The following is a 52,652-nucleotide window of genomic DNA, read 5'->3' as shown; positions in this document are numbered from 1 at the left end:
GTTTATTTCAGTTTTGTTCGGGCAGCCGTTAGAGGCTGCGCTTTCGCTAGTGAAAGTCGTGGTTGCCTATATATGTGGCAACGGTCCATCGGCAGTATAGGCGCAGCAGCACTTCCTTCATTCCAGTCGCTTCAACCATTACACTGACAGGCCATCCACTCAGCCACGGCTCCCCGATGCCCCTACAATGCGATGCACCGCTAGACCTGCTGCTGTTTCCTACTTGGCTTGTCCCCGTGGAACCGGCCGGCGTAGTGTTCAAAGGGCACGGTCTTGGCATTCGCGACGGGCGCATCGCGCTGATAGCACCGCGTGCTGAGGCGCTCAAGCACAGCGCCATCGAAACCCAGGAACTGCGAGGAATGCTACTCGCACCGGGGCTGGTCAATGCTCACGGGCATGCCGCCATGACGTTGTTCCGTGGCCTGGCCGATGACTTGCCGTTACAGCGCTGGCTTAAAGAGCACATCTGGCCCGCCGAATCGCGCTGGGTAGATGAAGACTTCGTTCGCTGCGGCACCGAACTGGCGATTGCCGAGCAATTGAAGAGCGGGATCACCTGCTTTTCGGATATGTATTTCCATCCCAACGTGGCGAGCGAACTGGTCCATAAGCATGGTGTAAGGGCGCAGATCACCATCCCGGTTTTCGACTTCGCTATTCCCGGCGCACGGGATGCCGATGAAGCGCTACGCAAGGGCGTCGAGCTGTTCGATGATCTCAAGCACCATCCACGCATCACGGTTGCCTTCGGCCCGCATGCGCCCTATTCAGTGGCGGATGACAAGCTAGAAGATATCCGGATTCTGGTGGCGGAGATGGACGCAGGCATTCACATGCATGTTCACGAGACCGCCCAGGAAGTTCAAGACGCCGTGCAAAGGCATGGAGAGCGCCCGCTGGCGCGGCTGGCGCGACTGCAGCTGCTCGGCCCGCGATTCCAGGCCGTTCATATGACACAGGTAAATGACGACGATCTCGCACTGCTAACCGAGCATAACTGCAGCGTCATCCACTGCCCTGAGTCGAACCTTAAACTCGCCAGTGGTTTCTGCCCGGTTGAACGAATTTGGGAGGCAGGGGTTAATGTGGCTATCGGGACGGACGGCGCCGCGAGCAATAACGACCTGGACCTTTTGGGCGAAACACGCACCGCAGCTTTGTTGGCGAAAGCAGTGGCCGGTTCGGCAACCGCGCTCGACGCGCATCGAGCTTTGCGCATGGCTACGCTCAACGGTGCGCGGGCTCTTGGCATCGAGGAGCACACCGGATCGCTGGAGGTCGGCAAGTTCGCGGACCTCGTCGCTTTCGACCTTTCCGGCCTAGCCCAACAACCGATATACGATCCGGTTTCTCAGTTGATCTATTCCACCAGCAAAGAGTCCGCCCGGCATGTCTGGGTCGGCGGCAAACAGTTGCTAGACAGCGGCCGACTGACTCGGATCGACGAGCAACGCGTTATCGCAAACGCCCGCCAATGGGGCGAAAAAATATCAAGCAGAGAACGAGACCAAGGGTGACTCAATCGAAATTGGGCTGCACCACCGCGACCATATGACATATGAACGAGGGGCCGTATAGGTGCCCCTACTGCATCCTGAGCTGGCAACATTCGCGTTTGCGACTCAAGCTTCTTTTCTCAAGCATTCAAAACGGACCGAACCATGAGCAACGTCGACCACGCTGAAATCGCTAAATTCGAGGCCCTTGCCCATCGCTGGTGGGACCGCGAAAGCGAATTCAAGCCGCTGCACGAGATCAATCCACTTCGCGTGAACTGGATAGACGAGCATGTTTCGCTGGCAGGCAAAAAGGTCATCGACATCGGCTGTGGCGGCGGGATTCTCAGCGAGGCCATGGCTCAGCGGGGCGCGGCGGTTACCGGTATCGATATGGGCGAGGCACCGCTTTCCGTAGCGCGGCTACACCTTCTCGAGTCGGGCCTGGAGATCGATTACCGGCAGATCACCGCCGAAGCGATGGCAGAGGAAGCACCGGAACAGTTCGACATCGTTACCTGCCTTGAAATGCTCGAGCATGTACCGGACCCTGCATCGGTCATCCGCGCCTGCAGTGCACTGGTCAAGCCAGGCGGTCAGGTGTTCTTCTCGACGATCAATCGCAATCCGAAAGCGTATGCGCTTGCCATCATTGGCGCTGAGTATGTGCTTCAGCTGCTCCCGCGTGGCACACACGATTTCAAGAAGTTCATCCGGCCCTCAGAACTCGGCGCCTGGAGCCGCGACTCCGGACTTGCCGTAAAAGACATAATCGGCCTCACCTACAACCCGCTTACCAAGCACTACAAACTGTCTGCCGACGTCGACGTCAACTACATGATCCAGACAGTCAAGGAGGGATGATGCGCCTGCGCGCTGTTCTGTTCGACATGGACGGTACCCTGCTCGATACCGCTCCGGATTTCATTGCCGTCGCACAAGCGATGAGGGTTGCGCGTGGCCTTGCTCCCGTCCCTGCCCAACAGGTCCGTGACGTGGTGTCGGGAGGCGCGAGGGCAATGGTGCTCAGTGCGTTTGACGTCGATCCGCTGTCAGACGAGTTCGAAGAGCTGCGACTCGAGTTCCTGGAGCGCTATCAGGGACACTGCGCCGTACATAGCCATCTCTACGACGGCATGGCCGAGCTGCTGGACGAGATCGAACAATCCAATCTGCTTTGGGGGGTCGTGACCAACAAGCCACTGCGTTTCGCGGAGCCGATCATGCATCAGCTGGGCCTGGCTTCACGTTCCGCCGTACTGGTCTGCCCTGACCACGTTGCCAGAAGCAAACCCGATCCAGAGCCGATGCTACTTGCTTGCAAACAGCTCAACCTCGATCCGTCTGCGGTTCTGTTCGTCGGCGACGACCTTCGCGATATCGAGTCCGGTCGCGCGGCCGGCAGTAGAACCGCCGCGGTGCGCTATGGCTATATCCACCCCGAAGACAACCCCAGCAACTGGGGTGCAGATGTAGTCGTGGACCATCCGCTGGAGCTTCGGGAAGTTCTGGATCGGGCCCTCTGCAGCTGTTAAGCACCAACAGCAACCCACCGCCCAATTGCTCACGAATATGTTGAGCACTTATTACCTGACGATTTATGAGGCATCCGATGTTCGAATACTCCGCCCGCCCGGACCTGCTCAAAGGGCGCATCATTCTGGTAACCGGAGCTGGTCGCGGTATCGGCGAAGCAGCGGCAAAAGCCTACGCCGCTCACGGCGCGACCGTACTACTGCTTGGCAAGAACGAAGACAACCTGAATCGTGTTTATGACGACATCGAGGCGGCCGGCCATCCGCACCCTGCCGTCATCCCGTTCAACCTGGAAACCGCCCTGCCGCACCAGTACGACGAGCTGGCGGCGATGATAGAGCGTGAGTTCGGCCATCTTGACGGACTGCTGCACAACGCAGCGATCGTCGGCCCACGTACGCCACTGGAACAACTGTCCGGCGACAACTTCATGCGCGTGATGCAGGTAAATGTGAACGCGATGTTCATGCTTACCAGTACCCTGCTACCGCTGCTCAAGCTCGCCGAAGATGCCTCGGTGATCTTCACGTCAAGCAGCGTCGGTCGCAAAGGACGTGCTTACTGGGGCGCCTACGCGGTATCAAAATTCGCCACGGAAGGTCTGATGCAGGTACTCGCCGACGAGGTGGATGAAACCGCGCCGGTGCGCGCCAACAGCATCAACCCCGGCGCAACCCGCACCGATATGCGTGCCAAGGCATATCCCGGCGAGAATCCGCAGGTCAATCCGCTGCCCGAAGAGATCATGCCTGTCTATTTGTATCTGATGGGGCCCGACAGCATCGGAGTGAATGGCCAAGCGCTGGATGCGCAGTAGTCAGGCCCTGCAGAAACAAAAACGCTGCGCAATGGCATCACACCATTGCGCAGCGCTGGATACACCAATCAGGTGCGTTTGCTGCGCCCGAAGCCCGGACGCTGCCCATCGCCGGCCGGCCTTTTGCCTGGCCCCGACGGACGCCCTGTCCCATCGTTGCGCTTGCCGCCTTTACGCGCGTCGCCCGGACGCTCGGCGACAGGTGTCCCGCGCGTCTTTTCGCTACGCCCTTCGCTGACACGCGGCTTACGCCCGCCCTGATCGTCCCGCTGCGCCCGCGGCTTGTCCGAACCGGCTACATCAGCTTCATTTGACGAGCGAAGTACACGGGGCCGACGCTCGCCTCGACCAAGCGGCTTTGCCACCTTGCGCTGCATGCGGTCGATCTTTTCCTTGGCCTTCGCTTTCATGCTCGGCAGGGCAACCGGTTTGAGCCCGACCTCCTGGCTGAGGATGTCCACTTCGCTTTGCGACATCTCGCGCCAGCGCCCCATCGGCAGATCCGACGTCATGAATACAGGACCGAAACGAACCCGCTTCAGGCGGCTGACGACCAGTCCCTGGGATTCCCAGAGCCGACGAACCTCGCGGTTGCGTCCTTCCATCACGACACAGTGGTACCAATGGTTGAACCCTTCACCGCCAGGCGCTTCCTGGATGTCGGTAAAGCGCGCAGGACCGTCCTCAAGCATGACGCCGGTCTTCAGTCGCTCGATCATTTCGTCGTCGACCTCCCCGCGCACGCGTACCGCATACTCGCGGTCCATTTCATACGAAGGGTGCATCAGGCGATTGGCCAGCTCTCCGTCGGTGGTGAAGAGCAAAAGACCGGTTGTATTGATGTCCAGACGGCCGATGTTGATCCAACGGCCCTCTTTCGGTCGAGGCAAACGATCGAAAACGGTCGGACGCCCTTCGGGGTCATTGCGGGTGCAAATCTCGCCGTCGGGCTTGTTGTAGATCAGTACGCGCCGTACGACTTCATTCGCCTCTTCCCGCTTGAGCAGGCGGCCATCGACAGCAATGGCGTCATGCGAGTCGACCCGCTGGCCAAGGCTCGCAACAGCACCGTTGACCTTTACGCGGCCTTCAACGATCCATTTTTCGACATCACGACGCGAAGCCATGCCCAGGCGGGCCAGGACCTTCTGCAGCTTTTCGCCATGGGTTACGTGAGTGCTTGTTTCTTCGTGCTCGGTCATCTGGGCACCTCCCGGTGTGGCAATCCGATTGAAAGGGCGCGAATCATACGCGCATAGCGGCTGCTACGCACCAACGACAGCGTAGCAGCGATTCGGAACGAGGCATCTCGGCGCTATGCCAATGCGGCAAGGGCATCGGCAGTACGCTGCTGAATGCTTGGCCAGTCAGCATCACTGAAGCTTTTGCTATCGATCATCCAGGTTCCCCCGACGCACATCACGTTCGGCAGGGCCAGATAACTGGCAGCATTCGCCGCCGTTACCCCACCGGTCGGACAAAAGCGAACGTCGGTGAAAGGGCCGCCCAACGCTTTCAACGCAGCAACACCGCCGCAAACCTCAGCCGGAAAGAGCTTGAAGCGGCGATAGCCGAGCGCATACCCCTCCATCAGATCGGACGCGCTACTGATGCCTGGCAGCAGCGGCACCGAGCAGCTCACCCCCGCCTCCAGAATCTCCCGTGTCGAGCCGGGCGTGACGATGAACTGGGCCCCAGCTGCTTCCACCTCATCCATCATCCGACGGTCAAGCACCGTACCCGCGCCGACACAAAGATCGGGCCGCTCTTCGCGCAGCCGCCGAATCGCCGTCAGACCATGGCTGGAGCGCAATGTGATCTCCAGCGTGCGCAGACCGCCATCGGCAAGCGCATCGGCAAGCGGCAGAATCTGCTCTTCGCTGCCTATCGTGATGACTGGCAGGATGCGCGCATCCATGCAGATTCTTTCAATCAAGGCGTTTTTCTGGTCCATGGTCATGCAAGAGTCCTCGGGCCTCATGGGCACCAGTAAATCTCGAGCGGAGAATGAAGGAACGCACGGATCGGCATTTGCAGCGGATCGGCATGCAATGCGGCGCGCAAGGTTTCGAGTTTGTCGGATCCCTGAATGGCCAGGCACTGCATCCGTGCGCAGGACAGAAGCGGAAAAGTCATTGTCAGACGAGCTTGCGGCTCCACCGGAGCCTGCATTGGCAGACAACGCTCCGGACAGTCTGGACGCAGCGCGTGTGCCAGGTTCGGATTACCCGGGAACAGTGAGGCTGTGTGGCCATCGTCGCCCATGCCGAGCACGAGTACGTCGATGGGCCGCTGAAGCTGCTCCAGCGCACGTTCGGCCAGCGCTGCTGCCTGAGCAAGGGAATCGGCAGGCTGATACAGCCCGATCAGTCGGGCTTCGCTGGCTGCGTTCTGAAGCAAGTGGCGACGCACCAATCCTTCGTTGCTTGCCGGTTCGCCAGTCGGAATCCAGCGCTCGTCGGCAAGGCTGATCTGAACCTTCGTCCAGTTCAGTTCTCGTTTCGAAAGCTCTTCGAAGAACAGGATGGGGCTGCGCCCACCAGACACGACCAGGCTGGCTGTTCCATGGGTTTGCACCGCATAGGCGAGCGCACCTGCAACACAATCAGCCATCAACGCGGCCTGACGCTGCGGGTCAGCCGAACTGTGAGCGATAACGCCGATTGGTAGATCGAGCTCAAAGATCGCCATACCACGCCCTCCCATCACGTGTGATCAATGCAATCGAAGCGACCGGCCCCCAGGAGCCCGCCGGATACAGCTTGAGCTCAGCGCCGAGGCGATTCCAGCCCTCGATAAGCTGATCGCACCATTGCCACGCATATTCGATTTCATCCCTGCGGACGAACAGGTTCTGATTGCCTTGCATGACCTCGAGTAGCAGCCGCTCGTAAGCGTCGGGAATACGGGTGCTCTTGTAGGTTTCGGAGAAGTTCAGCTGCAGCGGCCCACTGCGCAGATGCATACCTTTGTCCAGCCCCTGCTCCTTGGTCATGACTTGCAGCGAGATGCCCTCGTCAGGCTGCAACCGAATGATCAGGCGATTGCTGATCAATGCACGCTGTTCCGGCGCGAAGATGTAGAAAGGCGGCTCTTTGAAATGGATGACGATCTGCGACAACTTCTGTGCCATGCGTTTGCCGGTCCGCAGATAGAACGGCACGCCAGACCAACGCCAGTTACAGATATCGGCGCGCAACGCGACGAAGGTTTCCGTGCTGCTCTGGGCGTTGGAATTTTCCTCGTCGAGATAGCCCGGGACCGAAACGCCCGCAATGTTTCCAGCTGCGTACTGACCACGAACCACTCGCTGATGGATCGACTCCGCCGTGATCGGCGCCAGCGCTTTGAGTACCTTCACCTTCTCATCGCGAATGCTATCGGCGGTGAGGTTGCTCGGCGGATCCATGGCTATCAGGCAGAGTAACTGCAGCAGATGGTTCTGGACCATGTCGCGCAGCTGGCCGGCCTGATCGAAATAGCCCCAGCGTCCTTCGATCCCCACTGTCTCCGCCACGGTGATTTCGACATGGGAGATGTGGTGCTGATCCCACTGCGTTTCGAACAGACTGTTGGCGAACCGCAGCGCGATCAGATTCTGAACCGTTTCCTTGCCCAGATAATGGTCGATGCGATAGATACGGCTCTCTGGAAAATGCTCGGCAACCGCATCGTTGATGACGCGCGAGGAATGCAGGTCGTGCCCTATCGGCTTCTCCAGCACGACTCGCGTCTGCTCGGACAGCCCCACCGAGGCGAGCGACTTGCAAATATCCCCGTATACAGCCGCGGGTGTTGCGAAATAGGCGATCAAGGGCTGGTCGACTGGAACCGATTCGCGCAGTGCCGCGTAATCCTCTGGGCGACGAAAATCCATCGAGACGTAACTCAGGCGAGCGCTGAAGCGCTCCAGCGCACTTTCATCGAGCTCGCTGGCAGGAACTCGCGCACGCAACGCCTGAACGATCCGCGCCTCATGCAGCGCAGACTCACCCCGCTCGCGGGAAAGCGCCAGAATCCGCGTGTCGGGATGCAGAAGACCGGCACGGTCGAGCTGATACAAGGCCGGAAACAGCTTGCGCAGCGCCAGGTCACCCAAGGCGCCAAACAACGAAAAAGTGATGGATTCTACCGTGATGCCTGGCATGGTCCGTCCGCTTGGGTGCTGGGTCAGTGGCATGCAGCGCGCATAACGCTGATCATCCGATCAGACAACTGCCGTTCAGATCATCGCTACATGCAACAGACCTGCTTCACGAGACAAATACTCAGATCCGACCATCTCGCTCGTCCGCTTTCTCCAGCCAGACACCTGTTCGTCGCGCAGGAACAGGCTGTGGTCCGTCAGCTCAATGCTCCTCGAGGCGCGAGCGAAACAGTGCCTGGTGCTTCCGGCACTGCTGCGCGGCCAACAGGAATACCCCATGCCCGCCGCGTGAAAATTCCAGCCAGGTGAAATCCACTTCCGGGTACAGCGCCTGCACATGGATCTGGCTGTTACCGACTTCGACGATCAGAGTACCGTCATCGGTCAGGTGGTCCGCTGCTTCGGCAAGCATTCGACGCACCAGATCGAGACCGTCTTCACCACACGCCAGCCCCAAGGCGGGCTCGTGGTGAAATTCCTCCGGCATATCGCCGAAATCTTCGGCATCGACATATGGCGGGTTAGAAACGATCAGATCGAAACGCTGATTGGGCAAGCCATCGAAACCATCGCTTTGCACGGTGTACACGCGTTCTTCAAGGCCATGTTGCTCGACGTTGCGATTGGCCACCTCGAGCGCATCGAACGATAGATCCGCCAGCACCACCTCTGCTTCGAGAAACTCGTACGCGCAGGCAATGCCGATGCAACCCGAGCCGGCGCACAGATCAAGTATCCGCTTCGGCGTACCAGGCAGCCACGGTTCGAAGCGATGCTCGATAAGCTCGCCAATAGGCGATCGAGGAATCAATACGCGCTCATCGACAATGAATGGCAAGCCACAAAACCAGGCCTGCCCAAGTAGATAAGCGGTCGGCACGCGATCCTCGATGCGCCGGCGTAGCAGGTTCTGCAGGTGCTCGCATTCGTCCTGCTCCAGACGACAGTCCAGGTAGCTGTCGGACATTTCCCACGGCAAATGCAACGCGCCCAGTACCAACTGCCGAGCATCGTCCCAGGCGTTATCGGTGCCATGGCCGAAAAACAATTGTTCTGCCTGGAAACGACTGACAGCCCAACGAATATAGTCACGCAGCGTACGCAAGCGGGAGAGCGAAGCGGTCACGAAGACGTCTCCTGTAGAAAAGGGCGCGAGTGTAGCAGGCATCCAGAAAACTCGGGCCACGCGACGGCCATCGACGGGTATGCTGGCCCTCACAGTTGCCCATTTTGTAAATGCCCAATTGGTTACAAGCATTCATCGGCGGCTGGCATTACCCTTCGGGGCCGCACGAAAAGCCCGCACGCAGACTGCAAAGCGTATTCACGACCGCGCTAAGCAATGAGCACGACGAGCGGCGAAACATGCGCCGGACGGTTCACATCGCCGCGTTCTGGCGCCACAATCAGCCCCCTCACAGCACAAGGAGCCGACAATGACCAAGCCACAGACCATGCTTCAGCTCAGTGGCCGGAGCTATAACCCGGCTACGCTGACGAATGCCACCCTGTTGGTCATCGATGTGCAGGAAGAATATCGCAGCGGTGTTCTGGCCTTGCCTGCGCTGGACCGGGCACTTCCTGAAATCACCCGGCTATTGGCCGCCGCGCGCGAAGCCGGCGCGCCGATCGTACATGTGCATCACCTTGGCATCAGCGGCGGCCTTTTCGATCCACAGGGCTTTCGCGGACAGATCATGCCTGAAGCCGCTCCGCTGCCTGGCGAGGCCGTGGTTGCCAAGCGCCTCCCGAATGCATTCTCCGGCACAGAACTGCATGAACTGCTGCAGAAACTGGGACGTCTTGATCTGATCGTTTGCGGATTCATGACGCACTCGAGTGTCAGTACCACCGTTCGCGCCGCCAAGGATTACGGCTACCGTTGCACCTTGGTCGACAGCGCTTGCGCCACGCGTAATCTTCCGATGGGCGACGGCAGCATCGATGCCGAGCAGGTCCACCGTATCGAGATGACTATCCTCGCGGACAATTTCGCCGTTTGCGTCCAGGATGTAGCGGCGCTTGCTCGCTAGGCCCTATCTGGCTGGCCCATGTACGTCATTCAGTCGTCCTTTGACGACAACAGCTGTCTCGACAGATAAGTGCCTGGACGGAACGCCTATCCGCCAGGCGCAGTGGCTGGGGTAAACTGCCTGCCTGTTTGGAGGCTCCATGCAAGACGACGACTTTTCCCTCTTCCAATCTGCCGTGCGCGGCGTCAAACCGATCAAGCACGACCGTGCCGAGACTGGCAAGGCACGTAGCAATCGTGAACAGATCGCCACCCGCCGCAGCAATGCCACCGTAAGCAATGACACGACTCGCGTCGATGGCCTGTCGGATCAGTTCGTCATCGATGTGGGTGCCGAGGACGAGCTGTACTGGGCTCGCGACGGCGTGCAAGACAGCCAGGTCCGCAAACTCAAAGCCGGTCAGATTCCATTCGAAGGCAGCCTCGATCTGCATGGCATGAGTGTCGAGAAGGCCCGCGAGCTGTTGTGGGACTTCATCGCCGAAGCAACACGGCTCGAAGTACGCTGCGTCCGGGTTACCCATGGAAAGGCCGCACGACTGGACGGCAAGCGGCCGCTGATCAAGAGCCACGTCAACACCTGGCTGCGGCAACATCCTCAGGTGCTCGGCTTCACGTCCTGCCTGCCACGCCATGGCGGAACCGGCGCCATTTACGTGATGCTCAAGCGCACCATGCTCGAAGGCAGGGATGAATGAAACACACCAAGCAGATTACTCGGAATACTTGCCAGCCAAGCGGCCGCCCCCTACCCTTCGCCTTCGCGACCTCATGAAGCCTGACAGGTAGTTCAATGTCCCTGGAACAACACTACACCGCGATCCTTGGCCAACTTGGCGAGGACGTTAGCCGCGAAGGCCTGCTCGACACGCCCAAGCGCGCGGCCAAAGCCATGCAGTACCTGTGCAAGGGCTATCAGCAGACCCTTGAAGAAGTCACCAACGGTGCGCTGTTCAGCTCGGATAACAGCGAAATGGTGTTGGTCAAGAATATCGAGCTGTATTCGCTGTGCGAGCATCACATGCTGCCTTTCATCGGCAAGGCTCATGTTGCTTATTTGCCCAACGGTAAGGTGCTCGGCCTGTCGAAGGTCGCCCGAATCGTAGACATGTATGCGCGCCGCCTGCAGATTCAGGAGAACCTGACCCGCGAAATCGCCGAGGCGATGCAGCAGGTTACTGGTGCATCAGGGGTCGCGGTGGTCATCGAGGCGCAACATATGTGCATGATGATGCGCGGCGTCGAGAAGCAGAATTCATCGATGGTCACATCGGTGATGCTCGGCCAGTTCCGCGAGAATGCGGCAACCCGCAGCGAGTTTCTCGGTCTGGTGAAGTGATGCCTGCCGCACAGTAAAACAGGGCCCTTGCGGCCCTGTTTTTCGTTCAATCGTACATACCGACATGCCGCGGATGGCTGGCGACGCGTTGCAGCCACTGGCGGATCGCGGGATAGCCTTCCAGTTGAAAACCGCCTTCCTCAGCCACGTGTGTATAGGCATATAGCGCAACGTCGGCGATCGAGTAATGCTCCCCGACCAGGTACGGTGTGCGCTGCAGTTGCTGCTCCATCACGTTCAGTGCGTGATAGCCGTCCAGCTGTTTGGCCTCGTACTCTTCGCGTCGGTCCTCCGGCATACCGAGGTAGACCTTGATGTAACGGGCTACTGCCAAGAAGGGCTCGTGGCTGTATTGCTCAAAGAACTGCCACTGCAGCACCTGTGTGCGCAAGCGCGGGTCAGTCGGCAGAAACTCACTGCCCTCGGCCAGATAGTTCAGGATGGCATTCGACTCCCAAAGGCAGGTGCCATCTTCCAGTTCCAGAACCGGAATCTTGCCGTTCGGATTCTTCTTCAGAAACTCCTCGGAACGGGATTCACCCCGCAGGACGTTGATCGGAATCCATTCATAAGGCTTGTCCAGCAGATGAAGCATCAGCTTGATCTTGTAGCAATTACCCGACCTGTAATCGCCATAGACTTTCAACATGGTCTCCCCTCCCGATCGACCCGCGTCGCGGGTCAGCTATAACCTCTCAGGCAGCTTCCCGCGCGCTGGCTTCGCGAATGACCTTCGCCAACCGACACAATCCTTCCCCCATTCGCTCGCCGGCAACATGGCTGAAATTCAGCCGCAGGTAACCGGGGTTCGCGTCCGGATCGACAAAGAACGGCTCGCCGGGCATGAACACGACGTCTTCAGCCAGCGCCTGATTGAGCAGCGTCCGCGTGTCCAGCGGCTGCTTCAGCGTCAACCAGAAAAACAGCCCGCCCTGCGGCAATTCCCAGGTAGCCAGGTCGCTGAAGTGCTCGTCCAACGCCGCCTGCATGGCATCGCGGCGCACTCGGTAGAACTCGCGCAACTGTTCGAGATGCGCCTGGTAATGGTCGCTGCCCAGCCATTGCAGCGCCTGCCATTGTCCGATCCGATTGGTATGCAGATCCGCGGATTGCTTCAGGCGCAGCAGATAAGGAAACAGGTCCGGGGACGCAATCAGGTAGCCCACTCGCAAACCCGGCAGCAGGGTCTTGGATACCGTGCCGGTGTAGATCCAGCTGGCCCGCTGGAGACGCGACACGATGGGCCTGGCACTGCCCTGATCGAACACAAGTTCGCGGTACGGCTCGTCTTCCAGCAGCGTCACACCGAACTCGTCCAGCAACGCAGCGACAGCGTCACGCTTGTGTTCGCTATAGCGCACGGCAGAGGGATTCTGGAAGGTCGGGATCAGATAGGCGAAAGCTGGTGTATGTTGCTCCAGCGTGGCGCGCAAGGCGTCCAGATCCGGACCATCAGCGTGTTGCGGCACCGCCAGACAATGTGCGCCGAACAGCTGGAAGGATTGAAGTGCAGCAAGATAGGTTGGTGCTTCGACCAACACCTCCGTGCCCACGTCGATAAATAGCTTCGAGGCAAGATCCAGTGTTTGCTGCGATCCACTGACGATCAGCACCTGGCTGGCCTCGCAAGGCACGCCCAGCGCTCGCGCCTGGGCGGCAATGGCCTCACGCAGAGCGGGTTCGCCCTCACTCATACCGTACTGCCCCATGCTCGCCGGCAATTCGGCCCAATCGACCGCCGGCAGCATCGCCTCCGCCGGCAGCCCACCGGCAAAGGACATCACTTCCGGGCGCTGGGCTGCGGCAAGAATTTCACGAATGAGAGAACTTTTAAGACGAGTAATGCGTTCGGAGAAGGCCATTTCCATACCAGATGCGAGGCGCTGCAAAATAAGTCAAACTTCTTGACCGAAATTACGCCTCCCACGATAAATACGTCAATATGCCTGACCTAAAAAAAAGCGCAGTGCAGCGCCAGATAATGGAAAGCTTCTTTCTCGGCTATCAGGCTTTCACGGTCAAGCCTGACGAGATGCTCGCCCGCCGCGGCCTATCCCGCGTGCATCACCGCATTCTTTTCTTTATCGCGAGCTATCCGGACCTGAGCATCAAGGAGTTGCTGAGCTATCTCGGTGTCTCCAAGCAGGCACTGAATACACCGCTACGCCAGCTGATCGAAATGCATCTGGTGGAAAGCCTTACCGCTGAGGATGACAAGCGTAAGCGCATGCTGCGCTTTACCGCACAAGGGGCGAAGCTGGAGCAAGCGCTGCGTCGGGAGCAGGTCAGGCTGCTGCAGCGAGCCTTCGATGATGTCGGCGAGCAAGCCGTGGATGGCTGGCTGGCAGTCAACCAGGCACTTGCCATGGAGAAGGCCAGAGGCTAGGCGAGAACTCGGCGACTCGAGCGGACGGCATCATCGTTCACTTTCCCACAGACACAAAAAAGGGCGACCGAAGTCGCCCTTTTTCATGAAGAACCCGAACTTAGTTCTGGTTTTCCATCTGAGCACGGATCAGATCACCAATGGTGGTCGGGCCAGTGCTTTCTACGTCCTGCTTGGTGCGCAGCTCTTTCATCGCATCCTTTTCGTCTTCGACGTCTTTGGACTTGATGGACAGGCTGATCACGCGGGACTTGCGGTCGATGCTGATGATCTTGGCTTCGACTTCGTCGCCTTCCTTCAGCACGTTGCGCGCGTCTTCAACGCGGTCACGGCTGATTTCGGACGCCTTCAGGGTCGCTTCGATATCGTTGCCCAGATCGATGATGGCGCCTTTGGCGTCAACTTCTTTCACAGTACCGCGAACGATGCTGCCCTTGTCATTGACGGCGGCGTAGTTGGAGAACGGATCGTCTTCCAGCTGCTTGATGCCCAGGGAGATACGCTCACGCTCCGGATCGACCGACAGGATGACGGTATCGAGCTCGTCGCCCTTCTTGAAGCGGCGGACGGCTTCTTCGCCCGGCTCGTTCCAGGAGATGTCGGACAGGTGCACCAGACCGTCGATGCCGCCGTCCAGACCAATGAAGATACCGAAATCGGTGATCGACTTGATGGTGCCGGAGATGCGGTCGCCCTTGTTGAACTGGCCAGAGAAGTCTTCCCATGGGTTGGACTTGCACTGCTTGATGCCCAGGGAGATACGACGACGCTCTTCGTCGATGTCCAGAACCATGACTTCCACTTCGTCGCCGACCTGTACGACCTTCGACGGGTGGATGTTCTTGTTGGTCCAATCCATTTCGGAAACGTGTACCAGACCTTCGACGCCTTCTTCCAGCTCAGCAAAGCAGCCGTAGTCGGTGAGGTTGGTGACACGAGCCTGAACGCGGGTGCCTTCCGGGTAACGAGCCTTGATGGCAACCCATGGGTCTTCGCCCAGCTGCTTCAGGCCCAGCGATACACGGTTGCGCTCGCGGTCGAACTTCAGAACCTTGACATCGATCTCGTCGCCAACGTTGACGATCTCCGACGGATGCTTGATACGCTTCCAGGCCATGTCGGTGATGTGCAGCAGACCATCGACGCCGCCTAGGTCAACGAACGCACCGTAGTCGGTGAGGTTCTTGACGATACCCTTGACCTGCTGACCTTCCTGCAGGGATTCCAGCAGAGCTTCGCGCTCGGCGCTGTTCTCGGCTTCCAGCACGCTGCGGCGGGAAACGACAACGTTGTTGCGCTTCTGGTCCAGCTTGATGACCTTGAACTCGAGCTCTTTGCCTTCCAGGTGGGTGGTGTCGCGCACAGGGCGGACATCGACCAGCGAACCCGGCAGGAACGCACGAATACCGTTGACGTCGACGGTGAAGCCACCTTTGACTTTGCCGTTGATGACGCCCTTGACCACTTCTTCTGCAGCGAAAGCCGCTTCCAGAACAATCCAGGATTCCGCGCGCTTGGCCTTTTCACGGGACAGCTTGGTTTCGCCAAAGCCATCTTCAACCGCGTCCAGAGCAACGTGGACCTCGTCACCCACCTTGATGGTCAGCTCGCCCTGCTCGTTGTAGAACTGCTCGACCGGGATGACGCCCTCGGACTTGAGGCCGGCATGCACGGTGACCCAGTCACCGTCGATGTCGACCACGATGCCGGTGATGATGGCGCCCGGCTGCATGTCGAGGGATTTAAGGCTTTCTTCAAAAAGTTCTGCGAAGCTTTCGCTCATGTTGATTCCTGCTGTTTTCAGGCGAGGATCCGCCCAATCTCCACATTCCAGACAATGTGGGTTCATTCATATAAAAAAAGGCCTGTGGGACTGGATCTGGTCTCCCACATGCCTCCTTGTTAACGGCTCCGACACTCACAACTTGGGCTGGGCGTGTCTAGAATCCGTTTGGCCGCCTTTCAGCGTTCCGATCATCCAGCCAAATCGCGGTCGGCGACTTCGCTCAGAATCCTTTGCAGCACTTCTTCGATGGAGAGTGTAGTGGAATCCAGTTGAACGGCATCATCTGCCGGCTTCAGCGGTGCCACCGCACGTTGGGTGTCGCGCTCGTCGCGCTCCCGGATCTCCTCAAGAAGACTCGCGAGATTAACATCATCGCCCCGCGCCTTCAACTGCAAGTACCGCCGACGAGCACGCTCTTCGGCGCTGGCGGTGAGAAATATCTTCAATGGTGCATCGGGGAAAACCACAGTGCCCATGTCGCGTCCGTCGGCAACCAGTCCAGGTGCTTCGCGAAAAGCCTTCTGGCGCTGCAGCAAGGCTGTGCGAACCACCGGCAATGCCGCAACCTGGGATGCACCTGCGCCAACGCTTTCATTGCGAATGGCTTCGGTGACCTCCTCTCCTTCGAGCGTGATGATCATGCCGTGACCGTTACGAGCCGCACCAAACTGGACATCGAGGTGCTCGGCGAGCACTTTCAGCGCCTCTTCGTTGGTCAGATCGACACCGTGGTTACGCGCCGCAAAGGCCAGCAGACGATACAAGGCACCGGAGTCGAGAAAATTCCAGCCAAGCTTGCCCGCAAGCAGAGCAGCAACGGTTCCCTTTCCGGAGCCGCTTGGCCCATCGATGGTGATGACCGGAACGGGCCTGATCATGAATCTCCCTCCGAATGAACCTGCATGCCGGCACGCTGTGCTAACGCCAGGAAGTTGGGGAACGAAGTCGCCACGTTGGCGCAGTCATGGATACGGATCGGACCGCTGGCGCGTAGCGCCGCGACGCTGAAGGACATTGCAATACGATGGTCGCCATGGGCCCAGACTTCGCCGGAGCCTATAGCACCTCCCTCGATGACAATTCCGTCAGGGGTCGGTTCAGCCTTGACACCGAGGGTCTGCAGCCCGTCCGCCATGACCTGGATGCGGTCTGACTCCTTGACCCGCAGCTCCTCGGCACCACGCAGCGTAGTACGACCTTCCGCGCAGGCCGCAGCCACGAAGAGCACCGGGAACTCATCGATAGCCAGAGGCACCAGATCTTCAGGAATATCGATACCCTTGAGCTGCGCTCCACGCACACGGATGTCCGCCACTGGCTCGCCGCCCACCTCGCGTGGATTCTCCAGAGAGATGTCGCCACCCATCAGTTTGAGGATGTCGATCACACCGGTACGGGTCGGATTTACACCAACGTGCTCGAGCACGATTTCCGAGCCCTGAGCGATGCTCGCCGCAACCATGAAAAAAGCCGCCGAAGAGATATCTGCCGGCACCTCAATATGCGTCGCCTGCAGCTTATGCCCGGGCTCGACGAGCGCAGTGCTGCCCTGGACGGACACCGGATAGCCGAAGCCACGCAGCATGCGTTCGGTATGGTCGCGCGTCGGGGCCGGCTCGGTGACCGAAGTCTGGCCGGCGGCATACAGACCAGCCAGCAACAGGCAGGACTTGACCTGGGCACTGGCCATAGGCATCTCGTAATGCATACCTGACAGACGCTGACCACCACGAATGGTCAGCGGAGGCCGCCCTTCCGGAGCCGTCTCGATGACCGCGCCCATCTCGCGCAACGGCTTGGCGACGCGATTCATCGGTCGCTTGGACAGGGACGCATCGCCGGTCAGGGTGGTATCGAACGGCTGCGCCGCGAGCAGACCGGACAGCAGCCGCATGGAGGTCCCGGAGTTGCCCAGGTAGATCGGCCCGGGCGGGGCCTTGAGGCCGTGCAGCCCCACACCATGGACGGTCACGCGCCCCTGATGCGGGCCCTCGATGACGACGCCCATGTCCCGGAACGCCTGAATGGTCGCCAGAGCATCTTCGCCCTCGAGGAAGCCTTCGACTTCCGTCACACCCTCAGCGAGGGAGCCGAGCATGATCGAGCGATGAGAAATGGATTTGTCGCCTGGCACACGCAGATGGCCAGTCAGGCTGCCGCCGGGGTTGGCGAGGAAAACGAGGTCATTGGAATGCATAACGTCCACATAGGCTCGGCGAGCCAGTATTTTACTGAAATGTTCCCGGGCCGCCTTGGCACGTGTAAACACGCCCAACAACCGGTGCCCGTCTCCTTCATCGACCGCGGCGCGCAGTGCGTCGAGATCGGCACGAAAATCGTCCAGGGTGTGCAGCACGGCCTCGCGATTGGCGAGAAAAATGTCGTGCCACATCACCGGGTCGCTACCAGCGATACGGGTGAAATCGCGAAAGCCACCTGCCGCATAACGGAAGATCTCGAGATTCTCATGGCGCTTGGCAAGCGAATCAACCAGACCGAAGGCCAACAGGTGCGGCAGATGACTAGTGGCAGCCAGCACCTCGTCGTGATGGGCGACGTCCATGTGCTCGACGTCTGCACCGAGTGCCGACCAGAGCTTAGTCACCAGCGCGAGCGCTTGTGGATCGGTGTTCTCTACCGGCGTAAGGATGACCTTGTGCCGCCGGAACAGCGTGCTCTTGGCCGCCGTCACGCCACTCAGTTCAGAGCCCGCAATGGGATGGCCAGGGACAAAGCGGGAAGGCATCTCGCCGAACACGTTGCGCGCACAGCGCACCACGTTACCCTTGGCACTGCCGACATCGGTGATCACCGCATCGCCCAGTTCGAGCTTCGCCAGCTCACCGAGCAGCCGCTCCAGCGCAAGGATAGGCGTCGCAAGCTGGATTACGTCAGCCCCGTGACAAGCCTCGGCGAGCGTGTCGGCGCAACGATCCACCACACCCAGTTCGACCGCCAGTTCCCGCGAGCGCGCGTCCAGGTCGAAGCCGATCACTTCGCGACAAAGGCCCGCCTCACGCAAACCTTTGGCGAACGAGCCGCCGATCAGCCCGAGGCCGATCACCACCAGACGATTTACAACAGGCGAAGGCTGCTGGGCGTGACGAACGTGGTTCACTGAGCGAGCACCTGGCGCAGCACATCGAGAAAGCGTGCATTTTCCTGCTCGGTCCCAATTGAGACACGCAGGAACGTTGGCATGCCGTATCCAGCCACAGGCCGCACAATCACGCCCTCGCGCAAGAGGGCCTGATTGATCGGCGCAGCATCACGGGCGAAATCCACCGCGATGAAATTGCCCCGCGACGGAATCCAATCCAGCCCCAACCGGCGAAAGCCAGACTCCAGCTGGACCATTCCGGCGTCATTCACCTTGCGACTGGCGATAAGATAATCAACATCGTCCAGCGCTGCGCAAGCCGCTGCCAGTGCCAGACCATTCACATTGAACGGCTGTCTGACGCGGTTCAGTACGTCGGCGATCACTGGCGAGCTGATGGCGTAGCCGACGCGCAGGGCGGCCAGGCCATAGGCCTTGGAGAAGGTGCGCGAAACCAGCAGGTTCGGATAGTCCGCAAGAAACCTCAGGCCATCCGGCAACTCCTGCCCTTCGGCATATTCGATATAGGCCTCGTCCAGCACCACCAGAACATGCTCCGGGACGCGGGCTAGAAACGAGTCCAGGGCAGCAGCTTCGAACCAGGTTCCTGTCGGATTGTTGGGGTTGGCGACGAAAACCACTCGAGTGTTTTCGTCGATGGCCGCCGCCATTGCATCCAGGTCGTGCCCCCAGTTCTTCGCCGCGACCGCACGACCCTCGGCGCCGACCGCCTGGGTCGCGATCGGATAGACGGCGAAGGCATGTTCGCTGAACACGGCATTCAGCCCCGGTGCCAGGTAGGCGCGAGCGACCAGTTCGAGGATGTCATTGGAACCATTGCCCAACGTCACCTGACCGATGCCGACCGAATAGCGTTCGGCGAGTCGCTTTTTGAGCGCAAAGCCGTTGCCGTCCGGGTAGCGGGTCAGCTCCGAAAGCTCAGCCCTGATAGCGTCGAGCACTTTCGGGCTCGGCCCCAGCGGGTTTTCGTTGCTGGCCAGCTTCACGATTCCAGCAGGGTCCAGATTCAGCTCGCGCGCCAGCTCGTCAACCGGCTTACCCGGCACATAGGGAGACAGCTTCTGCACACCCGGCTGCGCCAGGGCGAGGTAATCACAACTCATAAAAAAGCCTCAGGCCGCAGGCCTCTGGCGGCTGGTACAAGCCGCCCGCCTGTCCCCGCCGCCGCAGCCTGAAGCCGCAATATCAAAGGACTGCTTTGGGATAGGAGCCCAACACTTTCAGCGCCACGGCTTCCTGACCGATCTTCTCCAGCACATCCTTGATCAGCGGATCCTGATGATGACCGAGGAAGTCGATGAAGAACACGTAGGTCCATTTGCCGCTGCGCGACGGCCGCGTCTCGATGCGGGTGAGATCGATGCCGTTGGCGTGGAATGGCACCAGCAGCTCGTGCAGCGCACCCGGCTTGTTGCGCATCGAGACGATGATCGAGGTCTTGTCGTCGCCGGTCGGCGGGACTTCCTGGCTACCGATGATCAGGAACCGCGTGGAGTTATCCGGGCGATCCTCGATCTTCTCGGCCAGCTTGGTCAGACCGTAGAGCTGGGCCGCCATGTCGCCGGCGATGGCCGCCGAGTTCCACTCGCTCTTGACCCGCTTGGCTGCATCTGCATTGCTGGAAACCGCCACCCGCTCGACATTCGGATAATGCGCATCGAGCCACTTGCGGCACTGCGCCAGCGATTGGGCGTGAGAATAGATGCGCGTGATGCGATCGGTCTTGGTGGTCTCACCCACCAGCAGATGGTGATGGATACGCAGCTCCACCTCGCCACAGATGACGATGTCGTGCTCGAGGAAGCTGTCCAGAGTGTGGTTGACTGCACCTTCGGTGGAGTTCTCCACCGGCACCACGCCGAAGTTCACCGCACCGGCGACCACTTCGCGGAACACCTCATCGATGGCTGCCATTGGCGTACTGATGACCGCATGGCCGAAATGCTTGAGCGCCGCAGCCTGGGAAAAGGTACCTTCCGGGCCGAGATAGGCAACCCGAAGCGGCTGCTCCAATGCCAGGCAGGACGACATGATCTCGCGGAACAGGCGGGCCATCTCTTCGTTATCGAGCGGCCCGCGATTGAGTTCCATGATGTGTTTGAGCACCCAGGCTTCGCGCTCCGGACGATAGAACACCGCCGACTCGCCCTCGGCCAGCGCCGCGGTCTTGACCCGGGCCACTTCCTGGGCGCAGCGGGCGCGCTCACTGATCAGGTCAAGAATGCGCTCGTCGAGACTGTCGATTCGAACCCGCAGGGCCTTCAGCTGATCGGCGTCGCTCATCAGCCGCGCTCCTTCTCGAACTCGGCCATGTAGGCCACCAGCGCCTCGACCGCATCCAGGCCGACAGCGTTGTAGATCGAGGCACGCATGCCGCCCACGGAGCGGTGACCTTTCAGGTTCAACAGACCGCGCGCGTCGGCACCGGCCAGGAACGCCTTGTCCAGGCGCTCATCGGCCAGACGGAACGGCACGTTCATCCACGAGCGCGCGTTGACGGCGATCGGGTTGGTGTAGAAATCGCTGGCATCGATGGCGCCGTAAAGCATGTCCTTCTTCGCGCGGTTGCGCTGCTCCATCGCCTCGACGCCGCCCTGCTCCTTGAGCCATTCGAAGACCAGCCCCGAGAGGTACCAGGAAAAGGTTGCCGGCGTGTTGTACATAGAGCCGTTGTCCGCGGCGATCTTGTAGTCGAGCATGGTCGGGCAGGCGGAACGCGCATGGCCGAGCAGGTCTTCACGAACGATGACGACCACCAGCCCGGATGGCCCGATGTTCTTCTGCGCACCGGCGTAAATCAGGCCGAACTTCGAGACATCGATGGTCCGCGAGAGGATATCCGAGGACATGTCGACGACCAGCGGTGTGTCCCCCAGCTCCGGAACCCAGTCGAACTGTAGGCCGCCGATGGTCTCGTTGCTCGCGTAGTGCAGGTACGCTGCGCGCTCGCTCAACTGCCAGTCGTTCTGCCCCGGAATGGCGAAGTAATCGAGCGACTTGGCACTTGCTGCGACGTTGACGTTGCCGAAACGGCGCGCCTCTTCGATCGCCTTGCGCGACCAGATGCCCGTATCGATGTAGTCGGCAACGCCATCTTCCGGCAGCAGGTTCAGCGGAATCTCGGCAAACTGCTGGCTGGCGCCCCCCTGCAGGAACAGCACTTTGTAGTTCGACGGAATCGCCAGCAGGTCGCGCAGATCCTGTTCGGCCTTTTCGGCGATAGCGGTGTACTCGTCGCTACGGTGGCTCATCTCCATGACCGACAGGCCCTTGCCGTGCCAGTCGAGAAGCTCCGCCTGGGCGCGCTGAAGGACGGCTTCGGGAAGCGCAGCCGGACCGGCACAGAAGTTAAAGGCGCGTTTGCTCACTGCTGTTCTCTCGCTCTTGCTCGATGTTGAATCCCGCGGCGCGGCGACCGGTACCTCTACCGGCCGCCGCGCTACCACCTGTTTACGGATTACTTTCGCCGATCAGTCTTCGTCGTCTGTCGGCACCACATCCGGAGATACGTCGCCAGCCCCGCCGAGCAGTTCATCCTCGCTAGGCTCGGTGCTGAGTACAGGCATTTCCTTCTCGAGGGCGTCGTCATCGAGCAGCGCTTCGATGTCTTCCAGCACGTCCTCCTCGGATGGCTCCTGCACGCGCTCCAGGCCTACCAGATGCTCGCCCTTGCTCAGCTTGATGAGGGTGACGCCCTGAGTATTGCGACCCAGCGATGACACCTCATCGACGCGGGTCCGCACGAGCGTGCCCTGATCGGAGATCAGCATGATCTCCTCACCCTCGAGCACCTGCACGGCACCGATCAGCGGGCCGTTACGCTCGTTGGTGACCATGGCGATGACACCCTGACCACCGCGGCCGCGGCGAGGAAACTCTTCCATCGCGGTGCGCTTGCCGTAGCCACGCAAAGAAGCGGTCAGGATTTGCGCGTCCGGTTCCGGAATCAGCATGGAGATGATGCGCTGCCCTTCGGGCAGACGCATACCGCGTACACCGCGGGCATTGCGACCCATGATGCGAACCTTGCTTTCCTTGAAACGAATGACCTTGCCGCCATCGGAGAACATCATCACTTCCTGGGCACCGTCGGTGACGGCCGCAGCGATCAGGGTGTCGCCTTCTTCCAGCTTGAGTGCAATCAGGCCGGATGTACGCGGACGGCTGAACTGCACCAGCGGTGTCTTCTTGACCGTGCCATTGGCGGTAGCCATGAAGATGTAGGAGCCGGTCGGCTCGTCTTTCTCGTCGCTGTCGGCCTCATCACTTTCGACGTCTTCCGCATCATCGTGCTCGATGACCAAGCCTTCGGCTTCGTCCAGGTCTTCTTCACCCTCAGCAGCCTGCTTGCGCAGTGTTTCCAGATCGACCTGAAGCATCGCCGTGATGCGCTCGCCCTCATCGAGCGGCAGCAGGTTGACCAGCGGGCGACCACGGGAAGTACGCGATGCTTCGGGGATCTCGTAGGTTTTCAGCCAGTACACCTTACCCTTGCTGGAGAACAGCAGCAGCGTGGTGTGACTGTTGGCAACCAGCAGATGCTCGACGTAATCCTCTTCCTTCACACCAGTCGCAGCCTTGCCACGGCCACCGCGACGCTGTGCCTGGTAGGCGGCCAGCGGTTGCGACTTGGCATAGCCACCATGAGAGATGGTGACGACGCGCTCTTCTTCGGTGATCAGATCCGCCAGCGTCAGATCCAGACGCGACTCGAGAATCTCGGTGCGCCGTGCATCGCCGAAATCGCGCTTCACGCCTTCCAGCTCTTCGCGGATGACTTCCATCAGGCGAACCGGATTGGTCAGGATGCGAATCAACTCGCCGATCTGGGTGAGGATTTCCTGGTATTCGCTGAGCAGCTTCTCGTGCTCGAGGCCGGTCAGGCGGTGCAGACGCAGATCGAGAATCGCCTGCGCCTGTTCCGGCGACAGGAAATACTTGCCGTCACGCAGGCCAAACTGCGGATCGAGGCCTTCCGGGCGACAGGCATCAGCCCCCGCGCGCTCGACCATGGCTTCAACGGCGCTCGACTCCCAGGCAGTGGAAATCAGCGCGTCCTTGGCTTCGGCCGGCGTCGGCGAGGCCTTGATCAGCGCAATGACCGGATCGATGTTGGACAGCGCTACGGCCTGCCCTTCGAGAATATGTCCACGCTCGCGCGCCTTGCGCAGTTCGTAGACTGTACGGCGGGTGACGACTTCGCGGCGGTGGCGCACGAAGGCTTCCAGCAGCTCTTTCAGGTTCAGCGTGCGCGGTTGGCCATCGATGAGCGCCACCACGTTGATACCGAAGACGCTCTGCAGCTGGGTCTGGGCATAGAGGTTGTTGAGGATCACCTCCGGCACTTCGCCACGGCGCAGCTCGATGACCACGCGCATGCCGTCCTTGTCGGACTCGTCACGCAGCTCGGTGATGCCTTCGATCTTCTTCTCTTTCACCAGCTCGGCGATCTTTTCGATCAGCCGTGCCTTGTTCAGCTGGTAAGGCAGCTCGGTGATGACGATCTGCTGGCGTCCACCGACCTTGTCGATATCTTCGATATCGGCGCGCGCACGGATATAGATGCGGCCACGGCCGGTGCGGTAGGCCTCGATAATGCCAGCACGGCCGTTGATGATACCGGCGGTGGGGAAATCGGGGCCCGGGATGAACTGCATGAGTTCGTCGATGGTGATATCGGCGTTGTCGATCAGCGCCAGACAACCATCGATGACTTCGCCCAGGTTATGCGGCGGGATGTTGGTCGCCATGCCTACCGCAATACCGCTGGAACCGTTCACCAGCAGGTTGGGAACCTTGGTCGGCATGACCGCCGGGATCTGCTCGGTGCCATCGTAGTTGGGCACCCAGTCGACGGTTTCCTTGTCCAGGTCGGCCAGCAGTTCATGGGCCAGCTTGGCCATGCGCACTTCGGTGTAACGCATCGCTGCAGCGCTGTCGCCGTCGACCGAACCGAAGTTGCCCTGACCGTCGACCAGCATGTAGCGCAGCGAGAACGGCTGAGCCATACGCACGATGGTGTCGTATACCGCCGAATCGCCATGCGGGTGGTATTTACCGATCACATCACCGACCACACGGGCGGATTTCTTGTACGGCTTGTTCCAGTCGTTGCCGAGTTCGCTCATGGCGAACAGTACGCGGCGGTGTACCGGTTTCAGGCCATCGCGCGCGTCCGGCAGCGCACGGCCAATGATCACGCTCATGGCGTAATCAAGGTAGGACTGCTTGAGCTCGTCTTCGATATTGACCGGGAGGATTTCTTTGGCCAGTTCGCCCATGGAAGCCTGGTTCCTTATAGTCAGCAGGGTCCTGTAATAAGCGCGGGATGGTAACACAGACGACTGCTATAAACTGAGCCTTGCACGGAGCAAAACCGGCTTGCACACCACGCCCGAGCGCGACCGGCCATTACTCAGTGCAGCCGTTTGCGGCTCATCAGCTCAGCCAACTTCGCGGCGTTCGGGCGCTCGACCACACCTTTCTCGGTGACGATGGCGTCGATGAGATCGGCCGGCGTCACGTCGAACACCGGGTTGAATGCCTCGACATCAGCCGCGAAGCGCTGACCGTTGACCTCAAGCAGCTCGCTGCCGGCGCGCTCCTCGATCTGGATCTCCTCGCCGCTCTCCAACGCCATGTCGATGGTCGAACTCGCCGCCACCACCATGAAACGCACGCCGTGGTGCATCGCCAGGACCGCCAGCTGGTAGGTACCGATCTTGTTCGCCACATCGCCATTGGCGGTGATGCGATCCGCACCGACGATCACCCAGGAGATGCCTCTGGATTTCATCAGATGAGCAGCCGCCGAGTCAGCATTCACCATAGCCGGAACGCCATCACCGAGCAGTTCCCAGGCCGTCAGCCGGGAGCCCTGCAACCACGGCCGGGTCTCATCGACATACACCCGCTCTACCAGCCCCTCAAGATGCGCCGCCCGGATGACTCCGAGCGCCGTACCGAAACCGCCGGTCGCCAGGGCGCCTGTATTGCAATGGGTGAGCAGGTTCTGCGGATTACCCTGATGGCGGCGGATGAGGTCGACGCCAAACTGCGCCATCGCCAGATTTGCCTCGCGATCGCTGTCATGGATGGAAATGGCCTGGGCTTCCAGCGCTGAATACGGGTCTTCACCCGGCTTGAGGCGATCCAGTCGTTCGCGCATCTGGTTCAGCGCCCAGAACAGATTGACCGCAGTGGGACGGGAATCGGCCAGCACCTTGAAGTCCTCCTCCAAGGCCTGCCGCCAATCACCGCCGCCGGCGATACGGGCACGCGCCGCAAGGACCAGGCCATAGGCTGCGCTGATGCCGATTGCCGGCGCGCCGCGCACGACCATATCCCGGATCGCCGCAGCGACCGACGCTGCGGAATCATGGCTGCACCAAACCTCTTCGACGGGAAGCTTGCGCTGATCGAGCAGATTCAGGCGCCCATCCAGCCATTCGATCGACTTAACCTTTTCCGCAGCCAACAAACGCTCGCGCATGGCATTTCCCTCGTTCAGCTTCGTCGATACAGGGTCATCATGCGCCCCGCACAGCAAAGAAAAAGCCCGGATCGCGGACGAACCGGGCTTTCTAATCTCGATATGGCCGGGAAGCCGCAAATATGACCACTGCGGCCTCTTATCCCGGGCGCGAATGCTAATCGACGGATTTTCCCAGCACAAGCAGCAGTGATCAGGGCTTGGCGACGCCGAGTGGCCGAGCAGCTATCAGACTGGCCCCGCCTTCCACGGAGGGAGCATGCGCTCGAACAGATGAAGCGCCGCGCTCACTCATCGCGTCGCGCTTGACCAACTCTCGACCGGCCAAATACTGTATCTATATACAGTTATTTTGGATGCCTCTTCATGACCGCAGTGGTCGCTCTCGATAGCCTGCTGGATACACGTCGCGTCTGGCGTGGCCAGGCCATAACGTCTCGCACGGCTGTCCAGCCGACCGGACACGCCACACTGGATGAGTTCCTGCCCGGTGGCGGCTGGCCGGAGTCGGCCATCAGCGAGCTCCTCGTTGCCGCCACAGGTATCGGCGAGCTGAGCCTGCTGTGGCCGACCCTTGCACGGCTGACCACGGCCGGCGAGCGGGTGGTGCTGATAACGCCCCCTCATCGACCCTACCCCCAGGCCTGGTTGGCCGCGGGTGTAGACTTGCGGTGGCTGACCATTGTCCAGGCAAAGGGGCGCGATGCGCTGTGGGCCGCTGAACAATGCCTGCGCTCCGGCAGTTGTGCGGCCGTGCTGTGCTGGCCGCAACAAGCTGATGACCGCGCCTTGCGGCGCTTGCAGGTTGCCGCTGAAACCGGCCAAACCCTGGGCTTCGTCTATCGGCCGCTGCATGAAGCAAGTAACCCATCACCGGCGGCACTACGCCTGACCATCGAAGCACAGCCGGCACAGTTACGTGTCATCAAGTGCCGCGGCGGCCTGGCTCCGGGGCAGGCGCTCCCGGCCAGCGCCTGGCAGTAGGTGTAACGATGCTCTGGGCCTGCATTCTGCTGCCGCAACTGGCCATGGACGGCATCCTGCGTCACTGCGACGATGCCGCCGCACCACTGGTGCTGCTCGCCGGCCCGCCACAGCGCCGCGTGCTGCAGGCCGTCAACGCGGCCGCCCGCAAGCTCGGCCTCAAGCCAGGACAATCGCTGGTCGCAGCCCAGGCATTGACCCACGACTTCGCCACCGCCGATTACGACCCGCTGATGATCGAACGCTGGCAGCAGTTTCTGGCGGCCTGGGGTTACGGCTACAGCGCCCAGGTCAGCCTACATTATCCGCGCTGTCTGCTGCTGGAGGTGCATTCCAGCCTCGGCCTGTTCGGCCCCTGGCCACGATTCGAGACGCGCCTGCGCGAGGAACTCACAGACCTGGGCTTCCGCCACCGCATCACCCTGGCACCCAACCCGGCGGCCGCGCGCGTCCTCGCCAATGCCCATGACGGGCTGGCCGTGACCGATACGGCCGTGCTGCATCAGGCGCTCGGGGTACTGCCGATCGAGCGCCTCGGCCTGCCCCGCGAAGTCAGCACGTCGCTGGTACGCATGGGCCTGCGCCATCTTCATCAACTGCTCGCCCTGCCGCGCGACAGCCTGGCCAGACGCTTTCCGGCCCAAGTGCTGGCCCAGCTCGACACCCTGCTCGGGCATCGACCGCTGCCTCTGGAGTTCTACCGCCCGCCGGATGTCTTCGACACCCGCATCGAACTGAATTTCGAGGTCGAGTCCCACCAGGCCCTGCTGTTTCCATTGCGCAGACTGACCGCCGACCTGGCCGCCTTTCTCGCCGGGCGGGACAGCGGCGTCCAGCGTTTCAGCCTGTACCTGGAACATCGCACCCTGCCCGACAGCGAGGTGCCGGTCGGCCTGCTCAGTACCGAACGCGAGCCCGCCATGCTGTTCGAACTGACCCGTGGCCGCCTCGAGCACCTGCAACTGCCGGCCCCCGTCCTGGCCGTGCGTCTGCTGGCTCGCGATCTGCCAGCCTTCACGCCGGCCCATCAGGCCTTGTTCGACGAGCGCCCGCAGCAGAATGTGCCCTGGGAGCAGCTGCGCGAACGCCTCCGCGCCCGACTGGGTGACGACGCCGTGGTCTCGCTGAGCGCACGCGCGGACCACCGCCCGGAATGCGCCTGGCGGGAAAGCAGCCTCGCCCACACCGAACCCTTGCCTCAAGTAGGTTTGCGCCCCGGCTGGCTGCTGAGCACCCCGCAGCCCTTGCGCGAAGAGGGTCTGCTCACCCTGGCTGGCCCCGAGCGCATCGAGTCCGGCTGGTGGGATGGTGCCGACGCGCGACGCGACTACTACCGGGTGCAAACCGCTACCGGCCAACAGGGTTGGGCGTTTCGCGCCCTTACCGGCGGGCCGCTGCTGCTGCACGGCTGGTTCGCATGAACGTCGAATATGCCGAGCTGCACTGCCTGTCCAACTTCAGCTTCCAGCGGGGTGTATCCAGCGCGCGCGAACTCTTCGAGCGCGCCAAGCGCCAAGGCTATGACGCTCTGGCGATCACCGACGAATGCAGCCTGGCCGGTATCGTGCGCGCCTGGCAGGCCTCGAAGGACACCGGTCTGCCGCTGATCATTGGCAGCGAGGTGCAGATCGAGGGCGGGCCCAAACTGGTCTTGCTGGTGGAAAACCTGACCGGCTACCAGGCCTTGTGCCAGCTGATCACCCGTGCCCGCCGAAGGGCCGAGAAAGGTCGTTACCAGGCGCTGCGCGAAGACCTGAGCGAGGGGCCGCTAGAGGGAATGCTGGCGATCTGGCTGCCCGGTCACGCCGACACCGACGGTCGATGGCTGCTCGAACGTTTTCGCGAGCGGCTGTGGCTCGGCATCGAACTGCACCGGGGACCGGACGACGCGCTGCAGCTGCGGCAATGCCTGGCCCAGGCTTCACGCCTGGGCATACCCGCCGTGGCCTGTGGCGACGTGCACATGCATGCCCGCGGTCGCCGGGCATTGCAGGACTGCATGACCGCCATCCGCCACCATCTGCCGGTCGCCGAGGCCGGATGCCACCTCTTTCCCAATGGCGAACGCCACCTGCGGTCGCGCGAGGAGCTGGCCCAGCTCTATCCAGCCGACCTGCTCGCCGAAACCCTTCGCATCAGCCAGCGCTGCCATTTCCAGCTCGACCAGCTGAAATATCACTATCCCCACGAACTGGTCCCGCCCGGACATGACACCACCTCATGGTTGCGCAAGCTGGTCGAGGATGGCTCACGCTGGCGCTGGCCGGACGGCATCCCGGAAAAGGCCCGCGCGCAGCTCGAACATGAACTGGAGCTGATCGCCGACCTGCATTACGAAAGCTATTTCCTGACCGTGCATGACATCGTCCGCTTCGCCCGCGAGCGGGGCATTCTCTGCCAGGGTCGGGGCTCGGCGGCCAACTCGAGCGTCTGCTTCGTACTGGGCATCACCGAACTCGACCCGGTGCGCAGCAAACTGTTGTTCGAGCGTTTCCTCTCCCGCGAGCGCAACGAGCCGCCCGATATCGACGTGGATTTCGAGCACGACCGCCGCGAGGAGGTTATCCAGTACGTCTTTCAGCGCTACGGGCGCAATCGCGCCGCCCTCACAGCCGTCGCCAGCAGCTACCGCGCCACCGGCGCCCTGCGGGATGTCGCCAAGGCGCTGGGCCTGCCGCCGGACCAGATCAACGCCCTGGCCGGCTGCTGTGGACGCTGGAGTGAGCACATACCCGACGACTCGCGACTGCGCGAGGCCGGCTTCGACCCGGACAATCCGGTTCTGCGCCGGGTCCTGGTGCTGACCGATGCGCTTATCGGTTTCCCCCGTCACCTGTCCCAGCACCCTGGCGGCTTCGTGATCTCCGAACAGCCGCTCGACACCCTGGTGCCGATCGAGAATGCCAGCATGGCCGACCGCACGGTGATCCAGTGGGACAAGGACGACCTCGATGCGGTCGGTCTGCTCAAGGTCGACGTGCTGGCACTGGGCATGCTCAGCGCGATACGTCGCTGTTTCGACCTGATCGAACACTATCGCGGCACGCGCTGGACCATCGCCACGCTGCCCGCGGAGGACAAGCCCACCTACGAGATGATCAGTCGGGCCGATACGGTCGGCGTGTTCCAGATCGAATCACGTGCACAGATGGCCATGCTGCCACGCCTGCGCCCGAAGACCTTCTACGACCTGGTCATCCAGGTCGCCATCGTCCGCCCCGGGCCGATCCAGGGCGACATGGTGCATCCCTACCTGCGTCGACGTAACAAGGAAGAAGAGGTGGACTATCCGTCCGAAGAACTGAAACCGGTGTTCGAGCGCACCCTTGGCGTGCCCCTTTTTCAGGAACAGGTGATGGAACTGGCGATCGTGGCGGCCGAATACACTCCAGACGAGGCCGACAAGCTGCGCCGCGCCATGGCCGCCTGGAAGCGTCACGGCAGCCTGGAGCCTCACCGCGTGCGACTGACCGAGCGAATGCTCGCCAAAGGCTACCAGCCCGACTTCATCGCGCGGATCTTCGAGCAGATCAAAGGGTTCGGCAGCTACGGTTTTCCAGAATCGCACGCTGCGAGTTTTGCCCTGCTCACCTATGCCAGCTGCTGGCTGAAACGCCACGAGCCGGCTGCATTTGCCTGCGCCCTGATCAACAGCTGGCCGATGGGCTTCTACAACCCTGACCAGATTCTCCAGGACGCCCGTCGCCACCGGCTGGAAATCCGCCCGGTGGACGTTCGCCACAGCGACTGGGATTGCAGTCTCGAGCCAAGCCGCCAGGCACAACCGGCCATCCGCCTGGGGCTACGCATGGTACGCGGCTTTCGGGAAGCCGATGCCCAGCGCATCGAAGCCGCACGCCAACGCCAACCATTCACAGATATCCATGACCTGTGCCTGCGCGCCGAGCTCGAACCGCGTGCGCGCGAGCAGCTCGCCGATGCCGGCGCCCTGCGCGGCCTGGTCGGCCATCGCCATCGAGCGCGCTGGGCCGTCGCCGGAATCGAACCACAGCTGCCGCTGTTCGCCAGCCTGCCCGCACCGGAGGAAACTTTCATCAACCTGCCATTGCCTTCGGTGGGTGAAGACCTTTTCAACGACTACGCGACCCTTGGCACGACGCTGGGGCCGCATCCTTTGCTCCTGCTACGAGATGAGCTCAAGGCCCGGCGCTGCCGCAGTTCTCGGGAACTGAGCACGATCGAGCATGGCCGCCCGGTCAGCGTTGCCGGCCTGGTGATCGGCCGACAACGCCCACAGACCGCCAGCGGTGTCATCTTCGTTACCCTGGAAGACGAGTTCGGCATGGTCAACGTGGTGGTCTGGCGCGACTTGGCCGAGCGCCAGAGGCGACCCTTGATCCAGTCTCAACTGCTTCGTGTGGATGGCCATCTGGAGTCGGCCAGCGGCGTACGACATCTCATCGCCGGCCGCCTGACCGACCTCACGCCCCTGCTCACCGGACTCGATGTGCGTAGCCGCGATTTTCAGTGATCGAGCTGCCCCGCCAGCAAGCGCCGAAGAGAAGGCGCATGGCGAGAACAAGGCAATGCCTATCCGAGGCCTCGAATGAAAGCCCCGCAGTGGATCAAGCCAGAAAGCGGCGGCCGCGATTTACGAGCAGGGCTTCAAGCGAACGGTACCGGCGGGTTTTGCGTCGATCCGCATGCATGAACTCAAGCATACGTTCGGTCGCGGGCTTCGCCGCACGGTGACGGAGGAAGACAGTAAGGTCCTGTCTGGGTCACAAGAACGGCAGCATCACCAGCCCACTACTCGGCGGCGGCGCTGGGAAAACTGATCGATGAGGCCAACAATATTTCGGCGACGGATTCGAGGGCACTGGCGTTGACGATACTGAGGAGGAAAGTAGGATGAGAAGTCCCAAAAGCCCCTGAAACGAAAAAGGCCAGCTCATCTCTGAGCTGACCTAAGTCGTGGAGTTATTTTGGTCGGGACGGAGTGATTCGAACACTCGACCCCTTGCACCCCATGCAAGTGCGCTACCAGGCTGCGCTACGCCCCGACAAATGCTGCCAGCACTGCTGAAAGCGGATCGAACTATACATTAAGCATCTGAAAATGTGAAAGTTTTTTAGCGCCAAGGAAAGTTATTTCCTCAGCACTTGCAGTACTTCCTCCAGCTCCGAAATCATCTGTCGAATCAGCTGTTTGTATTGGGTGGTGTCGTCGCGCGCTTCGTCACCGGACATGCGCTGCCTGGCGCCCCCGATAGTGAACCCTTGATCGTAGAGAAGCGCGCGGATCTGACGGATCATCAGCACGTCTTGCCGCTGATAGTAGCGCCTGTTTCCACGACGCTTCACCGGGCTCAGCTGAGGAAACTCCTGCTCCCAGTAACGCAGCACGTGAGGTTTCACCGCGCACAGTTCGCTGACCTCACCAATGGTGAAATAGCGCTTGCCGGGGATCGACGGAAGCTCGTCGTTATGACTTGGTTCCAGCATAGGCCTCGACTCTCGCTTTGAGTTTCTGACCAGGACGGAACGTCACCACACGACGCGCCGTGATAGGAATTTCCTCACCCGTCTTCGGATTACGACCTGGGCGCTGACGCTTGTCGCGCAGGTCGAAGTTGCCGAAGCCGGACAACTTGACCTGTTCGTTGTGCTCGAGCGCCTGTCGGATCTCCTCGAAAAACAGCTCGACCAGTTCCTTGGCCTCGCGCTTATTCAAGCCCAGCTCTTCATAAAGACGTTCCGCCATTTCAGCTTTCGTCAGAGCCCCCATACGCTATTTCCTTAACGTGGCATTGAACCTTTCTTCCAGGGAGGTGAGGATTTTCTGCATTACGTCGTTCACCTCATCGTCGTTTAGAGTGCGCGATGGGTGCTGCCAGGTCAAGCCGACTGCCACACTTTTGCTAAGAGGATCAATACCTTTCCCTTGATAGACATCAAATAGCTTGAGGTCCGTCAGATTCTCGCCCGCACCGTCGCGAATGCAGTCCAGGATAGCCTGCGCGGCGACGTCACGATTGACGAGGACCGCAAGGTCACGCCGGACCTCAGGGAAGCGCGACAGCTCGGAGAACTGCGGCATGCGGCCCTCGGCGATTTCGGAAAGCTTTAGCTCGAACAGGTATACCGACTGATCGATTCCCAGCGTACCTGCCAATTCGGGATGCAGACTTCCAACAAAGCCAACCAGCCGGCCATCGCACTCGACCCGAGCGGTTTGACCGGGATGCAAGGCGGGATGCTCACCAGGAACGAATCGATAGGCGCCGCCGTTGCCAGCGAATGCGAGCAGCGCTTCAACATCAGCCTTGACGTCGAAGAAATCCACCGCTTCGCGGGCATTCGCCCAGCCTTCAGGCTCGCGGCTACCTGTCACCACACCCGCCAGCATGGCTTCCTGCTCGAGCGTTGGCAGCTGGCCGACAAAGCGCAGCCCTGCTTCGAACAGGCGTACACGCGACTGCTGTCGATTGAGGTTGTATTGCAGTGCCTTCACCAGACCAGGCCAGAGCGAGACGCGCATTGCCGCCATATCAGCGGAAATCGGATTGGCCAGCTCCAGTGGTTTCACGCCCGGGCTGAACAGCTCGAAGAGCTTGGGATCGATGAAACTGTAAGTGATCGCCTCCTGATAACCACGAGCGACCAGCAAACGGCGCAGCAACGGCAGCTCTGCGCGCGCTTCCGGCTTCGCCTCAGGCGCAAGACGAGCCTGCGGGTAACGCACCGGCAAGCGATCATAACCGTACAGGCGGCCCAACTCTTCGATCAGGTCGATTTCAAGGCTGATGTCGAAACGATGACTTGGGACGGAGACTTGCCAGCGCCCTTCACCCTCTTCCACCACGGCAAGTCCCAGTGATGTCAGCAAGCGGACCACTTCGGTACCGTCCAGCTCCAACCCAAGCATCTGGGTAATACGTTCGGCGCGGAGAATTACAGGTGCAATATTTGGAAGATCGCCTTCACTGACCGCCTCGACGATTGGGCCCGCTTCGCCGCCAACGATATCAAGGAGCAAGCTGGTCGCGCGCTCCATCGCCTGACGCGGAAGTTTCGAGTCGACGCCACGCTCGTAGCGATGCGAAGCGTCCGTATGTAGACCGTAGGAGCGTGCCTTGCCGGCCAGCGCAATCGTGTCGAAGAACGCACTCTCGAGAAAGATGCTGCGGGTGCAAGCGCTGACACCGCTATGCTCTCCTCCCATCACTCCGGCGATGGCGAGTGGCCGCTCATGATCCGCAATGATCTGCGTATCGCTGCGCAAGGAGACTTCCTGGCCATCCAACAGAACCAGTTTCTCGCCTTCTTCAGCCATACGAACCCGGATGCCGCCTTTGACTTCATCCAGGTCGAACGCGTGCAGCGGCTGGCCCAGTTCGAGCATCACATAGTTGGTGACATCGACAACCGCATCGATACTGCGAATATCGGAACGGCGCAGGCGCTCCACCATCCAGAGTGGCGTCGGGCGTGACAGATCGACATTGTGGATCACTCTCCCGAGGTAGCGGGGACAAGCCTTCGGCGCCAACACCTCGACCGGGCGTACATCTTCATGGGCGACATTGGCCACGCTGACTTCCACCGGATGCACTTCGGCACCATAGATGGCACCGACTTCCCGAGCCAAACCGGCTAGGGACAGGCAATCGCCACGATTGGGTGTCAGACCGATCTCGATAGACACATCATCAAGACCGAGATACTCGCGCAGATCTGTACCAACCGGCGCATCGGCGGCGAGTTCCATCAGGCCGCTGTCGTCACCTCCGACCTGCAACTCGGTTTCCGAGCACAGCATGCCGTTGGATTCGACGCCACGCAGCTTGGCCTTCTTGATTTTGAAATCGCCCGGCAACTGGGCACCGATCATGGCGAAAGGAATCTTCAGGCCGGGACGCACGTTCGGCGCGCCGCAAACGACCTGGAAAGTCTCCTGCCCATTGCTCACCTGGCAAACCCTGAGCTTGTCGGCATCAGGATGCTGCGCCGTTTCCAACACCTCACCGACGACTACGCCGCTGAAGCTACCGGCAACCGGTGTCACGGCATCCACTTCAAGCCCGACCATGGACAGACGGGCGACCAGCTCCTCACGCGAAACCTGTGGGTTGACCCAGCTCCGCAGCCACTGTTCACTGAATTTCATCCTGCTCTCCTAAATATGCGTTGACGGGCGGCGGCACTAGCGAAATTGCGCGAGAAACCGCAGGTCATTGTCGAAGAACAGGCGCAAGTCATTGACGCCGTAACGCAGCATGGCGAGGCGTTCGACGCCCATGCCGAAGGCGAAACCGGAATATCGCTCCGGATCGATTCCCGACATCCGCAATACATTGGGATGCACCATGCCGCAGCCCATGACCTCCAGCCAACCGGTCTGCTTGCATACGCGGCAGCCCTTGCCGCTGCACATCACGCACTGCATGTCAACTTCCGCAGACGGCTCGGTGAACGGGAAGAAGGAAGGACGAAAGCGCACGCCTAGCGGTTTCTCGAAGAACACCCGAAGGAACTCCTCGATGGTGCCCTTGAGGTCCGCGAAACTGACACCCTCGTCGATCAACAGGCCTTCGACCTGATGGAACATCGGCGAATGAGTGATATCGGAGTCGCAGCGATAGACTCGCCCGGGACAGACGATACGAATCGGCGGCTGCCGCGACTCCATGGTGCGCACCTGCACGGGCGAGGTGTGCGTGCGCAGCAACATGTTGGCATTGAAATAAAACGTGTCATGCATCGCCCGCGCCGGATGATGCCCCGGAATATTCAATGCTTCGAAGTTGTGATAGTCGTCTTCGACCTCAGGGCCTTCCGCGACGCTATAGCCGATATGGCTGAAGAACTGCTCGACCCGTTCCAGGGTGCGGGTCACTGGATGCAGTCCGCCGGACGCCTCACCACGGCCCGGCAGGGTTACGTCGATTCGCTCGGCTGCCAGCTTCGCTCCCAGGGCAGCTTGCTCAAGATCGGCCTTGCGAGCATTGAGCACATCCTGCACTTGATTCTTCGCAGCATTGATCAGCGCGCCGGCCTGCGGGCGCTCTTCCGCAGACAGCTTGCCCAGCGTCTGCATCAACTGAGTCAGCTCGCCCTTCTTGCCCAGGTACTGAACCCGGACCTGCTCAAGAGCACCGATGTCTTCACTTCGTTGCACGGCCTCAAGCGCTTGCGAGACCAGTGCATCCAGATTTTCCATGTACATAACCTCCAGAGGTTCTTGCAGAACCACACTGACTGGTCGGCCCATGCCGGACCGCCGCCAAGCGCACTTTTGCAAAAGCCCCTTCCAGATACGAAATAGGGGAAGAGCACAAGGCTCTTCCCCTATCGATGACTTGCAACGAATCCGAGGATCCGTGATTGCCGGGGCTTAAGCCAGAGAAGCTTTGGCTTTCTCGACAATCGCAGCAAAGGCTGCTTTTTCGTTCACTGCCAGATCGGCCAGAACCTTGCGGTCGATCTCGATGGCCGCCTTCTTCAGACCGGCAATCAGACGGCTGTAGGACAGACCGTTGACACGAGCACCAGCGTTGATACGGGCGATCCACAGAGCGCGGAACTGACGCTTGCGCTGACGGCGGTCACGGTAGGCGTATTGGCCAGCCTTGATTACCGCCTGCTTGGCAACGCGGAATACGCGCGAACGCGCACCGTAGTAGCCTTTGGCGAGTTTCAGAATTTTCTTGTGACGGCGACGGGCAACGACGCCACGCTTAACACGAGCCATGAGTTATTCCTCTGAGTCTTGACCGGATCAACGAACGCGCAGCATGCGCTCCACCTTTGCAACGTCGGACGGATGCACTTGCGAGCAACCGCGCAGCTGACGCTTACGCTTGGTGGTCATCTTGGTCAGGATGTGGCTCTTGAAAGCGTGCTTGTGCTTGAAGCCGTTAGCAGTCTTCTTGAAGCGCTTCGCAGCACCACTTTTAGTCTTCATCTTTGGCATGTTCAGTACTCCACATTGTGGGTGATTACAAATAACCGCAAGGCCTGCCAGTGCCCTGGAGGTTACTTTTTCTTCTTGGGAGCGATGACCATAATCAGCTGGCGTCCTTCCATCTTCGGATGCTGTTCGACCGAGCCATATTCAGCGAGATCGGTTTCGACCCGCTTCAACAACTCCATCCCCAGCTCCTGATGGGCCATCTCACGACCGCGGAATCGCAACGATACCTTGGCCCTGTCCCCGTCACTCAGGAAACGCACCAGATTGCGTAGCTTGACCTGGTAGTCCCCTTCTTCCGTCCCTGGACGAAACTTTACTTCTTTGACCTGAATCTGCTTCTGGTTCTTCTTCGCCGCAGCAACCTGCTTCTTCTTTTCGAACAGGTGCTTGCCGTAATCCATGATCCGGCAGACCGGCGGATTCGCATCGGCGGAAATTTCAACCAGATCCAGCTTGGCTTCTTCTGCTACTTGCAGCGCTTCATCAATCGAGACGATGCCAATCTGCTCGCCGTCAGCACCAATCAAACGGACCTCACGAGCCGAGATATTCTCGTTGATCGGGGCCTTGGGTGCAGCTCGTTTATCCTGTCTCATTTCACGCTTAATAGTCATTACTCCAATTCTTGGCGACCACGCCGGGAAACCGCCTGTGCCAACATCTGCGCGAACTGCTCGAGGGGCATGGAGCCCAGATCGACGCCTTCACGGGTGCGCACAGCAACGGATCGTGTCTCAACCTCCCGATCCCCGATAACCAAGAGATAAGGAGTCTTGAGCAAAGTATGCTCGCGGATTTTAAAGCCGATCTTTTCGTTTCTCAAGTCACACTTGGCACGAAACCCGCTTTGGGTGAGCGTTTTTTCGACTTCAGCAGCAAAAGCGGCCTGCTTGTCAGTGATGTTCATGATCACTGCCTGCGTCGGCGCGAGCCACGCAGGGAAAGCCCCCTCGTAATGCTCGATCAAAATACCGATGAAACGCTCGAAGGACCCAAGGACCGCCCTATGCAGCATGACCGGGTGCTGACGATCATTATTCTCGCTAACGTACTCCGCACCCAGGCGCACGGGCAGATTGAAGTCCAGCTGCAGTGTGCCGCACTGCCATACGCGCCCGAGACAATCACGCAAAGAAAATTCGATTTTGGGACCATAGAAAGCGCCCTCGCCTGGCTGCAAATCGTAAGGCAAGCCAGCACTCTCCAGCGCCGAAGCCAGAGCCGCCTCAGCCCGATCCCAAAGGTCATCCGAACCAACACGCTTCTCGGGACGAGTCGACAATTTCAGCTCGATATCTGAGAAACCGAAATCAGCATATACCGCCTGCGTCAGCTTGATGAACGCCGCGGACTCGGCCTGCATCTGCTCTTCCGTACAGAAGATGTGCGCATCATCCTGAGTAAAGCCACGCACCCGCATGATGCCGTGCAGCGCACCAGATGGCTCGTTACGGTGGCAAGCACCGAACTCCGCCAGTCGCAGTGGCAGCTCGCGATAGCTCTTCAAGCCCTGGTTGTATACCTGCACGTGGCAAGGACAGTTCATCGGCTTGATCGCGTAATCGCGGCTCTCCGATTCAGTCGTGAACATGTTTTCGGCGTAATTGGCCCAATGCCCGGACTTTTCCCAGAGCACGCGATCGACCACCTGCGGCGTTCGGATTTCCAGGTATCCGTTTTCGCGCTGCACCTGACGCATGTACTGCTCGAGCACCTGATAAAGCGTCCAGCCATTCGGATGCCAGAACACCATGCCCGGCGCCTCTTCCTGCGTATGGAACAGATCCAGCCGCTTGCCGATCTTGCGATGGTCGCGCTTTTCAGCTTCCTCGATGCGCTGGATATAGGCTGCCAGCTGCTTCTTGTCCGCCCAGGCAGTACCGTAGATACGCTGCAGCTGCTCGTTCTTAGCGTCGCCGCGCCAGTACGCACCGGACAACTTGGTTAACTTGAACGACTTCAGGAAGCGTGTATTCGGCACGTGCGGACCGCGGCACATGTCGACGTATTCTTCGTGATAGTACAAACCCATCGCCTGCTCGTCGGGCATATCCTCGACCAGGCGCAGCTTGTAGTCCTCACCGCGAGACCTGAACACTTCGATAACTTCGGCACGTGGCGTCATCTTCTTGATGACATCGTAATCACGATCGATCAGCTCACGCATACGCTGCTCGATTGCAGCAACATCATCGGGAGTGAAGGGACGCTCGTAGGCAATATCGTAATAGAAGCCCTCGTCGATCACCGGCCCAATAACCATTCGCGCCGTTGGATAGAGCTGCTTCACTGCGTGCCCAATCAGATGCGCGCAGGAGTGACGAATGATCTCCAGCCCTTCCTCATCCTTCGGGGTGATGATCTGCAACACAGCATCGCTATCAATCAGATCACAGGCATCGACCAACTTGCCATCGACCTTGCCTGCCACAGTCGCTTTGGCAAGACCGGCGCCAATGGACTGAGCCACTTCGGCCACGGTAACGGGATGATCAAACGAACGCTGACTGCCATCGGGAAGAGTAATGGTGGGCATGGCGCCTCCTCTCCTAGTGGTGACCCGTACCAAAGGCCACATGGGTTGGGATGAGCCAGTAAAGCGATTCGGCGAGCCAGCCTGCCGCACAATGGCAGGACCTGTTGAGCTCATTCTCGACCGAACCGAAGTCACTGGAGAAAACAACGGCTGACGATGCTTTCAGAAAGCCGAAGCCCTGACAAGCAAGCCAAAAAAAAGGGCCGCTTGCGCGACCCTTTAATCGAATTGGTAGGCACAATTGGATTCGAACCAACGACCCCCACCATGTCAAGGTGGTGCTCTAACCAACTGAGCTATGTGCCTTCGATGGGGGCGCATTCTAAAGCGACAAAAAAAAGAGTCAAGCGCTTTTTTCTCCTAACTCACTGATATTTGGAAAATTTGAAAATACATGCGCATCAGGCTGGCAGCCTGGCGAGCTGCGACGTTAAACGCTAGCATGCGTAAAATATTCAGAACGGAGCATCCAGTATGCCGAACAAGGGATATCCAGCTTCCTACTATGCAGCCACCGCTAATTCCGCGTCTGCCCGATCCGAACTTCAGGACAACAAGCAGGTGGACGTGTGCGTGATCGGCGCAGGATATACCGGCTTGTCCACCGCTCTTTTCCTGCTCGAAAAAGGGTACAGCGTGGTCGTGCTGGAAGCTGCGAAAGTTGGCTTCGGCGCATCCGGACGGAACGGCGGCCAGATCGTCAATAGTTATAGCCGCGACCTGGATAGCATTGAGCGCACCGCCAGCGCCGCAGCAGCGAAGCTGATCGGTGAAATGGCGTTCGAAGGCGGTCGCATTATCCGCGAACGAGTCGCGCGCTACGGCATTCAATGCGACCTAAAAGACGGGGGCGTATTCGCTGCTTTCAATCAGAAGCAGATGCGTCACCTCGAAACACAGAAAGCCCTCTGGGAACGATACGGCTATCCACATCTGGAGTTGCTGGATGATCAAGGCATACGGCAAGTGGTTGCGTGCGACCGATATATCGGCGGCATGCTCGACAAGCACGGCGGCCATATCCATCCGCTCAATCTTGCGCTCGGCGAAGCCGCTGCCGTCGAATCGCTAGGCGGAGCCATCCACGAGCACTCTCCCGCCATTCGTATCGAGCGAGGCGAAACACCGCTGGTGCATACACCCATGGGAACCGTTCGCGCGAAATTCGTAGTGGTTGCAGGCAACGCCTATCTGGGCAATCTGGTTCCTGAGCTGGCAGCCAAGTCGATGCCCTGCGGCACGCAAGTGATAGCAACCGAACCACTGACCGAAGAGCTTGCGCACAGCCTTCTGCCACAGGACTACTGTGTTGAGGATTGCAATTACCTGCTCGACTATTATCGAATCGGGGCCGATAAGCGCCTGATCTATGGCGGTGGCGTCGTCTATGGCGCACGGGACCCTGCCGATATCGAATCGATCATTCGACCCAAAATGCTGAAAACCTTCCCACAACTGGAAAAGGTGAAGATTGACTATGCCTGGACGGGCAACTTCCTGCTGACGCTCTCGCGGCTGCCCCAGGTCGGACGACTGGGCAGTAACATCTACTACTCGCAGGGTTGCAGCGGTCATGGCGTCACCTACACGCACGTTGCGGGAAAGGTGCTAGCCGAGGCAATAAGCGGTCAGGCAGAGAGGTTCGATGCGTTCGCGAGCCTGCCCCATTACCCATTCCCCGGCGGGCAGCGCTTTCAAGTCCCACTCAGCGCACTCGGTGCGATGTACTACAACCTGCGCGACAGACTCGGCTTCTGAAGTCAGCGCACAGAGCAAGGCGGGCTCGGCAGACATTCAGTCGCTCGCCTTTCTTGTTGCGCTGGCAGCGCAGCCCTGAAACGTTTGTCATCTGGAGCCAGTCGTATCGCGCAATCTCGTGCCTCCTGGGCACCGGAGCCGCAACCCTGCTCAGCTAGAACCTGTGAAAGGTTGAACCAACCGATGGCAAAGCCGGGATCCAATCGCACGCTGGCGCGCAAGGACTCTTCAGCCGCTGACTTTTCGCCTGCAGCGTACTGACTATTCGCTAGAGCGAACCTTGAGAGAGCCGAATCCCAGCGCTTCACGGCCGCCTCGTATGCAATGCGAGCAGCACGGACCTGCCCCACTTCCTCAAGATCGCTTGCACTGCGCAGCCAAACCGTCTCTCGTGCCGTATGCGGCACCTGATCAGCACTCAGCGTCACCACGGCCCAACGCTCGGCCTTCGCCCAGGACCGATCGAACTCTCGGAAGCTACCCACCCAACGCCTAGTAGTGCCGGAGCGCAGCACAATTTGCTGTTGCGAGAGGTCATATCCCACAACCACAGCGAAGTGCCATTGTGGCCAGCGATCAAAAGCAAGGTTTTGCAGTACCAGCACCGGATTACCCGCAGCCACTTCGGCAAGCAGATCCTCCAGACGAGGTTGCAACGGGTACACAAGGAGACCGCTCGAACGAGCCGCGGCGACCATCTCGACCTGCAGGCTGCCTTTGCGCTGGGGAATGTAAACCTGATCCACCAGCGCTTCCGGCGTCGTGGCGACACCCCGCTGCGAAAGCATTGTCGCCAGGGCTGCGGGCCCGCACTGGTAATCGTCCTGAGGGTAGAACGGTACTTCGGTCAGCTCTGCTGTGGCCGGAAGCTGCGCATCGTCGACTAGCGTAACCGTCGACCGAGCGCAGCCACCGAGCAGCCCGATAAGCAGCAGTATGAGTAGCCGCCCGCTCAACGGTTGACGCAGTTGACAAAGTTGAAGATGTTGGTGGCGCAGAGCATGTCAGTGATGATGAAGATCACCAGGAACAATACGATCACGCCCACCACCCCGGCACCAGCCGGCGCCTGGTCGAGCTGCTGATTGAACTGGGCCAATTCGGCGGCCGTCAGACCATTGATTCGCTTCTCGACCTGATCGCGATCAACACCCATGGACACGAGCTTCTTTTGCACATCCTGATCATCGAGCATGGTCAGCAGCTGTTGCCGATCCACCTGCTGCTGATGCTCGGCGACGACCTCCGGCGTACCGATCATCGCGGCCTGAGCAAGGGGGATCTGTGCTACCAGAAGAATGTGCAGTGCAGCCAGTACCGTCGCAACTCGCTTGAGTAGTGGGGAAGTGAACATAGCGGGAAACTCCTTGTTTTCGTCAACTGAGGATTGCAAAGCGCCATCAGACGATAAGACGATCCAACGCCGTTTCGGTTCCCGACGATCTGGCTGCTTTTCTAAACGCACCCCGTCACGCCAACAGCCAACCCTGCCCTATCGACCTGCTCGCAACTTTGATAATAGTTGCGATTGAAAAAAACGATCGAATAAGGAGAAAACGTGCATCTACTCAAACTGTCCATACCTACACTGCTGGCGGCGACGGTACTTTCGGCCGGCTGCCAATCCACAGCCTCCCCGCCGGCAGAGCTTAGCCAGGCACCGACCACTTGCAACGCCGAAGCGGTGCGCAATCTCATAGGCAAAACCGCAACACCCGCGCTGCTGGAAGAAGCCAAGAAACGGTCAGGGGCGAGTACCGGGCGCATACTCGGGCCCGACGATATCGTCACGCTCGAATATGACTCCAGACGCCTGAACATCAATACGGGCGCGGATATGACCATTGAGCGAATCAGCTGCGGCTAGGGTTTTCAAAAAAAGACAGCAACCACGGTTACCGCCCACACTATCCAGTGCTGAGCGGCAACCGGCGAAACCCGCTATGCCATCGCCTTTCGCATCCGCAGATGGGATGCGGAGATCCGCTTGGGTGGCGTGAGCAGAAAATGCAGCTTGAAGCGGTCGATAATGACCTGCGCGAATAGCGGGGCGGCGATACCTATCAACGTTCCGATTATGAGATGCGCGGCAATCGAGTCGATACCAAGGAACTTGCTGAGTATGACGCGCACACCGCTGCCCGCCAGAATGTGCATCAGATAAATCGTCATCGATGAAGCACCGATGAACAGGAACCAGTCGACCCGGAACTGACCCAGCCACATCGACAATGCGATCATGAAGAAAATGGATACCGTGGCAAGCGCCAACACTGGCAGGCCACCATCGACGTAATTCATTCCAAACGTCACGTGGAATAGATACTGCCCTACCACGAACAAGGCACCGAAGAACAAAGTCAACTGGGTGTAGCGCGCCAAGAAGAAGGCTTTTACTTCGTTGAACCAGACGCCTAAGGCGAAGAACACCGTGTTCCCTAGAATGAAGCGCGTCATCTGGTTGACCGTCAGCTCCTGCTGAAACACGAACAGCACCCCGAAAAGCACCACGAACGGCAGAAAATACCGACGATCCGCGCGTGCATAAAGGAAGGTACAGACGACGAAAACCAGAAATAGCGCATAAAGAAACCAGAATTGAGCTCTTGGCATCCATAGCAGCGAGAAGACCTCGGCCAAGGTGACCTGCCCGTTCGTATAGTTGGACATTCCAACCTCGAACAACCCCTGCAGCAGGGACCAGACAATAAATGGATAAACGATTGTGTCGACTTTGTTGACGATCAGCCCGCCACGCCCCCTCTTCTGCAGCGAATCGAAGAAGAACAATCCAGAAAGGAAAAAGAACAGCGGCATGTGAAAGCTATAGATGATGCTGTCTACCAACACGAATTCGGCCTCATCCATTGGCAGCCCCGCATTGAAGACACCTCGTGCGACATGCCCGTAGACAACGAGGATAATCCCGATCGCCTTGGCATAATCAACCCAAACGTTTCTCTCCTGCATGTGCTTGTTCTCCTTTGTCGGCCAATAAGCAGGCGGCATCCGCCTCTTGGAAAAAAGCGGATGGAGGAGATAGACAACAGCTTTTCGGGTTTGTTTACCGGAGGGCTCGGCCTGACACACCACCCCTGCCGCAGCTGCAAATCTGGCAAGCAGGCAATTGCTGCCAGCTGGATGCAGTGCTATACGGACCTTTTTCGGAGCGCTCCAATGATTGCCCCTGCCTTTTCGTCCTGCTCCATTCTGCTTCTGGCCGGCGGTCGCGGGCAGCGCATGGGCGGGCAGGATAAGGGCCTGATCAACTGGCAGGGCCGCCCACTAATCGAATGGCTACACGATGTCGTTCGGCCGTTGACCGACGAGCTGTTGGTGTCGTGCAACCGCAATCAGTCACGCTATGCCATGTATGCAGACCGCCTGATAGCTGACGAGGTTGAAGGATTCCCTGGACCACTCGCAGGGATCTGCGCAGGCCTTGCAGCCGCACACAACCGCTGGATGCTTGTGCTCCCGTGCGACACACCACTGATTGATCGACCTTTGTTGCAATCGTTGTACTCAACTGCAACCGAAACACCGGACAGGCCTCTAATGCTCCGCTGTGGGGACCACTGGGAGCCCCTGTTCAGCATTATCCCAACCAACCTGCGTGGACAGATCGAGGCTTGCTGGCATGGCGGTGAGCGCAGCCCGCAACGCGTTCTGCTTCAGCTCGGAGCGGTCGAGCTCGGAATTCAGCCAGGCGACCCACGCCTCGCCAATCTCAACACGCCGGCACTGCTCGAGATGGCCAAAGCAAGTACGGGAACTTCATGCTAGTGCGCCTCGTCGGATGGGTATCGAAAACCGCAGAAGGAACAGCGTCATGCAGTCATTCAAACTTTCCGCTCTTGTCCTTGCGCTGAGCTTCGGCGTCCTGGCCGGCTGCTCCAATCCGAGCGTGATCACCCTCAACGACGGCCGTGAAATCCAGACACTGGACCGCCCTGATTATGATGATGAGTCGGGCTTCTATGAGTACGAGCAGATCGATGGTAAACCAGGCAAGGTGAACAAGGACCAGGTACGCACCGTTCGAGAACTCTGATCAGAGAGCCGCCGCGCCAAACCGAACCAACGGCTTGCAGCGCGGCGCCCCAACCGCCCCGCCGAACGCTTCCTCTATTAGCGCCCCGCTCCAAAAAAATCCCGCCTAACACCTTGTGCAACAAAACTTTTTCTGTAGAATGCGCGCCATCTTCGGAGCGTAGCGCAGCTTGGTAGCGCGTCTCGTTCGGGACGAGAAGGTCGCTGGTTCGAATCCAGTCGCTCCGACCAAATCCCGCCGCTCAGTTTGAGCGGAACGAAAAAACCGGCTAAATCAGCCGGTTTTTTTATGCCTGCTGTTTTCGCCTAGCTGCCAGGGATCTGAAGAAAGCCCACCACCTGCTCTGGCTCAAACGGCCAATCCAGCTCGGCGCCAGTGTCGATGCGACGGAGTACTGGTATGCGCAGACCGTAATGCTCGACCCACTCGGGGCGTTCAGCGATATCCATTAACTCGACAAGCAGGCCGTGTTCGACCAAAGGCATAAGCACTTCCTCCGCCTGCTCGCAGAGGTGGCAGCCCAAGGTCCCGAAAAGTTGGCATTCTGGCAACATCTGAAATTCTCGCTATGTCGGCTCGATGATTCTAGCAAGGCTCAATTGCAGCGCCGGTATTACTGGCTAACCGTTGCCGCGTGACGCCTGGAAAAGTGTGAATTCCACCCCAGTCGTCAGGCAATTATGCGAGCTTGATTCGACTCCGCCCGAGCAAAACGCTAGGATGCTGCGACCCGCGGCAACACAGATTGTCCGGTACACCCTTTAGTCTTTAATCGCCACCCTCAAGTGATGTTCGATTTAAAGCCGACTGCCAGAACTGGGCGCTCGGCCTGCGACCGTCTAGCACGTTGACTTGGAAGGCTTGGCGACTAAAGTCTAAAGGTTGAAAAACCTCTGTAATGTTTTATTGCATGGCGCCGTAAAGAGCGACTTCAGAGCATCATCCAACGAGGAGAAATAAGAAATGCTCAAGACCCCCATCGCCCGGGGCGTGGCCCTCGCCACACTGGGAGCAACACTGGCTATCCCAACCATGGCCCAAGCCGCCTTCATCGAAGACACCAAGGCTGGTCTGGAACTGCGTAACTTCTATTTCAATCGTGATTTCCGCGAAGTTGCCAGCACCGAAAACAGCAAAGCAGAAGAGTGGGCTCAGGGTTTCCTGCTGCGCGTCGAATCCGGTTATACCGAGGGCACCGTTGGCTTCGGTGTCGATGCACTCGGCCTGCTGGGTGTCAAGCTTGATTCGGGCGGCGGTCGCACCGGCTCTGGACTGCTGCCTGCCGACGGCGACGGATCTGCAGACGATTACTCGATGCTTGGCTTGGCCGCAAAAGCCAAGGTGTCCGAAACCGTGCTGAAAGTCGGCACTCTGCAGCTTAAGAACATGGCAATCTCGTCGAGCGACTCTCGTCTGCTCCCGCAAACCTTCCAAGGGGCGCAGATCGTCTCCAAAGAAATCCAGGGCTTGACGCTGGATGGTGGCTATCTGAACCGCGCTAACCATCGCAACTCGTCCAATAACGAAGCTCTAGCTTATGGCGGCAAAGGTGCAGCGGTAGGCGAAACAGCTATCGATTCTAGCGATGTGGATGATTTCATCTTCGCAGGGGCCAGCTATAAGCTAACTAATGACCTAACAGCGTCTTACTACTACAGCAACTTGGAAGAAGTCTATAAGCAGCACTCGACCAACTTGGTGCATATACTGCCGCTGGGTGACAAGCAATCCCTCAAGACCGATCTGCGCTACGCTCGCTCTTCTGAAGACGGCTCTTCCAACGTCGACAACCGCGCATTAGGTGCCATGCTCACCTACTCGCTTAGCGGCCACAGCTTTGGTCTCGGCTACCAGAAGATGAGTGGTGATACTGGTTTCGCATATGTCGGAGAAGTCACTGATCCGTATTTGGTCAACTATGTCCAGATCAATGATTTCGCGATTGCGGACATGAAATCCTGGCAAGCACGCTACGACTTCAATTTCGCGTCTGTCGGCATTCCTGGCCTGACTTTCATGACCCGCTATGTAACAGGCGATAACGTGGAGCGTGGTGCAGGTCAGTCCGAAGGCAAGATCTGGGAACGCGACATGGACATCGGATACACCTTCCAGGAAGGTACTCTGAAGAACCTGAACGTGAAATGGCGTAACGCGACTGCCCGGGGCAATATTGCCGCCAACAACGACGTCGACGAAAACCGTCTGATCGTCAGCTACACCATTCCGCTGATGTAATTGCGGTAGGTATGGTGCAGTAATAAGAGAACCCGCTTCGGCGGGTTTTCTTTTGCCAGCAGTTTATTAGCGGCCTGTCTGCCGCAGTACGCTTTCTAACTGCGACCCAAGCCCTTTCCGCTGGAGTAACGAAACGGGGAACCTTTACAACGACTCCGCGCTCGAAACCTGAGGCAACGGGACCTTCCGTCCCTGCGAGTTTCAAGAAGGAGCTGCGAATGTCTACCGAATCCACTTTCGGCACCAGCGATAACACCCCAATCCCCGAGGGCCCTGCTGGGAGCACCCGCCCCCTTATCGATACATCGGCCCATCGTCGCAATCTACAGGCAGCACAGAATGCCCTGATCGAGGAGTTCCATACTCTGATTGGCGACACCGAGCGACTACTCAAGCATACCCAGGAAACAGCCGGCGGCCAGACCGAAGAGCTGCGCAGCAAGATCAATGCGAATATCGCGAAGGCCCGGGAAATGCTCAAAGAGCGTGAGGGCTCGATGCGAGATCAAGGGCAGGCCGCCATTCAATGCACGGAAGAGTACGTGCATACGCATCCTTGGCAATCGATCGGCATTGCTGCCGGTGTTGGTTTTCTCCTGGGTCTGATTACACGTCGTTGATGGGAGAGCTACCAATGGAAGCAAAGCCCGGCGCTGAGGCGCCTAAGCCATCGCTGAAGAAGCTGGGCGGCGCGTTTGTCGGTCTGCTGCAAGGGCACCTAGAGCTTGTCGGCATCGAAGTACAGGAAGAGAAAGCGCGGACGTTCCGGCTGTTTCTGCTGGCCGGCGTCAGCCTCATTCTTGGTCTGTTGATTCTGGTTGGTCTTTCAGCAGCGATTGTTATCGCGTTCTGGGATACCCACCGAATCACGGCAATCCTGGCTCTGTGTGCCGTCTATGCGGTTGTAATGGGTGTCTGCATCAGCCGCGCCATCGCGCTTGCAAAGCAATGTGCTGCACCGTTTCAGGCGACCCTCGAAGAATTGGAGCGCAACCGGGAGCGTTTACTGCCATGAGCCGTCCATTGAGCACATCGAATGAGCTGAGCATGCGCAAGGATCTGGTGCGCCTGCGAATGGAGATGCACCGCCAACAGATGCTCTATCATGCGCAGCCCCTTTCTCATCCATTGCATCAGATTAAGAACTTCGTGACTTCGCGGCGCTCATCCAGTAAGCCATCCTCGGGTAAAGGCCCATTGATGGTGGCCGCTACTGTGGTACTGGCCTTGTTCGGCCGTCGGATGGGCAAGGTAGGCAAGTTAGCTCGCGTTGCGTTAACGCTGTATCCGCTGATCAAGGGCCAGCAAAAGCTGCGGGAAAAGCTGCACTAGCACACTGGATCAGTCCCTCCGCAAAACTAGCGCGATTCCTTCTCCGCCTGCGGGCGGAAGCGGGACGCGCGGCGTCGTCCGCTCGGCGCAGATACGTTAGTACCGGTCAGCGCTCGGCAGTTATGGTAGTTTTGCACCAGCCCGCTAATGGCAATATGGAGATGGTCTTTGGACTGGCACACGCTGCTTACTCGCGAACGACTCGGCAAGTCCGCTCATAGTGGTGACGAACTTGGCCGCAGCCCGTTCCATAAGGACCATGATCGCATCATTTTTTCCGGGGCCTTTCGCCGACTCGGGCGCAAAACCCAGGTTCACCCGGTTTCCAGCAACGACCATATCCACACTCGCCTGACGCACTCCCTGGAAGTCAGCTGCGTAGGGCGATCGCTGGGTATGCGTGTCGGTGAAGTACTGCGCGACGACCTGCCTGAATGGTGCAGCCCTGCGGACCTGGGCATGATCGTGCAGTCGGCTTGCCTGGCCCACGACATCGGCAACCCACCCTTCGGCCATTCCGGCGAAGATGCGATCCGCTGTTGGTTTCAACAGGCCGCAGGCCGTGGATGGCTTGATGACATGAGCGGCGCTCAGCGCGCTGACTTCCTCAATTTCGAGGGTAACGCCCAAGGTTTTCGCGTGCTGACACAACTGGAGTATCACCAGTTCGACGGAGGAACGCGGCTGACCTATGCCACCCTCGGCACTTATCTGAAGTATCCATGGACGTCTCGCCACGCTGAGGCGCTGGGATACAAGAAACACAAGTTCGGCTGCTACCAGAACGAGCAACAATTACTGGAGCAGATCGCACAGAAGCTGAATCTGCCGCAAGTTGCCGAGCAGCGCTGGGCGCGCCATCCCCTCGTTTATCTTATGGAAGCAGCAGATGACATTTGCTATGGCCTGATCGATCTCGAAGACGGTCTGGAGATGGAGTTGCTGGAATACTCCGAGGTAGAGGCACTGCTGTTGGCACTGGTAGGAGATGACATTCCAGAAACCTATCGCCAGCTCGGCCCACGGGATTCCAGGCGGCGCAAGTTGGCGATTCTACGTGGCAAGGCAATCGAACACCTGACCAATGCAGCAGCCGGCGCGTTCGTGGAGCAGCAGAGCGCTCTGCTCCGCGGTGAGCTGCATGGAGATCTGGTCGAGCACATGCACGGCCCGGCCAAAGAGTGCGTATTGCAGGCAAAGGCGATGGCCAGGCAAAAAATTTTTCAGGACAAACGCAAGACCCTGCACGAGATCGGCGCCTACACAACTTTGGAAATATTGCTCAACGCGTTTTGCGGTGCAGCGCTGGAGCAGCATCGTGGCGGAACCCCTTCATTCAAGAACCAGCGAATCCTTGACCTGCTGGGCAGAAGCGCACCCTCCCCGGAGCTGCCGCTGTATCAGTCATTTCTGCGCATGATCGACTTCATCGCAGGTATGACTGACAGCTACGCCACGGAAATGGCGGGCGAAATGACCGGCCGCTCCAGCCCGGTCTGATCATCATGAAGCGCCTGTTGCAACAAAGCATCCATTGGCATCCTGGGCGTCCCGCCTGGGGCGCCGCCATGGTCGCCGGCTTCGGTTGTGCCCTGCCCTTGTTGCTCGGGCTCTTCAGTGGCCATCCAGGCTTCCTCTGGGCGACCGTGGGCGCATTTCAGGCAGCCAAAGCCAACCCGCTTCACCGGTTCGGCATGTTGCGCATGCTGTTGCTCATTGCATTGGGCGCCGGTAGTGCCGGACTCGGTTTCTGGTCCGCGACCCACCCACTGATCAGTCTCGGGCTGTTCGCCTTCTACGGTTTGCTGCTGGCCTGGCTGCAGCGCTACGGCAGCGAAGCAGGAAAGCTCGGAATCGGCTTGGCGATCTGCCTGTGTCTGGGCCAGGGCCAATACGGCATCGGGGAGTTCAATAACCCCTACGCGATTGCTGTGCTCTTTGCCCTCGGGGGTCTCTGGGTCACTTTGCTCGCATTCGGCATGCGCGGGATGCATGGGCTGCGCATGTGGCCATACATGCCGCGATTGATGAGCATTCTGCGCGTGCTACGCCGGCATGCGCGGCGCACGCCCATCCGCCAATGGCGAGTGCATGCACTGACCTACATGCTGGCCGGCGCAATCGGTGGGGTGATCGTCAATATGGCATCGCTGCCGAGAGGCTATTGGCTGACGCTGGCCGTGTTCACCACGCTGCAAATGGATCTGGAGCGCAGCCTGGTGCGGGCGCTTCAAGCAAGCCTGGGGATTCTGGCGGCAGCGGCGATTCTTATCTACATCGGTCACGGCCTGGCCGATCCACCGCTGATGGTGATGATTCTGCTGCCACTGGTGGTGCTAGGCAGGGCATTCCAGGCTAATCACTATGGATTGTTCGTGCTGCAGACCACCCTGCTATTCCTGCTGCTGGCGGAAACGCTGGCTCAGGATTGGAATCTGCCGCAGATTCGCCTTATAAACGCCGCTATCGGCGTGGGCGTCGCGCTGCTCATCGCAACGCTGATGCACCTGCTGCAGATGCTGCTGGCCAGGCGTTCACGCAGGAAAGCCCAGCTCGCAGCGCAGCGATCAGGTGAGCAGACTACTTCTCAGCCCTGATCGGATTTTCCGGGTACCACACATCCATCAGCGGGCTGACGCTGTACTCGGCCAGCTCGCTGCGACCCTTGAGCCAGGCATCCACCGTCGCACGCTGCTCTTCGCTGACCGAACCGCGGCGGCCCAGGCACACGAAACCGTAATCTTCACCGCCGATATAGCCGAGTTCGTTTGCTTCCATCGCTTCACTGATGAACGCTTCGAGGAAGTCATCCACGGCCTTGCTTTCGATCCCTTCGCGATAGGTGAGATTGATCTCGAAGCCCAGTTCCTGGAACTCATCGACACAGAGTTTCTTGCGCAGGCGACGCGAACGATTGGTAGCCATTGGAGCGATCCTTTTTCTACTTGATGACGGCGCGCACTCTAACAGAAACCCGCCCCAAGGCGATGACCGCTGATGGACAGTGGCGCTAGAAGCCCCGAGCCACGTATATCTCTTTGCAGTAACCCATATACCGCAGCTACGCTTATCGGATAGAGGCACTGCGCCGCTATAGCGCGGGCATAATGGCCGCACTCCTTCCCTAAGAGCAGTGGGAAACCCATGTCAAATCGAATTGTCAGCAGCTCCCTGTGTTTGCCCAGAGGTGCTCGTACATGAACCGAATCCTCCGCGGCTTCACCTTAGCCATTCTTGCCTTGCCAGTGACCTTGCCATCCGTTGCTGCAGGGGTGAACCAGACTCTGCCCAGCCGGGTCGAGCAGGCGCTGAAAGCGAACAAGATCAACAATGACGCGCTATCGGTTGTCATGCTGCCGCTGACCGGCAATGCAGCACCAACCTTTGTCAATGCCGATGTATCGGTAAACCCCGCCTCGACCATGAAGCTGGTTACCACTTATGCCGCGCTCGAACTACTTGGCCCGAACCACCAATGGAAGACCGAGTTCTATGCAGACGGTCCTCTGGTGGACGGCACCCTCAACGGCAATCTCTACCTCAAGGGCGGTGGCGATCCCAAGCTGAACATGGAGAAGCTCTGGTTGCTGCTGCGAGATCTTCGCGCTAACGGTGTGAACAAAGTGACCGGCGACCTGGTGCTGGACCGCAGTCACTT

The 52,652-nt window shown here is 59.5% G+C and carries 50 protein-coding genes, 3 tRNA genes and 1 pseudogene (1 of these 54 cut by a window edge); 24 read left to right on the top strand and 30 right to left on the bottom strand.

Annotated elements, in window-relative coordinates; translation table 11 throughout:
* Positions 1-176: 176 nt before the first annotated feature.
* The 4 genes from EA798_RS08665 (at position 177) to EA798_RS08650 (ending at position 3,852) form a co-directional block, all read left to right on the top strand.
* Positions 177-1,520, top strand: a complete 1,344-nt coding sequence (locus EA798_RS08665) for a TRZ/ATZ family hydrolase (RefSeq protein WP_122098657.1) — start codon at positions 177-179, stop codon at positions 1,518-1,520.
* 144 nt (positions 1,521-1,664) lie between these two features.
* Positions 1,665-2,363: a bifunctional 2-polyprenyl-6-hydroxyphenol methylase/3-demethylubiquinol 3-O-methyltransferase UbiG gene (gene ubiG / locus EA798_RS08660; protein WP_106158552.1), complete on the top strand. Its 699-nt coding sequence runs from the start codon at positions 1,665-1,667 to the stop codon at positions 2,361-2,363.
* The gene (gene mupP, locus EA798_RS08655; protein ID WP_122098656.1) at positions 2,363-3,034 is read left to right on the top strand and encodes an N-acetylmuramic acid 6-phosphate phosphatase MupP; all 672 of its coding nucleotides are present in this window, start codon (positions 2,363-2,365) and stop codon (positions 3,032-3,034) included. Before ubiG ends, mupP begins: the two co-directional genes overlap by 1 nt.
* Positions 3,035-3,111: 77 nt before the next feature.
* Entirely contained in the window at positions 3,112-3,852 is a 741-nt protein-coding gene (locus tag EA798_RS08650) for a YciK family oxidoreductase (RefSeq protein WP_106158550.1), read from the top strand.
* 68 nt (positions 3,853-3,920) lie between these two features.
* Here EA798_RS08650 and rluB read toward each other — a convergent pair whose 3' ends face one another.
* The 5 genes from rluB to prmB form a co-directional block, all read right to left on the bottom strand.
* On the bottom strand, positions 3,921-5,054 hold the full coding sequence (gene rluB / locus EA798_RS08645) for a 23S rRNA pseudouridine(2605) synthase RluB (RefSeq protein ID WP_122098655.1): 1,134 nt from the start codon (positions 5,052-5,054) through the stop codon (positions 3,921-3,923).
* Between the two features lie 113 nt (positions 5,055-5,167).
* Positions 5,168-5,812, bottom strand: coding sequence for a bifunctional 4-hydroxy-2-oxoglutarate aldolase/2-dehydro-3-deoxy-phosphogluconate aldolase (locus EA798_RS08640; RefSeq protein ID WP_122098654.1), 645 nt, complete (start codon positions 5,810-5,812; stop codon positions 5,168-5,170).
* 17 nt (positions 5,813-5,829) lie between these two features.
* The gene (pgl, locus tag EA798_RS08635) at positions 5,830-6,543 is read right to left on the bottom strand and encodes a 6-phosphogluconolactonase (RefSeq protein WP_122098653.1); all 714 of its coding nucleotides are present in this window, start codon (positions 6,541-6,543) and stop codon (positions 5,830-5,832) included.
* The gene (gene zwf, locus EA798_RS08630; protein WP_106158546.1) at positions 6,530-7,999 is read right to left on the bottom strand and encodes a glucose-6-phosphate dehydrogenase; all 1,470 of its coding nucleotides are present in this window, start codon (positions 7,997-7,999) and stop codon (positions 6,530-6,532) included. The genes pgl and zwf overlap by 14 nt, the downstream gene beginning before the upstream one ends.
* A gap of 202 nt (positions 8,000-8,201) precedes the next feature.
* Complete coding sequence (gene prmB / locus EA798_RS08625) at positions 8,202-9,167, bottom strand: 50S ribosomal protein L3 N(5)-glutamine methyltransferase (protein WP_167462922.1); 966 nt, start codon at positions 9,165-9,167, stop codon at positions 8,202-8,204.
* A gap of 268 nt (positions 9,168-9,435) precedes the next feature.
* On the opposite strand from prmB, the gene EA798_RS08620 reads away from it, so the two are divergent.
* The 3 genes from EA798_RS08620 (at position 9,436) to folE (ending at position 11,370) form a co-directional block, all read left to right on the top strand.
* Complete coding sequence (locus EA798_RS08620; protein WP_106158544.1) at positions 9,436-10,032, top strand: cysteine hydrolase family protein; 597 nt, start codon at positions 9,436-9,438, stop codon at positions 10,030-10,032.
* A 139-nt stretch (positions 10,033-10,171) separates the two neighbouring features.
* Positions 10,172-10,729 (top strand): Smr/MutS family protein, encoded by a 558-nt coding sequence (locus EA798_RS08615; protein WP_015276823.1) that lies wholly within the window; start codon positions 10,172-10,174, stop codon positions 10,727-10,729.
* A 95-nt stretch (positions 10,730-10,824) separates the two neighbouring features.
* Positions 10,825-11,370 (top strand): GTP cyclohydrolase I FolE, encoded by a 546-nt coding sequence (gene folE, locus EA798_RS08610; protein ID WP_015276822.1) that lies wholly within the window; start codon positions 10,825-10,827, stop codon positions 11,368-11,370.
* A gap of 46 nt (positions 11,371-11,416) precedes the next feature.
* On the opposite strand, the gene EA798_RS08605 is transcribed toward folE, so the two are convergent.
* A complete protein-coding gene (locus EA798_RS08605) occupies positions 11,417-12,019 on the bottom strand; it encodes a glutathione S-transferase family protein (RefSeq protein ID WP_106158543.1) in 603 nt (200 codons plus the stop codon).
* A gap of 46 nt (positions 12,020-12,065) precedes the next feature.
* The gene (locus tag EA798_RS08600; RefSeq protein ID WP_122098685.1) at positions 12,066-13,232 is read right to left on the bottom strand and encodes an aminotransferase-like domain-containing protein; all 1,167 of its coding nucleotides are present in this window, start codon (positions 13,230-13,232) and stop codon (positions 12,066-12,068) included.
* An 80-nt stretch (positions 13,233-13,312) separates the two neighbouring features.
* Here EA798_RS08600 and EA798_RS08595 point away from each other — a divergent pair, with 80 nt between their 5' ends.
* Positions 13,313-13,756: a MarR family winged helix-turn-helix transcriptional regulator gene (locus tag EA798_RS08595; protein ID WP_122098651.1), complete on the top strand. Its 444-nt coding sequence runs from the start codon at positions 13,313-13,315 to the stop codon at positions 13,754-13,756.
* A gap of 100 nt (positions 13,757-13,856) precedes the next feature.
* Here the strand turns inward: EA798_RS08595 and rpsA are convergent, their stop codons facing one another.
* The 8 genes from rpsA to mtnA all read right to left on the bottom strand — a co-directional run bounded on the left by rpsA (position 13,857) and on the right by mtnA (position 26,155).
* Positions 13,857-15,539 (bottom strand): 30S ribosomal protein S1, encoded by a 1,683-nt coding sequence (gene rpsA / locus EA798_RS08590; RefSeq protein ID WP_003302488.1) that lies wholly within the window; start codon positions 15,537-15,539, stop codon positions 13,857-13,859.
* 191 nt (positions 15,540-15,730) lie between these two features.
* Positions 15,731-16,420 carry a (d)CMP kinase gene (gene cmk, locus EA798_RS08585; protein ID WP_106158541.1) on the bottom strand — a complete coding sequence of 230 codons (690 nt, stop codon included), beginning with the start codon at positions 16,418-16,420 and terminating at the stop codon, positions 15,731-15,733.
* Positions 16,417-18,660, bottom strand: a complete 2,244-nt coding sequence (locus EA798_RS08580) for a bifunctional prephenate dehydrogenase/3-phosphoshikimate 1-carboxyvinyltransferase (RefSeq protein WP_122098650.1) — start codon at positions 18,658-18,660, stop codon at positions 16,417-16,419. The genes cmk and EA798_RS08580 overlap by 4 nt, the downstream gene beginning before the upstream one ends.
* Positions 18,657-19,766: a histidinol-phosphate transaminase gene (hisC, locus tag EA798_RS08575; RefSeq protein ID WP_122098649.1), complete on the bottom strand. Its 1,110-nt coding sequence runs from the start codon at positions 19,764-19,766 to the stop codon at positions 18,657-18,659. The genes EA798_RS08580 and hisC overlap by 4 nt, the downstream gene beginning before the upstream one ends.
* 82 nt (positions 19,767-19,848) lie before the next feature.
* On the bottom strand, positions 19,849-20,946 hold the full coding sequence (gene pheA / locus EA798_RS08570; protein WP_015276815.1) for a prephenate dehydratase: 1,098 nt from the start codon (positions 20,944-20,946) through the stop codon (positions 19,849-19,851).
* A complete protein-coding gene (gene serC, locus EA798_RS08565; RefSeq protein ID WP_122098648.1) occupies positions 20,946-22,031 on the bottom strand; it encodes a 3-phosphoserine/phosphohydroxythreonine transaminase in 1,086 nt (361 codons plus the stop codon). Before serC ends, pheA begins: the two co-directional genes overlap by 1 nt.
* Positions 22,032-22,133: 102 nt before the next feature.
* Entirely contained in the window at positions 22,134-24,944 is a 2,811-nt protein-coding gene (gyrA, locus tag EA798_RS08560) for a DNA gyrase subunit A (RefSeq protein ID WP_122098647.1), read from the bottom strand.
* A gap of 134 nt (positions 24,945-25,078) precedes the next feature.
* Positions 25,079-26,155 (bottom strand): S-methyl-5-thioribose-1-phosphate isomerase, encoded by a 1,077-nt coding sequence (gene mtnA, locus EA798_RS08555; RefSeq protein WP_122098646.1) that lies wholly within the window; start codon positions 26,153-26,155, stop codon positions 25,079-25,081.
* A 366-nt stretch (positions 26,156-26,521) separates the two neighbouring features.
* Between mtnA and imuA the strand changes: the two genes are divergently transcribed.
* The 4 genes and pseudogenes from imuA to EA798_RS20750 all read left to right on the top strand — a co-directional run.
* Positions 26,522-27,139, top strand: a complete 618-nt coding sequence (gene imuA / locus EA798_RS08550) for a translesion DNA synthesis-associated protein ImuA (RefSeq protein ID WP_122098645.1) — start codon at positions 26,522-26,524, stop codon at positions 27,137-27,139.
* 8 nt (positions 27,140-27,147) lie between these two features.
* Entirely contained in the window at positions 27,148-28,560 is a 1,413-nt protein-coding gene (locus EA798_RS08545; RefSeq protein ID WP_122098644.1) for a Y-family DNA polymerase, read from the top strand.
* A complete protein-coding gene (locus EA798_RS08540) occupies positions 28,557-31,631 on the top strand; it encodes an error-prone DNA polymerase (protein ID WP_122098643.1) in 3,075 nt (1,024 codons plus the stop codon). The genes EA798_RS08545 and EA798_RS08540 overlap by 4 nt, the downstream gene beginning before the upstream one ends.
* Positions 31,632-31,770: 139 nt before the next feature.
* Positions 31,771-32,015 (top strand): annotated as a pseudogene (locus EA798_RS20750) (tyrosine-type recombinase/integrase); the annotation flags it as partial.
* A 71-nt stretch (positions 32,016-32,086) separates the two neighbouring features.
* Here EA798_RS20750 and EA798_RS08530 read toward each other — a convergent pair.
* From EA798_RS08530 to EA798_RS08485, 10 genes are all read right to left on the bottom strand, one after another.
* Positions 32,087-32,163: transfer RNA gene (locus EA798_RS08530), tRNA-Pro, on the bottom strand.
* 85 nt (positions 32,164-32,248) lie between these two features.
* On the bottom strand, positions 32,249-32,605 hold the full coding sequence (locus EA798_RS08525; protein ID WP_122098642.1) for a MerR family transcriptional regulator: 357 nt from the start codon (positions 32,603-32,605) through the stop codon (positions 32,249-32,251).
* The gene (ihfA, locus tag EA798_RS08520) at positions 32,586-32,888 is read right to left on the bottom strand and encodes an integration host factor subunit alpha (RefSeq protein ID WP_003282572.1); all 303 of its coding nucleotides are present in this window, start codon (positions 32,886-32,888) and stop codon (positions 32,586-32,588) included. Before ihfA ends, EA798_RS08525 begins: the two co-directional genes overlap by 20 nt.
* 3 nt (positions 32,889-32,891) lie before the next feature.
* Positions 32,892-35,270: a phenylalanine--tRNA ligase subunit beta gene (gene pheT / locus EA798_RS08515; RefSeq protein ID WP_122098641.1), complete on the bottom strand. Its 2,379-nt coding sequence runs from the start codon at positions 35,268-35,270 to the stop codon at positions 32,892-32,894.
* Between the two features lie 36 nt (positions 35,271-35,306).
* Positions 35,307-36,323, bottom strand: coding sequence for a phenylalanine--tRNA ligase subunit alpha (gene pheS, locus EA798_RS08510; protein ID WP_122098684.1), 1,017 nt, complete (start codon positions 36,321-36,323; stop codon positions 35,307-35,309).
* Between the two features lie 174 nt (positions 36,324-36,497).
* The gene (gene rplT / locus EA798_RS08505) at positions 36,498-36,854 is read right to left on the bottom strand and encodes a 50S ribosomal protein L20 (RefSeq protein WP_003282569.1); all 357 of its coding nucleotides are present in this window, start codon (positions 36,852-36,854) and stop codon (positions 36,498-36,500) included.
* Between the two features lie 27 nt (positions 36,855-36,881).
* Positions 36,882-37,076: a 50S ribosomal protein L35 gene (rpmI, locus tag EA798_RS08500; protein ID WP_003298367.1), complete on the bottom strand. Its 195-nt coding sequence runs from the start codon at positions 37,074-37,076 to the stop codon at positions 36,882-36,884.
* A 62-nt stretch (positions 37,077-37,138) separates the two neighbouring features.
* Positions 37,139-37,690 (bottom strand): translation initiation factor IF-3, encoded by a 552-nt coding sequence (gene infC / locus EA798_RS08495; protein WP_180983564.1) that lies wholly within the window; start codon positions 37,688-37,690, stop codon positions 37,139-37,141.
* Positions 37,690-39,612 (bottom strand): threonine--tRNA ligase, encoded by a 1,923-nt coding sequence (gene thrS / locus EA798_RS08490; protein ID WP_122098640.1) that lies wholly within the window; start codon positions 39,610-39,612, stop codon positions 37,690-37,692. Before thrS ends, infC begins: the two co-directional genes overlap by 1 nt.
* A 229-nt stretch (positions 39,613-39,841) precedes the next feature.
* Positions 39,842-39,918: transfer RNA gene (locus tag EA798_RS08485), tRNA-Val, on the bottom strand.
* A gap of 168 nt (positions 39,919-40,086) precedes the next feature.
* On the opposite strand from EA798_RS08485, the gene EA798_RS08480 reads away from it, so the two are divergent.
* The gene (locus tag EA798_RS08480; protein ID WP_122098639.1) at positions 40,087-41,370 is read left to right on the top strand and encodes an NAD(P)/FAD-dependent oxidoreductase; all 1,284 of its coding nucleotides are present in this window, start codon (positions 40,087-40,089) and stop codon (positions 41,368-41,370) included.
* 2 nt (positions 41,371-41,372) lie between these two features.
* On the opposite strand, the gene EA798_RS08475 is transcribed toward EA798_RS08480, so the two are convergent.
* Together EA798_RS08475 and EA798_RS08470 are read right to left on the bottom strand one after the other, a co-directional pair.
* Entirely contained in the window at positions 41,373-42,326 is a 954-nt protein-coding gene (locus EA798_RS08475) for a PA2778 family cysteine peptidase (protein ID WP_122098638.1), read from the bottom strand.
* Positions 42,323-42,724: a PA2779 family protein gene (locus EA798_RS08470; RefSeq protein WP_106158497.1), complete on the bottom strand. Its 402-nt coding sequence runs from the start codon at positions 42,722-42,724 to the stop codon at positions 42,323-42,325. Before EA798_RS08470 ends, EA798_RS08475 begins: the two co-directional genes overlap by 4 nt.
* 204 nt (positions 42,725-42,928) lie before the next feature.
* Between EA798_RS08470 and EA798_RS08465 the strand changes: the two genes are divergently transcribed.
* Positions 42,929-43,237: an I78 family peptidase inhibitor gene (locus EA798_RS08465; protein WP_122098637.1), complete on the top strand. Its 309-nt coding sequence runs from the start codon at positions 42,929-42,931 to the stop codon at positions 43,235-43,237.
* Between the two features lie 74 nt (positions 43,238-43,311).
* Here the strand turns inward: EA798_RS08465 and EA798_RS08460 are convergent, their stop codons facing one another.
* Complete coding sequence (locus EA798_RS08460; protein WP_106158495.1) at positions 43,312-44,340, bottom strand: acyltransferase family protein; 1,029 nt, start codon at positions 44,338-44,340, stop codon at positions 43,312-43,314.
* A gap of 207 nt (positions 44,341-44,547) precedes the next feature.
* Here EA798_RS08460 and mobA point away from each other — a divergent pair, with 207 nt between their 5' ends.
* The 3 genes from mobA (at position 44,548) to EA798_RS08445 (ending at position 45,654) form a co-directional block, all read left to right on the top strand.
* Entirely contained in the window at positions 44,548-45,156 is a 609-nt protein-coding gene (gene mobA, locus EA798_RS08455) for a molybdenum cofactor guanylyltransferase MobA (RefSeq protein WP_122098683.1), read from the top strand.
* 46 nt (positions 45,157-45,202) lie between these two features.
* Positions 45,203-45,424: a YgdI/YgdR family lipoprotein gene (locus tag EA798_RS08450; protein WP_106158494.1), complete on the top strand. Its 222-nt coding sequence runs from the start codon at positions 45,203-45,205 to the stop codon at positions 45,422-45,424.
* 153 nt (positions 45,425-45,577) lie between these two features.
* Positions 45,578-45,654 (top strand) — tRNA-Pro (locus tag EA798_RS08445).
* 75 nt (positions 45,655-45,729) lie between these two features.
* Here the strand turns inward: EA798_RS08445 and EA798_RS08440 are convergent.
* Positions 45,730-45,978 (bottom strand): glutaredoxin family protein, encoded by a 249-nt coding sequence (locus tag EA798_RS08440; RefSeq protein WP_122098636.1) that lies wholly within the window; start codon positions 45,976-45,978, stop codon positions 45,730-45,732.
* 409 nt (positions 45,979-46,387) lie between these two features.
* On the opposite strand from EA798_RS08440, the gene EA798_RS08435 reads away from it, so the two are divergent.
* From EA798_RS08435 to EA798_RS08410, 6 genes are all read left to right on the top strand, one after another.
* Entirely contained in the window at positions 46,388-47,662 is a 1,275-nt protein-coding gene (locus tag EA798_RS08435) for an OprD family porin (RefSeq protein ID WP_122098635.1), read from the top strand.
* A gap of 218 nt (positions 47,663-47,880) precedes the next feature.
* Positions 47,881-48,282 carry an ElaB/YgaM/YqjD family protein gene (locus tag EA798_RS08430; RefSeq protein WP_015276794.1) on the top strand — a complete coding sequence of 134 codons (402 nt, stop codon included), beginning with the start codon at positions 47,881-47,883 and terminating at the stop codon, positions 48,280-48,282.
* Positions 48,283-48,296: 14 nt separating this feature from the next.
* A complete protein-coding gene (locus tag EA798_RS08425) occupies positions 48,297-48,677 on the top strand; it encodes a phage holin family protein (RefSeq protein WP_106158491.1) in 381 nt (126 codons plus the stop codon).
* Positions 48,674-48,994 (top strand): hypothetical protein, encoded by a 321-nt coding sequence (locus EA798_RS08420; protein ID WP_122098634.1) that lies wholly within the window; start codon positions 48,674-48,676, stop codon positions 48,992-48,994. Before EA798_RS08425 ends, EA798_RS08420 begins: the two co-directional genes overlap by 4 nt.
* Positions 48,995-49,162: 168 nt before the next feature.
* Positions 49,163-50,494, top strand: coding sequence for a deoxyguanosinetriphosphate triphosphohydrolase (locus EA798_RS08415; protein ID WP_122098633.1), 1,332 nt, complete (start codon positions 49,163-49,165; stop codon positions 50,492-50,494).
* Positions 50,495-50,499: 5 nt separating this feature from the next.
* Positions 50,500-51,591, top strand: a complete 1,092-nt coding sequence (locus tag EA798_RS08410; protein WP_122098632.1) for an FUSC family protein — start codon at positions 50,500-50,502, stop codon at positions 51,589-51,591.
* On the opposite strand, the gene EA798_RS08405 is transcribed toward EA798_RS08410, so the two are convergent.
* A complete protein-coding gene (locus tag EA798_RS08405) occupies positions 51,575-51,919 on the bottom strand; it encodes a YggL family protein (protein ID WP_038659234.1) in 345 nt (114 codons plus the stop codon). The two genes, EA798_RS08410 and EA798_RS08405, sit on opposite strands and share 17 nt — an antisense overlap.
* Before the next feature lie 272 nt (positions 51,920-52,191).
* On the opposite strand from EA798_RS08405, the gene dacB reads away from it, so the two are divergent.
* A protein-coding gene (dacB, locus tag EA798_RS08400) for a D-alanyl-D-alanine carboxypeptidase/D-alanyl-D-alanine endopeptidase (protein ID WP_122098631.1) crosses the window boundary here: on the top strand, positions 52,192-52,652 show its beginning. 997 nt of this gene lie beyond the right edge of the window; 461 of the gene's 1,458 nt are visible here — the first part of the coding sequence; it begins with the start codon at positions 52,192-52,194; its stop codon lies off the right edge, out of view.

This window comes from Pseudomonas songnenensis (assembly GCF_003696315.1).
Taxonomy (GTDB): domain Bacteria; phylum Pseudomonadota; class Gammaproteobacteria; order Pseudomonadales; family Pseudomonadaceae; genus Stutzerimonas; species Stutzerimonas songnenensis.
This window is presented reverse-complemented; position numbering and strand designations above follow the sequence as displayed.

Coding starts and splice junctions, on each gene's coding strand:
- pheT (WP_122098641.1), bottom strand. CDS start 35,270: ATGAAATTCAGTGAACAGTGGCTGCGGAGCTGGGTCAACCCACAGGTT.
- folE (WP_015276822.1), top strand. CDS start 10,825: ATGTCCCTGGAACAACACTACACCGCGATCCTTGGCCAACTTGGCGAG.
- EA798_RS08440 (WP_122098636.1), bottom strand. CDS start 45,978: ATGTTGCCAGAATGCCAACTTTTCGGGACCTTGGGCTGCCACCTCTGC.
- EA798_RS08665 (WP_122098657.1), top strand. CDS start 177: ATGCCCCTACAATGCGATGCACCGCTAGACCTGCTGCTGTTTCCTACT.
- EA798_RS08540 (WP_122098643.1), top strand. CDS start 28,557: ATGAACGTCGAATATGCCGAGCTGCACTGCCTGTCCAACTTCAGCTTC.
- mtnA (WP_122098646.1), bottom strand. CDS start 26,155: ATGCGCGAGCGTTTGTTGGCTGCGGAAAAGGTTAAGTCGATCGAATGG.
- EA798_RS08640 (WP_122098654.1), bottom strand. CDS start 5,812: ATGACCATGGACCAGAAAAACGCCTTGATTGAAAGAATCTGCATGGAT.
- EA798_RS08435 (WP_122098635.1), top strand. CDS start 46,388: ATGCTCAAGACCCCCATCGCCCGGGGCGTGGCCCTCGCCACACTGGGA.
- infC (WP_180983564.1), bottom strand. CDS start 37,690: ATGACTATTAAGCGTGAAATGAGACAGGATAAACGAGCTGCACCCAAG.
- prmB (WP_167462922.1), bottom strand. CDS start 9,167: ATGCCTGCTACACTCGCGCCCTTTTCTACAGGAGACGTCTTCGTGACC.
- imuA (WP_122098645.1), top strand. CDS start 26,522: ATGACCGCAGTGGTCGCTCTCGATAGCCTGCTGGATACACGTCGCGTC.
- pgl (WP_122098653.1), bottom strand. CDS start 6,543: ATGGCGATCTTTGAGCTCGATCTACCAATCGGCGTTATCGCTCACAGT.
- EA798_RS08525 (WP_122098642.1), bottom strand. CDS start 32,605: ATGCTGGAACCAAGTCATAACGACGAGCTTCCGTCGATCCCCGGCAAG.
- rpmI (WP_003298367.1), bottom strand. CDS start 37,076: ATGCCAAAGATGAAGACTAAAAGTGGTGCTGCGAAGCGCTTCAAGAAG.
- pheA (WP_015276815.1), bottom strand. CDS start 20,946: ATGAGCGACGCCGATCAGCTGAAGGCCCTGCGGGTTCGAATCGACAGT.
- EA798_RS08650 (WP_106158550.1), top strand. CDS start 3,112: ATGTTCGAATACTCCGCCCGCCCGGACCTGCTCAAAGGGCGCATCATT.
- EA798_RS08480 (WP_122098639.1), top strand. CDS start 40,087: ATGCCGAACAAGGGATATCCAGCTTCCTACTATGCAGCCACCGCTAAT.
- EA798_RS08615 (WP_015276823.1), top strand. CDS start 10,172: ATGCAAGACGACGACTTTTCCCTCTTCCAATCTGCCGTGCGCGGCGTC.
- EA798_RS08425 (WP_106158491.1), top strand. CDS start 48,297: ATGGAAGCAAAGCCCGGCGCTGAGGCGCCTAAGCCATCGCTGAAGAAG.
- mobA (WP_122098683.1), top strand. CDS start 44,548: ATGATTGCCCCTGCCTTTTCGTCCTGCTCCATTCTGCTTCTGGCCGGC.
- EA798_RS08450 (WP_106158494.1), top strand. CDS start 45,203: ATGCAGTCATTCAAACTTTCCGCTCTTGTCCTTGCGCTGAGCTTCGGC.
- EA798_RS08410 (WP_122098632.1), top strand. CDS start 50,500: ATGAAGCGCCTGTTGCAACAAAGCATCCATTGGCATCCTGGGCGTCCC.
- cmk (WP_106158541.1), bottom strand. CDS start 16,420: ATGATCAGGCCCGTTCCGGTCATCACCATCGATGGGCCAAGCGGCTCC.
- EA798_RS08545 (WP_122098644.1), top strand. CDS start 27,148: ATGCTCTGGGCCTGCATTCTGCTGCCGCAACTGGCCATGGACGGCATC.
- ihfA (WP_003282572.1), bottom strand. CDS start 32,888: ATGGGGGCTCTGACGAAAGCTGAAATGGCGGAACGTCTTTATGAAGAG.
- pheS (WP_122098684.1), bottom strand. CDS start 36,323: ATGGAAAATCTGGATGCACTGGTCTCGCAAGCGCTTGAGGCCGTGCAA.
- rplT (WP_003282569.1), bottom strand. CDS start 36,854: ATGGCTCGTGTTAAGCGTGGCGTCGTTGCCCGTCGCCGTCACAAGAAA.
- thrS (WP_122098640.1), bottom strand. CDS start 39,612: ATGCCCACCATTACTCTTCCCGATGGCAGTCAGCGTTCGTTTGATCAT.
- EA798_RS08620 (WP_106158544.1), top strand. CDS start 9,436: ATGACCAAGCCACAGACCATGCTTCAGCTCAGTGGCCGGAGCTATAAC.
- gyrA (WP_122098647.1), bottom strand. CDS start 24,944: ATGGGCGAACTGGCCAAAGAAATCCTCCCGGTCAATATCGAAGACGAG.
- hisC (WP_122098649.1), bottom strand. CDS start 19,766: ATGAGTTGTGATTACCTCGCCCTGGCGCAGCCGGGTGTGCAGAAGCTG.
- rpsA (WP_003302488.1), bottom strand. CDS start 15,539: ATGAGCGAAAGCTTCGCAGAACTTTTTGAAGAAAGCCTTAAATCCCTC.
- ubiG (WP_106158552.1), top strand. CDS start 1,665: ATGAGCAACGTCGACCACGCTGAAATCGCTAAATTCGAGGCCCTTGCC.
- EA798_RS08430 (WP_015276794.1), top strand. CDS start 47,881: ATGTCTACCGAATCCACTTTCGGCACCAGCGATAACACCCCAATCCCC.
- EA798_RS08420 (WP_122098634.1), top strand. CDS start 48,674: ATGAGCCGTCCATTGAGCACATCGAATGAGCTGAGCATGCGCAAGGAT.
- EA798_RS08595 (WP_122098651.1), top strand. CDS start 13,313: ATGCCTGACCTAAAAAAAAGCGCAGTGCAGCGCCAGATAATGGAAAGC.
- EA798_RS08605 (WP_106158543.1), bottom strand. CDS start 12,019: ATGTTGAAAGTCTATGGCGATTACAGGTCGGGTAATTGCTACAAGATC.
- EA798_RS08470 (WP_106158497.1), bottom strand. CDS start 42,724: ATGTTCACTTCCCCACTACTCAAGCGAGTTGCGACGGTACTGGCTGCA.
- rluB (WP_122098655.1), bottom strand. CDS start 5,054: ATGACCGAGCACGAAGAAACAAGCACTCACGTAACCCATGGCGAAAAG.
- EA798_RS08600 (WP_122098685.1), bottom strand. CDS start 13,232: ATGGCCTTCTCCGAACGCATTACTCGTCTTAAAAGTTCTCTCATTCGT.
- EA798_RS08405 (WP_038659234.1), bottom strand. CDS start 51,919: ATGGCTACCAATCGTTCGCGTCGCCTGCGCAAGAAACTCTGTGTCGAT.
- mupP (WP_122098656.1), top strand. CDS start 2,363: ATGCGCCTGCGCGCTGTTCTGTTCGACATGGACGGTACCCTGCTCGAT.
- EA798_RS08460 (WP_106158495.1), bottom strand. CDS start 44,340: ATGCAGGAGAGAAACGTTTGGGTTGATTATGCCAAGGCGATCGGGATT.
- zwf (WP_106158546.1), bottom strand. CDS start 7,999: ATGCCAGGCATCACGGTAGAATCCATCACTTTTTCGTTGTTTGGCGCC.